Origin of the sequence: Streptomyces sp. NPDC058864 (assembly GCF_042742985.1) — a bacterium.
Lineage (GTDB): Bacteria > Actinomycetota > Actinomycetes > Streptomycetales > Streptomycetaceae > Actinacidiphila.
The window spans coordinates 1-50501 of the sequence record NZ_JBHYMQ010000064.1 but is presented as its reverse complement, the minus strand read 5'-3'; the positions used below and the strand labels follow the sequence as shown (position 1 = coordinate 50501).

At 73.5% G+C, this 50501-nt stretch carries 56 protein-coding genes; 37 read left to right on the top strand and 19 right to left on the bottom strand.

Going from position 1 to position 50501, the window contains the following annotated elements:
• Nucleotides 1-46: 46 nt before the first annotated feature.
• A complete protein-coding gene (locus tag ACFW3D_RS33340) occupies nt 47-3850 on the bottom strand; it encodes a Kelch repeat-containing protein (RefSeq protein ID WP_500510705.1) in 3804 nt (1267 codons plus the stop codon).
• 133 nt (nt 3851-3983) lie between these two features.
• On the bottom strand, nt 3984-4571 hold the full coding sequence (locus tag ACFW3D_RS33335; protein WP_500510703.1) for an RNA polymerase sigma factor: 588 nt from the start codon (nt 4569-4571) through the stop codon (nt 3984-3986).
• Nucleotides 4572-4580: 9 nt separating this feature from the next.
• On the opposite strand from ACFW3D_RS33335, the gene ACFW3D_RS33330 reads away from it, so the two are divergent.
• Together ACFW3D_RS33330 and ACFW3D_RS33325 are read left to right on the top strand one after the other, a co-directional pair.
• Nucleotides 4581-5975 carry a serine/threonine-protein kinase gene (locus ACFW3D_RS33330; protein ID WP_500510701.1) on the top strand — a complete coding sequence of 465 codons (1395 nt, stop codon included), beginning with the start codon at nt 4581-4583 and terminating at the stop codon, nt 5973-5975.
• A gap of 104 nt (nt 5976-6079) precedes the next feature.
• Nucleotides 6080-6871 carry a DUF4232 domain-containing protein gene (locus tag ACFW3D_RS33325; protein ID WP_500510699.1) on the top strand — a complete coding sequence of 264 codons (792 nt, stop codon included), beginning with the start codon at nt 6080-6082 and terminating at the stop codon, nt 6869-6871.
• A 15-nt stretch (nt 6872-6886) separates the two neighbouring features.
• On the opposite strand, the gene ACFW3D_RS33320 is transcribed toward ACFW3D_RS33325, so the two are convergent.
• Nucleotides 6887-7594: a TMEM175 family protein gene (locus tag ACFW3D_RS33320; protein WP_500510697.1), complete on the bottom strand. Its 708-nt coding sequence runs from the start codon at nt 7592-7594 to the stop codon at nt 6887-6889.
• A gap of 153 nt (nt 7595-7747) precedes the next feature.
• Between ACFW3D_RS33320 and ACFW3D_RS33315 the strand changes: the two genes are divergently transcribed.
• The 3 genes from ACFW3D_RS33315 (at nt 7748) to ACFW3D_RS33305 (ending at nt 10098) form a co-directional block, all read left to right on the top strand.
• A complete protein-coding gene (locus ACFW3D_RS33315) occupies nt 7748-8236 on the top strand; it encodes a VOC family protein (RefSeq protein WP_500510695.1) in 489 nt (162 codons plus the stop codon).
• Nucleotides 8237-8245: 9 nt separating this feature from the next.
• Nucleotides 8246-9151 carry a LysR family transcriptional regulator gene (locus ACFW3D_RS33310; RefSeq protein ID WP_500510693.1) on the top strand — a complete coding sequence of 302 codons (906 nt, stop codon included), beginning with the start codon at nt 8246-8248 and terminating at the stop codon, nt 9149-9151.
• Nucleotides 9152-9228: 77 nt separating this feature from the next.
• Complete coding sequence (locus ACFW3D_RS33305; protein WP_500510691.1) at nt 9229-10098, top strand: alpha/beta fold hydrolase; 870 nt, start codon at nt 9229-9231, stop codon at nt 10096-10098.
• A gap of 23 nt (nt 10099-10121) precedes the next feature.
• Here the strand turns inward: ACFW3D_RS33305 and ACFW3D_RS33300 are convergent, their stop codons facing one another.
• A complete protein-coding gene (locus ACFW3D_RS33300; RefSeq protein WP_500510689.1) occupies nt 10122-10730 on the bottom strand; it encodes a CGNR zinc finger domain-containing protein in 609 nt (202 codons plus the stop codon).
• 188 nt (nt 10731-10918) lie between these two features.
• Here ACFW3D_RS33300 and ACFW3D_RS33295 point away from each other — a divergent pair, with 188 nt between their 5' ends.
• The 3 genes from ACFW3D_RS33295 to ACFW3D_RS33285 all read left to right on the top strand — a co-directional run bounded on the left by ACFW3D_RS33295 (nt 10919) and on the right by ACFW3D_RS33285 (nt 14131).
• Nucleotides 10919-11779: a DUF427 domain-containing protein gene (locus ACFW3D_RS33295; protein WP_500510687.1), complete on the top strand. Its 861-nt coding sequence runs from the start codon at nt 10919-10921 to the stop codon at nt 11777-11779.
• Nucleotides 11780-12089: 310 nt separating this feature from the next.
• Nucleotides 12090-12806, top strand: coding sequence for an SDR family oxidoreductase (locus ACFW3D_RS33290; RefSeq protein WP_500510685.1), 717 nt, complete (start codon nt 12090-12092; stop codon nt 12804-12806).
• A 98-nt stretch (nt 12807-12904) separates the two neighbouring features.
• A complete protein-coding gene (locus ACFW3D_RS33285) occupies nt 12905-14131 on the top strand; it encodes a cytochrome P450 family protein (RefSeq protein ID WP_500510683.1) in 1227 nt (408 codons plus the stop codon).
• On the opposite strand, the gene ACFW3D_RS33280 is transcribed toward ACFW3D_RS33285, so the two are convergent.
• Entirely contained in the window at nt 14118-14780 is a 663-nt protein-coding gene (locus ACFW3D_RS33280) for a DUF2238 domain-containing protein (protein ID WP_500510681.1), read from the bottom strand. The genes ACFW3D_RS33285 and ACFW3D_RS33280 overlap by 14 nt on opposite strands.
• 144 nt (nt 14781-14924) lie before the next feature.
• Between ACFW3D_RS33280 and ACFW3D_RS33275 the strand changes: the two genes are divergently transcribed.
• From ACFW3D_RS33275 to ACFW3D_RS33265, 3 genes are all read left to right on the top strand, one after another.
• Entirely contained in the window at nt 14925-15365 is a 441-nt protein-coding gene (locus tag ACFW3D_RS33275) for a VOC family protein (protein ID WP_500510679.1), read from the top strand.
• A gap of 221 nt (nt 15366-15586) precedes the next feature.
• Nucleotides 15587-16060 carry a carboxymuconolactone decarboxylase family protein gene (locus ACFW3D_RS33270; RefSeq protein ID WP_500510677.1) on the top strand — a complete coding sequence of 158 codons (474 nt, stop codon included), beginning with the start codon at nt 15587-15589 and terminating at the stop codon, nt 16058-16060.
• A 26-nt stretch (nt 16061-16086) separates the two neighbouring features.
• Nucleotides 16087-17010, top strand: a complete 924-nt coding sequence (locus ACFW3D_RS33265) for an RNA polymerase sigma-70 factor (protein WP_500510675.1) — start codon at nt 16087-16089, stop codon at nt 17008-17010.
• A gap of 14 nt (nt 17011-17024) precedes the next feature.
• Here the strand turns inward: ACFW3D_RS33265 and ACFW3D_RS33260 are convergent, their stop codons facing one another.
• Nucleotides 17025-17444: a hypothetical protein gene (locus tag ACFW3D_RS33260; RefSeq protein WP_500510673.1), complete on the bottom strand. Its 420-nt coding sequence runs from the start codon at nt 17442-17444 to the stop codon at nt 17025-17027.
• 65 nt (nt 17445-17509) lie between these two features.
• Here ACFW3D_RS33260 and ACFW3D_RS33255 point away from each other — a divergent pair, with 65 nt between their 5' ends.
• Nucleotides 17510-18058, top strand: coding sequence for a GNAT family N-acetyltransferase (locus tag ACFW3D_RS33255; RefSeq protein ID WP_500510671.1), 549 nt, complete (start codon nt 17510-17512; stop codon nt 18056-18058).
• Between the two features lie 53 nt (nt 18059-18111).
• On the top strand, nt 18112-18495 hold the full coding sequence (locus ACFW3D_RS33250; protein WP_500510669.1) for a VOC family protein: 384 nt from the start codon (nt 18112-18114) through the stop codon (nt 18493-18495).
• 3 nt (nt 18496-18498) lie between these two features.
• On the opposite strand, the gene ACFW3D_RS33245 is transcribed toward ACFW3D_RS33250, so the two are convergent.
• A complete protein-coding gene (locus ACFW3D_RS33245; RefSeq protein ID WP_500510666.1) occupies nt 18499-19617 on the bottom strand; it encodes a protein kinase family protein in 1119 nt (372 codons plus the stop codon).
• A gap of 102 nt (nt 19618-19719) precedes the next feature.
• Here ACFW3D_RS33245 and ACFW3D_RS33240 point away from each other — a divergent pair, with 102 nt between their 5' ends.
• The 3 genes from ACFW3D_RS33240 to ACFW3D_RS33230 all read left to right on the top strand — a co-directional run bounded on the left by ACFW3D_RS33240 (nt 19720) and on the right by ACFW3D_RS33230 (nt 21605).
• The gene (locus ACFW3D_RS33240; RefSeq protein WP_500510708.1) at nt 19720-20622 is read left to right on the top strand and encodes an EamA family transporter; all 903 of its coding nucleotides are present in this window, start codon (nt 19720-19722) and stop codon (nt 20620-20622) included.
• A gap of 105 nt (nt 20623-20727) precedes the next feature.
• Nucleotides 20728-21126 (top strand): hypothetical protein, encoded by a 399-nt coding sequence (locus ACFW3D_RS33235; protein ID WP_500510664.1) that lies wholly within the window; start codon nt 20728-20730, stop codon nt 21124-21126.
• 44 nt (nt 21127-21170) lie between these two features.
• Nucleotides 21171-21605, top strand: a complete 435-nt coding sequence (locus tag ACFW3D_RS33230; protein WP_500510661.1) for a hypothetical protein — start codon at nt 21171-21173, stop codon at nt 21603-21605.
• A gap of 34 nt (nt 21606-21639) precedes the next feature.
• Here the strand turns inward: ACFW3D_RS33230 and ACFW3D_RS33225 are convergent, their stop codons facing one another.
• Nucleotides 21640-22134 carry a PaaI family thioesterase gene (locus ACFW3D_RS33225; protein WP_500510659.1) on the bottom strand — a complete coding sequence of 165 codons (495 nt, stop codon included), beginning with the start codon at nt 22132-22134 and terminating at the stop codon, nt 21640-21642.
• Between the two features lie 94 nt (nt 22135-22228).
• Between ACFW3D_RS33225 and ACFW3D_RS33220 the strand changes: the two genes are divergently transcribed.
• Nucleotides 22229-22696: a winged helix-turn-helix transcriptional regulator gene (locus ACFW3D_RS33220; RefSeq protein WP_500510657.1), complete on the top strand. Its 468-nt coding sequence runs from the start codon at nt 22229-22231 to the stop codon at nt 22694-22696.
• Nucleotides 22697-23004: 308 nt separating this feature from the next.
• On the opposite strand, the gene ACFW3D_RS33215 is transcribed toward ACFW3D_RS33220, so the two are convergent.
• Both ACFW3D_RS33215 and ACFW3D_RS33210 read right to left on the bottom strand, forming a co-directional pair.
• Entirely contained in the window at nt 23005-24105 is a 1101-nt protein-coding gene (locus ACFW3D_RS33215) for a PucR family transcriptional regulator (protein WP_500510655.1), read from the bottom strand.
• Nucleotides 24106-24322: 217 nt separating this feature from the next.
• Nucleotides 24323-25306 carry an ArsR/SmtB family transcription factor gene (locus ACFW3D_RS33210; protein WP_500510653.1) on the bottom strand — a complete coding sequence of 328 codons (984 nt, stop codon included), beginning with the start codon at nt 25304-25306 and terminating at the stop codon, nt 24323-24325.
• A 57-nt stretch (nt 25307-25363) separates the two neighbouring features.
• Between ACFW3D_RS33210 and ACFW3D_RS33205 the strand changes: the two genes are divergently transcribed.
• On the top strand, nt 25364-26626 hold the full coding sequence (locus ACFW3D_RS33205) for an MFS transporter (protein ID WP_500510651.1): 1263 nt from the start codon (nt 25364-25366) through the stop codon (nt 26624-26626).
• A gap of 159 nt (nt 26627-26785) precedes the next feature.
• Here ACFW3D_RS33205 and ACFW3D_RS33200 read toward each other — a convergent pair whose 3' ends face one another.
• Nucleotides 26786-28408, bottom strand: a complete 1623-nt coding sequence (locus ACFW3D_RS33200; RefSeq protein ID WP_500510649.1) for an FAD-binding oxidoreductase — start codon at nt 28406-28408, stop codon at nt 26786-26788.
• Between the two features lie 115 nt (nt 28409-28523).
• On the opposite strand from ACFW3D_RS33200, the gene ACFW3D_RS33195 reads away from it, so the two are divergent.
• Together ACFW3D_RS33195 and ACFW3D_RS33190 are read left to right on the top strand one after the other, a co-directional pair.
• Entirely contained in the window at nt 28524-29135 is a 612-nt protein-coding gene (locus ACFW3D_RS33195; RefSeq protein ID WP_500510647.1) for a TetR/AcrR family transcriptional regulator, read from the top strand.
• A 146-nt stretch (nt 29136-29281) separates the two neighbouring features.
• The gene (locus ACFW3D_RS33190; RefSeq protein ID WP_500510645.1) at nt 29282-29728 is read left to right on the top strand and encodes a hypothetical protein; all 447 of its coding nucleotides are present in this window, start codon (nt 29282-29284) and stop codon (nt 29726-29728) included.
• Nucleotides 29729-29765: 37 nt separating this feature from the next.
• Here ACFW3D_RS33190 and ACFW3D_RS33185 read toward each other — a convergent pair whose 3' ends face one another.
• Nucleotides 29766-30506 carry a TSUP family transporter gene (locus tag ACFW3D_RS33185; RefSeq protein WP_500510644.1) on the bottom strand — a complete coding sequence of 247 codons (741 nt, stop codon included), beginning with the start codon at nt 30504-30506 and terminating at the stop codon, nt 29766-29768.
• 255 nt (nt 30507-30761) lie between these two features.
• Here ACFW3D_RS33185 and ACFW3D_RS33180 point away from each other — a divergent pair, with 255 nt between their 5' ends.
• The 6 genes from ACFW3D_RS33180 to ACFW3D_RS33155 all read left to right on the top strand — a co-directional run bounded on the left by ACFW3D_RS33180 (nt 30762) and on the right by ACFW3D_RS33155 (nt 36206).
• Nucleotides 30762-32399, top strand: coding sequence for a phosphodiester glycosidase family protein (locus ACFW3D_RS33180; RefSeq protein WP_500510642.1), 1638 nt, complete (start codon nt 30762-30764; stop codon nt 32397-32399).
• Between the two features lie 132 nt (nt 32400-32531).
• Nucleotides 32532-33647: a PP2C family protein-serine/threonine phosphatase gene (locus tag ACFW3D_RS33175; RefSeq protein WP_500510640.1), complete on the top strand. Its 1116-nt coding sequence runs from the start codon at nt 32532-32534 to the stop codon at nt 33645-33647.
• A 42-nt stretch (nt 33648-33689) separates the two neighbouring features.
• Nucleotides 33690-33911 carry a hypothetical protein gene (locus ACFW3D_RS33170; RefSeq protein ID WP_500510638.1) on the top strand — a complete coding sequence of 74 codons (222 nt, stop codon included), beginning with the start codon at nt 33690-33692 and terminating at the stop codon, nt 33909-33911.
• 81 nt (nt 33912-33992) lie between these two features.
• Nucleotides 33993-34688 carry a TetR/AcrR family transcriptional regulator gene (locus ACFW3D_RS33165; protein ID WP_500510636.1) on the top strand — a complete coding sequence of 232 codons (696 nt, stop codon included), beginning with the start codon at nt 33993-33995 and terminating at the stop codon, nt 34686-34688.
• Between the two features lie 40 nt (nt 34689-34728).
• Nucleotides 34729-35934 carry a cytochrome P450 gene (locus tag ACFW3D_RS33160; RefSeq protein WP_500510634.1) on the top strand — a complete coding sequence of 402 codons (1206 nt, stop codon included), beginning with the start codon at nt 34729-34731 and terminating at the stop codon, nt 35932-35934.
• Between the two features lie 50 nt (nt 35935-35984).
• A complete protein-coding gene (locus tag ACFW3D_RS33155) occupies nt 35985-36206 on the top strand; it encodes a ferredoxin (RefSeq protein ID WP_499606682.1) in 222 nt (73 codons plus the stop codon).
• 36 nt (nt 36207-36242) lie between these two features.
• Here ACFW3D_RS33155 and ACFW3D_RS33150 read toward each other — a convergent pair whose 3' ends face one another.
• Nucleotides 36243-37190 (bottom strand): glycosylasparaginase, encoded by a 948-nt coding sequence (locus ACFW3D_RS33150; protein ID WP_500510631.1) that lies wholly within the window; start codon nt 37188-37190, stop codon nt 36243-36245.
• Between the two features lie 478 nt (nt 37191-37668).
• On the opposite strand from ACFW3D_RS33150, the gene ACFW3D_RS33145 reads away from it, so the two are divergent.
• On the top strand, nt 37669-38535 hold the full coding sequence (locus ACFW3D_RS33145) for a DivIVA domain-containing protein (RefSeq protein ID WP_500510629.1): 867 nt from the start codon (nt 37669-37671) through the stop codon (nt 38533-38535).
• A 9-nt stretch (nt 38536-38544) separates the two neighbouring features.
• Here the strand turns inward: ACFW3D_RS33145 and ACFW3D_RS33140 are convergent, their stop codons facing one another.
• On the bottom strand, nt 38545-39291 hold the full coding sequence (locus ACFW3D_RS33140; RefSeq protein ID WP_500510627.1) for a class I SAM-dependent methyltransferase: 747 nt from the start codon (nt 39289-39291) through the stop codon (nt 38545-38547).
• Nucleotides 39292-39435: 144 nt separating this feature from the next.
• Here ACFW3D_RS33140 and glgA point away from each other — a divergent pair, with 144 nt between their 5' ends.
• The 4 genes from glgA to ACFW3D_RS33120 all read left to right on the top strand — a co-directional run bounded on the left by glgA (nt 39436) and on the right by ACFW3D_RS33120 (nt 43794).
• Complete coding sequence (gene glgA / locus ACFW3D_RS33135) at nt 39436-40620, top strand: glycogen synthase (protein ID WP_500510625.1); 1185 nt, start codon at nt 39436-39438, stop codon at nt 40618-40620.
• 16 nt (nt 40621-40636) lie between these two features.
• Nucleotides 40637-41857 carry a glucose-1-phosphate adenylyltransferase gene (gene glgC, locus ACFW3D_RS33130; RefSeq protein WP_500510622.1) on the top strand — a complete coding sequence of 407 codons (1221 nt, stop codon included), beginning with the start codon at nt 40637-40639 and terminating at the stop codon, nt 41855-41857.
• 156 nt (nt 41858-42013) lie between these two features.
• Nucleotides 42014-43042 (top strand): permease, encoded by a 1029-nt coding sequence (locus ACFW3D_RS33125; protein ID WP_500510619.1) that lies wholly within the window; start codon nt 42014-42016, stop codon nt 43040-43042.
• Nucleotides 43039-43794, top strand: a complete 756-nt coding sequence (locus ACFW3D_RS33120) for a TIGR03943 family putative permease subunit (protein WP_500510618.1) — start codon at nt 43039-43041, stop codon at nt 43792-43794. Before ACFW3D_RS33125 ends, ACFW3D_RS33120 begins: the two co-directional genes overlap by 4 nt.
• 15 nt (nt 43795-43809) lie before the next feature.
• Here ACFW3D_RS33120 and ACFW3D_RS33115 read toward each other — a convergent pair whose 3' ends face one another.
• Nucleotides 43810-44229, bottom strand: a complete 420-nt coding sequence (locus ACFW3D_RS33115; protein ID WP_500510616.1) for a PPOX class F420-dependent oxidoreductase — start codon at nt 44227-44229, stop codon at nt 43810-43812.
• Nucleotides 44230-44551: 322 nt separating this feature from the next.
• Nucleotides 44552-44755, bottom strand: a complete 204-nt coding sequence (locus ACFW3D_RS33110) for a hypothetical protein (protein ID WP_500510614.1) — start codon at nt 44753-44755, stop codon at nt 44552-44554.
• A gap of 155 nt (nt 44756-44910) precedes the next feature.
• On the opposite strand from ACFW3D_RS33110, the gene ACFW3D_RS33105 reads away from it, so the two are divergent.
• Entirely contained in the window at nt 44911-45918 is a 1008-nt protein-coding gene (locus tag ACFW3D_RS33105) for a zinc-binding alcohol dehydrogenase family protein (RefSeq protein ID WP_500510612.1), read from the top strand.
• 382 nt (nt 45919-46300) lie between these two features.
• On the opposite strand, the gene ACFW3D_RS33100 is transcribed toward ACFW3D_RS33105, so the two are convergent.
• Both ACFW3D_RS33100 and ACFW3D_RS33095 read right to left on the bottom strand, forming a co-directional pair.
• A complete protein-coding gene (locus ACFW3D_RS33100) occupies nt 46301-46774 on the bottom strand; it encodes a group III truncated hemoglobin (RefSeq protein ID WP_500510611.1) in 474 nt (157 codons plus the stop codon).
• Entirely contained in the window at nt 46771-47205 is a 435-nt protein-coding gene (locus ACFW3D_RS33095; protein ID WP_500510608.1) for a hypothetical protein, read from the bottom strand. Before ACFW3D_RS33095 ends, ACFW3D_RS33100 begins: the two co-directional genes overlap by 4 nt.
• Before the next feature lie 175 nt (nt 47206-47380).
• Between ACFW3D_RS33095 and ACFW3D_RS33090 the strand changes: the two genes are divergently transcribed.
• From ACFW3D_RS33090 to ACFW3D_RS33070, 5 genes are all read left to right on the top strand, one after another.
• Nucleotides 47381-48055: a class I SAM-dependent methyltransferase gene (locus ACFW3D_RS33090; protein WP_500510606.1), complete on the top strand. Its 675-nt coding sequence runs from the start codon at nt 47381-47383 to the stop codon at nt 48053-48055.
• 101 nt (nt 48056-48156) lie between these two features.
• Nucleotides 48157-48321: a hypothetical protein gene (locus ACFW3D_RS33085; RefSeq protein ID WP_500510603.1), complete on the top strand. Its 165-nt coding sequence runs from the start codon at nt 48157-48159 to the stop codon at nt 48319-48321.
• A 169-nt stretch (nt 48322-48490) separates the two neighbouring features.
• Entirely contained in the window at nt 48491-48916 is a 426-nt protein-coding gene (locus ACFW3D_RS33080; protein ID WP_500510600.1) for a hypothetical protein, read from the top strand.
• Nucleotides 48917-49214: 298 nt separating this feature from the next.
• Nucleotides 49215-49562 (top strand): S26 family signal peptidase, encoded by a 348-nt coding sequence (locus ACFW3D_RS33075; RefSeq protein WP_500510598.1) that lies wholly within the window; start codon nt 49215-49217, stop codon nt 49560-49562.
• A gap of 144 nt (nt 49563-49706) precedes the next feature.
• On the top strand, nt 49707-49970 hold the full coding sequence (locus tag ACFW3D_RS33070) for a response regulator transcription factor (RefSeq protein ID WP_500510595.1): 264 nt from the start codon (nt 49707-49709) through the stop codon (nt 49968-49970).
• A 75-nt stretch (nt 49971-50045) separates the two neighbouring features.
• Here ACFW3D_RS33070 and ACFW3D_RS33065 read toward each other — a convergent pair.
• Nucleotides 50046-50501 (bottom strand): ATP-dependent DNA ligase (locus ACFW3D_RS33065; protein WP_500510593.1); only part of this gene is annotated, 456 nt, incomplete at its 5' end.

Here is a 50501-nt window from a genome sequence, read left to right as displayed (position 1 = left end):
GGCGGACTCCGGTCCGCCCGGGGGCGCGGGCGTGGGGCCGCCGGCGCTACGAGGCGCGTCCCCTCGTGACGTGCAGCGCCACCGGGACCGGCGGCAGCCAGTACGGCGTGTCGCTGCGCATCACCAGGGACGCCGTGCGGTCCTGCGGACCGCGGAAGCCGTGGGCGTCCGCCCGGACGGTGAACGTCGCCCGCTCACCGGGCCGCAGGGTCAGCCGGACCGGGCTCTCCGTGAGCCAGCCCACGTCCGTCTCGGTCCCGTCCCAGCCCGGCAGTTCCTCCACGGTGGCCACCGGCACGGGGAAACGGCTCTGGTCGCTGCCGCCCACCCGGTACATGCCCGGGGCGCCGCCGCCACGGTAGACGGCGGTCGCTGTGCGGGGCAGCGGCGTCCAGGTGTCGCTGCCGGGGTCGTAGGCGTACCCCTCCGGGGTCAGGACCCTGTTGACGCCGACCCTCTTGAATCCGCCGGACACCAGGAGCCGCCCGTTCGCCGAGGTATAGGCGGAGGTCGCCAGGCCCACGGGCATGTCCGCGACGGGCTGCCAGCCGTCGGAGGCCGGGTCGTAGACGTAGGCCGCTGACGTCTCCACGTACTCGTGGGTGCCTCCCGCACAGTAGAGCCTGCCGCTGATGGCGCCGCAGGAGGTCCAGCCGATCGACTGCGGGTAGTCCGCGGCCCTGGTCCACCGGCCGGAGGCCGGGTCGAAGACGTACACGGTGCCCGCGCAGTCGGTGTTGGTGCAGCCGCCGACGACGTACAGCCGCCCGTCGAGGACTGCGCCCGCCGCACCGTAGTGGCCCTCGGGGACGGCCGGGCCCTTCGCCCAGGTGTTCCGCACCGTGTCGTAGACCTGCAGGGTGCTGCTGACCGTCTCCTGCGGGCCCCAGCCGCCGACGGTGTAGAGGCGGCCGCCGATGATCCCGTGGGCGGTGGCCTGCCTGGGCTCGGGCGCCGGGGCGCCGCGGGTCCAGGTGCCCACCGCGGGGTCGTAGACGTACAGGTCCGCGGTGGGGGTGGGGCCGTCGGAGCCGAGCGCGGAGTAGAGCCGGCCGCGATCGGTCTCCACGGCGTTGTCCATCACCGGGACGGGGAGGTCCGGCAGCGTGCGCCAGGCGCCGGCGGGAGGTGCGGAGCCCGGGCCGGTGCCGGTGCGCTCGCCGATGCGGAGCGTGGCGGGAGCGGTGCCGGTGTTGCGGACGGTCACCTTCCGGACGGCCTTGCCGCCGGACGCGGTGGTGACGTCGATCCGGGCGGTGCCGAGCGACAGCCGTCCCGCCGCGAGGGCGAAGGATGCCTTGACGACCCGGTCCGGACGGACGGTCACGGAGCGCGAGGCCGTCCGGTAGGCGGGCTTGGCGGTGGTGACCGCCCGGCTGCCGCCGCCCGGGACGAAGAGGCGGTAGAGGCCGTCCCCGGTGCGCGGGTCGCCGGTGGTGGCGGTGGTCTGCGCCGAGGCGTGGGCGCCGGTGCGCACCACGGCGGCGACCAGTCCCCGTCCGGTGTTGGCGTCGGTGACGGTGCCGGTGACCACTCCCCCGGGGACGGGGGTGAGGATCCGCCGGGTCACCGTCACGTCGTCGACGGCCCACAGCATGCCGGGACCGGTGAAGTGGAAGCGCAGTCGCACGGCCCGCTCGCCGGCGTAGGCGGTCAGCGGGACCTCCACGCGGCCGCTGCTCCACAGCTGGTCCTGGTGCCACACCGTCGTCCAGGTCCTGCCTCCGTCGTCGCTGACGTCGACGTCGCCGCGCTGCTCCGCGGAACCCTCGTAGTCCGTGGCGAAGGCCAGTGCGGGATCGCCCTTGCCGGTGAAGTCGTAGACAGGGCTGATGAGTTGGGTGTCCAGTGCGGTGTCCCAGCCGGCGTGGTCGTTGTCGGCGACCGCGAACGCCCCGGAGCCGCCGGTGGTGTTGCCCCGGGCGCCCGGATCGTCGAACGCCCAGCCGCGGGCGGTGCCGGGGGCGTCGGCGACGCTCCAGCCCTCTGGCGCCCCGGCCGCGGAGTCGAAGGGCTGGGTGTCGACGGTGCGCACCGTCAGGCGGTAGGCGGGGTCGGCGGTCGCCCAGGTGTCCGCGGGCAGCGCCAGCCGCAGCTCCCGGTCGGCGGTGCCCACCGTCACCTGCCGTACCAGGGACCGGTAGTGGGAGTCGTCGCCGACGACACGGAGGGTGTAGGTGTGGTTCTCGGGCAGGTCGAGGCGGTACGCGCCGGTGTAGGCGTCGGACCAGACCGGGGCGCCCGGAACGCCGTCCACGGTGATCTTCGCGTGGAGCGGCCAGCCGTGCCCCGATCCGTCGCTGACGGTGCCCGACACCCGGTGGGTCGCCAGTTTGCGCAGGGTGACGTCCCGGGGGACGGCGGCGCCGTCGGTGACGTCGACGTCCGCGGCCTCGCCGGGCGCGTAGCCGTACGCCTCGACCCGGACGTCGTGCCGGCCGGCGGGCAGCGGCAGTGTGTAGCGGCCGCGGGCGTCGGTGGTGGCGCGGAAGATGCCCGCCGTGACCACGGCCCCGGGCAGGGGCGAGCCGCTGCGCCGGTCGGTGACCGTGCCCGTCACGGTGCCGTGCGGCCCCATGCGGAAGGCACCCGTGCCGTTCGGGGTGCCCAGGCCGGTGGGTCCGTCGTAGCCGGCGCCCGCGGTGCACAGGTACGCCGGGGAGCAGCGGCCGTTGGCGCCCGCGGTGACGTCGTGCAGTCCGGGGCCGCCCTGGGCGTACGGGTAGGTGTTGGGGTACGTTCCGGCGACCGGGGCGTCCGCTGCGGCGTAGACGCCCGCGATGATCGGCGCGGAGGCGCTGGTGCCGCCCGCCACGCCCCAGCCGCCGCCGTTGTAGCCGTCGTAGACGGCGACACCGGTGGCCGGGTCGGCCACGGCGGAGACGTCGGCGACGGTGCGTCCGGGGCAGCCGGTGTCCTCCTGGAACGCGGGCTTGGGCTCGTAGCGGGAGCAACCGGAACCGGTGCCGGCCCCGTCGTGGTCCCACACCGACTCCGACCAGCCCCGGGCGGTACCCGCGTCCCGGGTGAGGGTGGTGCCGCCGACCGCGGTCACGTGCGGGGACGCGGCCGGGTAGGCGACGCCGTAGCGGGAGTCACCGGAGGAGGCGACCACGGCGACGCCGGGGTGGTCGTAGTGGACGTCGGCCGCGGACTCGCCGGGGTCCTCGGGGAGGAACGCGTAGTTGGAGCCGTAGGAGTTGGAGACGTAGCCCGCGCCGAGCGCCACGGCCTGGTCGACGGCGGCGCCCAGGTCGTCGACGCCGGCGGAGTCGGCCTCGACGAGCAGGATCCGGGCGTTCGGGGCGACGGCGGAGACCATGTCCAGGTCGAGGGAGATCTCCCCGGCCCAGCCGGGGTCGGGGTCGGGGTAGTGGGTGCCGCCGCGCTGGTCGGCCTTGGTGAAGCAGCCGTTGGCGGTGGTGCAGGCGGGCAGTCCGTACTGCGCCCGGTAGACGGCGAGGTCGGCTTCGGCGTCCGGGTTGTCGAAGGCGTCGACGACGGCGATGGTCCGGCCCGCCCCGCCGTCGGCGGGCAGGCCGTAGGCGCTGCGCAGGTCGGCGGGGCCGAAGCCCTCCGGGTCCTCCCCGGCCGCCCGCAGGCCCTTGTGCGCGGGGAGGTCGGTGCGCCGCAGGCCGAAGCAGGCGAACTCGTGCGGCTCGGGCGTACCGCAGAGCGGCTCGACGTGACCCGGCGCGGCGGGTGCGGACGCGGGCGCCGTGCTGCGCCCGCCCTCCGCGGCCTGGGCCGGGGCAGGAGCGGCGCCGAACGCGGCCAGGAAGGCGACGCTCAGCAGACCGGCGCCGAGGGACGGCCGTCTGCGCCGGCGGGGCGGACGGCTCGGGAACATGGACAAAACGCAACTCCTGTCGGCATCTTCGGGCGGCGGCACACACCGCCCCCGGATGGGTGAGTCGCGCGAAGTCCGGGACAAGTTCCGCGCACGGCGGGGGAATTTCGCACGCACCGCGGTCCCGTGCCCGTCAGGCCGTGTCCACCAGCCACTGCCGTACCTGCCTGCGCGCCTTGTGCAGGCGCGACTTCACCGTTCCGAGCGGGATGCCGAGGCGCTCCTCGATCTCCCGGTACTCCATCTGGCAGATGTCGCGGTACACCAGCGGGGCGACCAGTTCGGGGCTGACGCCCTCCAGCCGGTCGAGGGCCTCCAGCAGGTCGAGCCGGGTCCCCGCGACCACGCTGGTCCTGCGGGGGTCGGGCGTGTCGGCCTCGGCCGCGGAGAGGGGCCGCTCGGCGTGCCGTCGTTTGAGCTCCCGGTACTTCTGGCGGGCGCAGTTGGCGACGACCGTGTACAGCCAGGTGTGGAAGAGGCTGCGCCCCTCGAAGGTGCGGATGCTGCGGGCGACTTGGAAGAGGACGTCCTGGGCGGCCTCCTCCGCGTCCTCGCGGTGGGGCAGGAAGCGGCCGCAGCGACGCAGGACCTCGGGCCGGATCCGGGCGAGGAGCAGGTCCAGCGCCGCGGCGTCCCCGGCCGCCGCCCGCGCGGCGAACTCCTCCGTCTCCTGGGCGGGCGTCACAGGGGTCCTCCTCGGTCCTTGTCGGGGTCGGTGCATGATAGGCACATGCCCCCACCTCAGCAGATAGGCCGTTACCGGCTGGTGCGACCTGTCGGTTCCGGGGCGTTCGCCATGGTGTGGCTGGCCCATGACGACTCGCTCGACGCGCCGGTCGCCGTCAAGGTGATGGCGGAGAACTGGGCGTACCGCATGGATCTGCGCGAGCGCTTCCTCTCCGAGGCCCGGCTGCTGCGCAAGGCCGCGTCCAGCCGTCTGGTGCAGGTCTTCGACATCGGGGAACTGCCCGACGAGCGGCCCTACTTCGTCATGGAGTACGCCGACGGCGGCACCCTGGGCGACCTCCTCGCCCAGGGACGGCCACCGCTGCCGGAGGCGCTGCGGCTGACGGCGGAGGCCGCCCGCGGTGTCGCGGCGCTGCACGAGGCGGGTGTCGTGCACCGTGACATCAAGCCGTCCAATGTGCTGATCAGCGGGACCGGGGAGGGGCAGGAGCGGGTGCTCGTGGCCGATCTTGGTCTGGCCAAGGCGCTCGCCCAGGCCTCCGGCCTGACGATGGCCGCCGGTTCGGCCGGTTACATGGCGCCCGAACAGGCCCGCCCGGACGGGGGCATCGACGTGCGCGCCGACGTGTACGGACTGGGGGCCCTGCTGTACCACCTGGTCACGGGATCGGTGCCGGGCCCCGCGGGGAAGGTCGTCCGGCCCCGCCGGTTGCGCCCGGACCTCCCTTCTCCCGTGGAGCGGGCGGTGCTGCGCGCCCTGGAGCCGGACCGGCGCAAGCGCTGGCCGAGCGCGTCGCGGTTCGCCGAGGAACTGGACGCGCTGGCCGCCCGGTCGGCCGGCCACGTGGAGAGCCGGCCGCGCCGGCGGCGTGGGCGGACCCTCGTCATCGCCCTGTGCGCCGCGGTGCTCGCGGCCGGCGGCGCCGGTCTTGCCGCCTCACGTTCCGGCGCGCCGCGGACCCCGCCGCCGACGGTGGTGAGCGACGCCACCGACCGGATCCGGGTGCAGGTCCCCGCGGGATGGGGCAGGGAACTCGTCCGCGGCGGCTGGAGCCCCCGGGCGCTGCGGCTTGCCGACGCCCATGAGCCCGCCCTGCTGATCGCCTCGGACGTGGCGAGGTGGCAGGACCTCGGCTCCGGGGTGGACGGCGTGTTCGTCGGACTGAGCGAGCGCGGCGATCTCACCGCCCGGGTGGGTGCGGTCCGGCACGGCGGCTGCCGCTACCGGGGCAGCCGCGGCTACGCGAGCGAAGGGGCGCCGGGCTGGAGCGGCCGGGTCCGTCACTGGACCGGCTGCGGCGCGGCCGGCGGGTCTCTGGACGAGATCAGCCTCACCCGGGCGGGTGCCGCGCAGCCCCAGGTGTACGTGCAGATCCGGCAGGCCGGCGGACCCGACCTGACCGATGATGTCCTCGGCGGTCTGCGGATCACCGGGTGAGACACCGATCGAGGAGAACTTCCGCCGCCCACGGCGCATCTCACCGGGAGTACGGGATGCCGTCCGGCGAGAGGCCCCCGCGGCCTGCCGGGGAGGAGAGAGACATGAACGTGGCCGAGCACGAGGCGATGCCCACCGAACGGTGCGGCGGGTGCGCGCTGCCGAACCGCCGCAGCCGACGCACCACCGGCCGGCTCACCCGCGCGGGCGGGCCGGTGCCGTTGCTCGTGGGCGGGCTCGTCCTGGCGGCGGTGCTCACCGGCTGCGGCGACAGCGGCGGGAAGGAGACCGCGAGCGCCCCGCGGACGCTGCCCGGCTCGGCCGGTCCGGTGAGCGGGGACCTGGCGAGCGGGGACCCGGCGTCCTCCGCCAAGCCTTCCGGGGAGACCCCCGCCTCGGCCCCCGCCGCATCCACGACACCCTCCTCGTCCGGCTCCTCGTCCGGCCACACCGGCGAGCCACCGCAGGCCGGTGGGCGCTGCCACACCTCGGACCTCAGTGCCTCGATCGGCCGCAACGACCCCGGCGCGGGCCAGGAGAACTTCCCGATCGTCCTCACCAACCGTTCCGGTCGCACCTGCACGGTCCGCGGTTTCCCGGGCGTGGCCTTCGTCAACGCCGCCGGCGAGCAGGTGACCGTCGACCCGGAGCGCGCCACGGGGCAGTCACCGCGGCGGGTCTCGCTGGCGCCCGGCGCGAGCGCCTGGTCGGCGATGTCCTTCTCCAACCCGGCCATCACGGGCGTGACCACGGTGACCCCGGCGGCGGTGATGGTCACCCCGCCGGACGAGACCGCGTCCCTGAAGGTGCCGTGGACCGGCGGCGAGGTCTCCAACACCGGCAAGGCGTCCGTGCCCCGCCTCGGCCCGTTCCAGCCGGGCGCCGGACCCGCGTGACGGGGACGGCGCGGCTCATCTCCGTCCGACGGCCCCGAAGAGCCGGCCGAGCGGGCCTTCGTGGAGGCCCTCGCTGGTGAGGGCGTGGTAGAGGATCACCACGGCGATGCACACCAGGCCGACGGCCGGGGCGACGAACCACCCGCCGATGCCGCAGACCACGTACAGGACGAGGCCGGTCAGCGGCCGGATCCTCTGCGACTGGAGGTAGCGGGGCGACACACCGGTTTCCAGCAGTTCCGGATGGTCGCGCAGATAGCTGAACACCCCCCACCACGGAGCCGACATCACGGCCGCCACCAGCGCGTACAGGACGACCGCCACGCGCCGGTCGTGGGGGCTCCCCGCCTCGCCGAACGCGTCCCCGAGCACCGCCGTGGGGAAGGGCACGATGACGGCGCTGAAGAGGATGGCGAGGTTGATCCACAGCAGACCGACGTCCATGTGCCGGATCCGCCGGAACAGCCCGTGGTGGTTGAGCCAGATGACGCCGACGTAGACGAACGAGACGAGGAAGGCCACGTAGGCGGGCCAGTTGCCGAGGAGCCCCGGCACGAGTTCGCCCGACCCGTGGTGCGGATCGTAGAGGTCGAGGACGAGCAGGGTGATCACGATGGCGAAGACGGCGTCGCTGAAGCCCTCGACCCGGCTGGTGTCCGACAGGCGCAGGCCGTCGTCGGTGGCCGGGCTTGACGGAACGTCACGATCCGGTGGGTTTGGCATGGTCTGATCGTATGGGCCGGGGTACGGGGGGTGATCAGAGGTCGCGCAGCATGTCGGTAGCCCGCGTGGGATTCCCTTCTTCTTCGTTGGGCATTCGAGGTGCGCATGCCCCATCGGTGGCGGATTCCGGGGGTGTTGATCAACGATGGAGTGATGGACTACAGCCTTGAGGTCGTCATCGTTCCGGTCGCCGACGTCGACCGGTCCCTGGCGTTCTACACGGAGCGGGCCGGGTTCTCCCTCGACGTGGACTACGCGCCCGCCGGCGATTTCCGCGTCGTGCAGCTGACGCCGCCCGGATCCGCGTGCTCGGTGCAGATCGGCGTCGGGCTCACCGATGCCGTCCCGGGGTCGCTGCGCAACCTCCACCTGGTCGTCGGTGACGTCGAGCGGGCCCGCCGGGAACTGACGGAGCGGGGAGCCGCGGCACAAGTGGCCCGTCGAGGACTGGAAGGGCGGTTTCCGGCCCGGGGTGGACCCCGGGCGCCGCGACTACGCCAGTTTCGTCGACTTCGCCGACCCGGACGGCAACACCTGGATCGTGCAGGAGCGCGGATTCCACAGGGCGGCCTGAACCCCCGAGGCGCGTCACCGCACGCCGGGCCGTTTTCGGATTATGTACGTTTCGCACAGTTCGGATAGATTTTACATATGGCGACACTGCGGGCGCTGGAGTGCCTGGTGGCCTTGGTCGACGAGGGTTCGGTCACGCGGGCCGCGGCCTCCCTGCACATGTCCCAGCCGGCGCTCTCGCACCAGATCGCGGCGCTGGAGCGGGAACTCGGCACCCCCGTCGTCGAGCGGCTGGCCCGCGGGGTACGGGTGACGGCGGCCGGCCGCGCCGCGGCCGAAGAGGCGCGGATCGCCCTGGAGGCCGCGGCCCGGGCCGTCCGGATCGGACGGCAGGTCGGCGCGGGCAGCGGCGGACGGCTGCGGATCGCCTGCGCGGAGACCATGACCGCCTGGCTGCTGGTGCCGGTGCTGCGGCGCTGGCGCGCACGCCGGCCCGGGGTACGACTGGAACTGGCGGAGTTCACCAGTGCCGACCGCATGGTGGAGCACCTGATGAACGGCGCCACCGACCTGGTCGTGGGACCGGAACCCACCGCGACCACGGCCCACACCGAGGTGCTGGGCCGCGAGGAGATGGTGGTCGCCACCTTCCCCACCCATCCGTTCGCCTCGCGGGAATCCGTCACGGTCGGGGAGCTCGCCGGCGAGCCCTTCGTGCACTACGACCCTGGCAACGGGATGGCGGTCTGGGTCGACCGGTTCGCCGCCTCGCACCAGGTCACCCTGAGCCCCGTGCTGCGGACGCACAGCCCCCGCACCGCCGCCCAGCTCGCGGGAGCGGGCATGGGGGTGAGCCTGGTTCCGGTGTCGGCCCTGGCCGGCCGCCCCACGGCGGTCGTCCGGCGGCTGGAGCCCCGTGTGCACCGCGACATCGTGGCGCTCACGCTGACGCCCTCGGACGCCCTGGTCCGGCGGTTCGTCACCGACCTGCGCAGCCGGGGGCTCCCCACCGTGGACACCGCCGCCGCGCTGCCGACCGCGTAGTCCCCCCGGCCCCGCCGTCCGCCGGTTCCCGCCCCGCACACACGAACAACCGATCGCAGCGCCCGAGGAGGTCAGACATGACCGGCACCGTCCACTACCGCACCACCACGGTCAACGGCCTGGACGTCTTCCACCGCGAGGCCGGTGACCCCGCGGCCCCCGCCCTCGTACTGCTCCACGGATTCCCGACGAGCTCGCACATGTTCCGGAACCTGCTCCCCGCCCTCGCCGACCGCTACCGCGTGATCGCCCCCGACCACATAGGCTTCGGCCAGTCGGCCATGCCCGCGGTGACGGACTTCCCGTACACCTTCGACGCCCTCACCGAGGTCACCTCCGGCCTGCTCGAACAGCTCGGCGTGGACCGCTTCGCCATGTACGTGCAGGACTACGGCGCCCCCATCGGATGGCGGCTGGCGCTGGCGGACCCGCGGCGGATCACCGCGATCGTCAGCCAGAGCGGCAACGCGTACACGGAGGGCTTCGCCAGGCCCTTCTGGGACGGGCTGTTCGCCTACGCCAAGGACCCGAACCCCGATACCGAGGCGGCGGTGCGCGGCGCGCTCACCCTGGAGGTCACGCGCTGGCAGTACCTGAACGGGGTGGACGACCCCAGCCTGGTCAGTCCCGACAACTGGGTCCACGACCAGGCGCTCCTGGACCGGCCCGGCAACGACGGGATCCAGCTCAGCCTGTTCCGCGACTACCCGCGCAACGTCGAGGCCTACCCCGCGGTCCACGCGTACTTCAGGGACTCCCGGGTCCCGCTGCTGGCCGTCTGGGGCGAGCGCGACGAGATCTTCGGGCCCGACGGCGCCCGCGCCTTCCTGCGGGACCTGCCCGACGCCGAGGTCCATCTGCTGGAGTCCGGCCACTTCGCGCTGGAGAGCCACCTGGACACCGTCGCGGAGTACATCCGGGGCTTCCTGGGCCGGGTCCTGACCTGAACCGCGGATCGCCGTCCGGCCGCTCAACCGGCCGGGGTACGCCCCGCACGGCTGCGTTCGTAGTGGCGGGCCACCCGGGTCCGGTTGCCGCAGATGTTGCCGGCGCACCATTTGCGGCGCCGGTTCCCGGCCAGGAACAGCATCGAGCACTCCGGGTTGGCGCAGCGCCGCAGCAGCCGCAGCCGGTCGGGGCTGCCCAGCAGCCCGACGGCCTCGGCCGCGATCACGGCGAGGGCGGCGTTCCCCCCGTACTCGGTGTGCCGCCTGGCGGCCTCCCGCAGTCCCTCGCCGGTGACGACGAGCCGGGGGCTGACGGGCGCGGAGGAGGCGGCGGCGTTGATGTCCTCCACCGCGGCGGGGTCCACGGGCCGTCCCTCGAGATGGGAATCGAAGGCCTCCCGGACGGCCGCGCGGAGCCTGCGGGTCGCCACCGGATCGGGAGCCGGTCCCGGCGGCAGCCTCCTCGCCTGGATGGCCCACCAGGCGGCGGCCGCGGCAGGGGGCCCGAGCAGGTCGACGGCCGGCCGGCGGGCGGTCATGACGGTGTCGGCGAGGTCCAGCACGACCAGGGGCTCGCCGCCCATCGGAAAGCCCGCGGCCTGCAGCTCGTCGATTCCCACAGGAACGCTCACGCGTCAAAAATATCCATTAGGGCGCCGCCGATCCAGCCGAACTTCCAGCGGAACTCCAGCGGAATCCCGGACCGTCGATTTACGGGGTGGTCGCATCCAAAAGACGAATCCCCGATCGCTTGTTCCGTACCACTAACGGTCCTAGCGTCGAAGAGAGCATTACAACGGCCCACGAGGAAGGAAGAGCCATGGGACTGTCCTGGCAGCAGGGGCCGCTCTCCACGACCCGGATCGGGCACTTCCTGGTGCCCGGTCCGCTCCCGGAGCGGATGCTCTTCGCCGAGCGCCTGCGACGCCGCATGAGGGTCAGGTTCGCCGGCGAGTGGATCGCCGACAGCGAGGACGTGGTGCTGCTCCACGAGCCGGGCCGCTACCCGGTCGCCTACTTCCCGCACTCCGACGTCCTGCCGGAGGCGCTGGTCGCCGGTGACCACGTCACGCGGCACAAGGACCTCGGCGACACGGCCTGGTTCGCCGTACGGGCGGGCGGCCGGATGACCGAGCGTGCCGCCTGGGAACTCGTCGCGCTCCCGGAGCACGCCGCCGACCTCGAGGGGCGGATCGCCTTCGCCTGGCGGGCGATGGACGCCTTCTACGAGGAGGACGACCGCATCCTCGGACACGCCGCCGACGCCTACCACCGCATCGACATCCGCAACACCTCCCGCACGCTGGAGGTCCGCTCCGAGGGCCGCGTCGTGGCCCGCTGCGAGCACCCCGTGGTGCTGTACGAGTCGGGCTTCGCACCCCGGTGGTACGTGCCGCGCGCGGACGTCGACCAGTCGGCGCTGACCCCTGTCGCGGGCCGCACCTTCTGCCCGTACAAGGGGCTCGCCGACTACTACGACATCGGCGCGGTCCGGAAGGCGGCGTGGTCGTACCGCAACGCCTACCCGGAGGTCCGCCGTGTCGACGACCTGGTGTCCTTCGAGCCGGACAGGGTCGAGGTCACCCTGGACGGCAAGCGGCTGGAACCGGAACCGGGTCAGCAGGTCGTCCCGCACGGCGTGGACCGCGGACTGGACACCGACGAGGTCCGCAGTCGCTAGAGGGCCTGTCGTCAAATCGGCTCCCCCAGCTACCGCTGGGAGGGACCCCCACCGCCCGGAGGGCGGGCCCCGCGGCTCCCCCAGCTTGCGCTGGGAGGTGCCCCCAGTGCGGTGCATCGCAAGGCGGAGAGTCGTCCTCGTAGTGGGCTACTCGGACGATTCGACAACGCAGGAAGGCGCCGTGCCTGGGGGCACCTCCCAGCGGAGCTGGGGGAGCGGCGCGGGGCAGGCGGGAATTTGACGACAGGCCCTCGACCCCGTCCTGGGCCGGAACAAGGTTCCGCACGCGAAAAGACCGAGGGAGAGTCCCATGTCAGCTTCTCTGCAGGACCGGACGGTGCTGGTGGTGGGCCGTGGCAGCGGCATCGCCCGGGCGGTCGCCGGGGCGGCGCGCGCCGAGGGCGCCCGGGTCGTCGCCGCCGGGCGGACGCCGGACGACCTCGAGGACGCCTACAAGGGCACGGACGTGACCGTGCGGCAGGTCGACCTCACCGACGAGGAATCGATCGCGGCGCTCGCCGAGGACCTCGGCAGCGTCGACCACGTGGTCTCCACGGCGTCCGCCCGGGCCCGCGGAAAGCTGTCCGAGCTGACGCCCGAGGCGATCGTCCTGTCCTTCCGCACCAAGGTGGTCGGACCGATCATGCTGGCCAAGCACTTCGCCCCGCGCATGCCCGCGGACGGTTCCTTCGTCCTGTTCTCGGGCGTCGCGGCCCTCGAACCCGACCCGGGCTTCCTCGCCGTCGCCGCGACGAACGGCTCGGTCAACACCGTCACCCGGTCGCTGGCCGTGGAGCTCGCCCCGATCCGCGTCAACGCCGTGTCCCCGGGCACCATCGACACCGGCGCGTGGGACGGGCTGGGCGACACGGGCAAGTCCGAACTCTTCGCCCGCCTTTCCGGAAGCAATCCCGCACGGCGGATCGGCACGCCGCAGGACGTCGCCCAGGCCGTGGTGTTCGCGATGACCAACACGTTCATGACCGGGGTCTGCCTCGCCGTCGACGGCGGCCAGCCCCTGGTGTGAACCGCCCGCCCCCCGCGTCCCGGAACGCACGGGCCCCGACGACCGGACTCTCCCTGGGGACCCACCCCTTCCACCACTTCCACGCGAAAGGCCCGGCGATGACCGACCGGCGGCAGACCCCCTTCGTCCTCGACCCGAGCGGACGGACCCTGCACGGCGAGAGCGCCGTGCTGCGTGCCCGCGGCCCGGTGACGAAGGTGCTGCTGCCGGGCGGCGTGGAGGCATGGTCGGTGAACAGCCAGGAGGCACTGGAGCGCCTGCTCACCGACCCCCGGGTGTCCAAGGACTCCCGCCGGCACTGGCCGCGCTTCGCGTCGGGCGGGATCACCCCGCAGTGGCCGCTGTACGCATGGGTGTCGGTGACCAACATGTTCACCGCCTACGGCGACGACCACAGGCGGCTGCGGCAGTTGGTGGCACCCGCGTTCACCGCGCGCCGCACCGCGGCGCTGCGCCCGCGGATCGAGCGGATCGTCGACACCGTACTGGACGAACTGCCCGCCGCCGCGCGCGACGGGGTCACCGACCTCCGCGCGCACTTCGCGTATCCGGTCCCCGTGCGGGTCGTCACCGAGCTGATGGGCGTGCCCGGGGGTGCGATGGCCACCGGACTCCGGTCGTGCATCGACAACATCTTCAACACCTCTCTCGGCGCCGAGGCGGCCGCGGCGAACCACCGGAACACGTACGCGCTGCTGGACGAACTGGTGGCACTGCGCACCCGGCAGCCCGGCGACGACCTGACCAGCGCCCTGATCGCCACCGAGGAGGACGACGAGCACCTCACCCGTGCCGAGGTCGTCGACACGCTGCTGCTGGTCGTCGCCGCCGGGCACGAGACGACGGTGAACCTCCTCGACAACGCCTGCTTCGCCCTCCTGACCTCCCCGGCACAGCTCGACGCCGTCCGCGCCGGGCGGGCCGGCTGGGACGACGTCATCGAGGAGAGCCTGCGCCTGGACGCGCCCGTCGCGCATCTGCCCCTGCGCTACGCGGTGGAGGACATCCACGTGGCGGGGACGACCATCGCCAAGGGCGACGCGATCCTCGCCTCGTACGCCGCCGCCGGCCGGGACCCCGCCCGGCACGGCCCGACCGCCGACGACTTCGACGTGACCCGCACCGACAAGGGCCACCTCGCCTTCGGCCACGGCGTGCACCACTGCCTCGGCGCCCCGCTGGCCCGGCTGGAGGCCGCCGTCGCCCTTCCGGCGCTCTTCGCCCGCCACCCCGCGATGGCGCTCGCCGCGGAACCCGGCGCGCTGGAGCCGGTGATGTCGTTCATCTCCAACGGGCACACCCGGCTCCCGGTCACCCTCGGCTGAGCCGCGGCCCGGCCCCGCGCGGTGCGAGCACGTCCAGTTGGCGGTCGTGCACCCTGCTGAGCAGCAGCAGCGACAGCACGGCGCCGACCAGGGCACAGAACATGTCCCACTGGGTGTCCCAGACGTCCCCCTGTGTGGCGAGGAACGCGTCCGCGGCGTCCCCGCCGATCAACGCGGCCCACCATTCCAGCAGTTCGAAGAACGCGCTGAACGCCATGCAGGCGCACACGGTCAGCGGCGCGAGCCACCGGCTGCCGCGCAGCGGGGAGGTGCGGACGAGGATCTCGCGGACCAGCACGGCGGGCACGAAGCCCTGCATGAGGTGCCCGATCCGGTCGTACGGGTTGCGCGACAGGTCCAGGGCGTCCCGCAGCCACTCCCCGAACGGAACCTGGGCGTAGGTGTAGTGGCCGCCCACCGACAGGACCAGGGTGTGCAGGGCCAGCAGCAGGCATAGCAGCCCGGTCAGCGGGAACCGGCGGCGCAGGGCCACCGCGAGCGGCAGCCCGATCGTGATCCAGAAGGTCTCCAGCACCCATGTGCCGCGGTCCCGGGGCTGGATCCCGGACACCACCAGGGCGGCGAGCGCGAAGGCGGCGGCGAGCACGGGCAGGCCGACACGCCGGACGGGGACGGTGAGGTCAGTCATGCCCCATAGGGTCGCGGGGCGCGGTACGCGGGCGCATGAGTACGCCTACTCACGCCTTCGTGGGGGCGGGACTCCGCGCACCGGGTGGCCTGCTGCCGCGGCCGACCCCGCGCTGCCGCGTATCGAGTCGTTAGGCTCGGACACATGACTGTTCTGCGGATGGACAACGTCGCCGTCGTCGTCGACGATCTGGACGCGGCCGTCGCCTTCTTCACCGAGCTCGGCATGGAGGTGGAAGGCAGGGCCCGGATCGAAGGCCTCTTCGCGGACCGCACCGTCGGACTCGACGGCGTCCGCAGCGACATCGCGGTGATGCGGACCCCGGACGGCCACAGCAAGCTGGAGCTGACCAAGTACCACGCCCCCGCGCCGGCCGACGCCGAGCCGCGGAACCCCCCGCCGAACACGCTGGGCCTGCATCGCGTCATGTTCGCCGTCGACGACATCGACGACACCATCGCACGCCTGCGCGCCCACGGCGCCGAAATCCTCGGCGAGGTGGCCCGGTACGAGAACATCTTCCGGCTCTGCTACCTGCGCGGCCCCGCGGGCATCATCGTCGCGCTCGCCGAACAGATCGGCTGACGCGGTCCTGCCGCGCGGAGCGTGTCGACGGCCGGCACCGCTTGACGCATGTCGCGCGAGCCCGGGGATTCCGCGGGCGGACGGTGTCGGGCCGGGGGGAAGACCCCGTCGTGAGAGCCGGATCACACCGGGCCGTGTCACTGCGGCCCGGGCTGCCTCGTCCCAAGGGGTGAGCCGTGGACGACCACGGACGAGCACGCGGGACACAGGAGGAGCACATCATGGACGCGCGACTGGACTACTTCGCCGATCCGACCGCGGGCCGGGCCCTCAAGCACTTCATGGCGGTGGGCAAGGCGTTCAAGGAGTCGTCGCTGCCGGCCGCGACGCAGGAACTCGTGGCGCTGCGGGTCAGCCAGATCAACGGCTGCGCCGCCTGCATCGACATGCACACCAAGGAGGCCGCCGCCGCGGGCGAGACCCCGGTGCGCCTGCACCTGGTCGCGGCATGGCGGGAGGCCACGGTCTTCACCGAGGCCGAGCGTGCCGCGCTGGAGCTGGCGGAGGAGGGCACCCGGGTCGCGGACGCCGGCACCGGGGTCGGCGACCCGGTGTGGGAGCGCGCCGCCCGGCACTTCGACCGTGAGCAGCTCACCGCCCTGGTCCTGCTCGTCTCCTTCATGAACGCGGTGAACCGGCTGAACATCATCAGCCGGCAGCCGGCGGGTGACTACGAGCCGGGCCGGTTCCACTGACCGGGACCGGGGGAAGGGGATCGCGCGTGAGCAAGGTGGAGGAATTCCAGGAGCTGCGGCCGCTGCTGTTCTCGATCGCGTACCGGATCCTGGGCAGCGTGGGCGAGGCCGAGGACGCGGTGCAGGAGACGTGGCTGCGCTTCGACGCCTCGTCCACCCGGCCGGTGTCGACGAAGGCGTTCCTGTCGGCGGCGGTGACGCGTGTCTCGATCGACGTGCTGCGCTCCGCGCGGGTGCGGCGGGAGGAGTACGTCGGGCCGTGGTTCCCCGAGCCGCTGCTGAGCGACCCGTACCAGGATCCGGCGCGGTCCGCGGAGCTCGCCGACTCGGTGTCGATGGCCGCGCTCCTGCTGCTGGAGCGGCTCAGCCCGCTCGAACGGTCGGTGTTCGTGCTGCGGGAGGTGTTCGGCTTCGGCTTCGACGAGGTCGCAAGGGCGGTGGGGCGCTCGGAGGCGGCGTGCCGTCAGCTCGCGGTGCGGGCGCGCCGGCACATGGAGGCCGGACGGCCGCGGTTCGAGGCGGACCACGCGGCGCGGCAGGAGCTGGCCCGGCGGTTCTTCGACGCGCTGAGGGACGGCGACGTGGACGCGCTGCGCGAACTGCTCGCCGCCGACGTGCAACTGGTCGGGGACGGCGGCGGCAGGACCCCGCAGCTGGCGCGGGCCGTCGTGGGCGCGGAGAACGTGGCCCGCGTGCTGGGCACGGTCTTCCCCCTGCTGCTCCGGGTGGACGTGACGTTCGAGGCGCACGAGGTCAACGGCGAGCCGGGGGCGATCTTCCGCGACCGGGACGGCAGGGTCCTGCACACTCTCGCCCTCGACGTGCTCGACGGGCGGATCCAGGCCGTCCGCACGGTGCTCAACCCCGACAAGCTCGGCCATCTCGGCCCGGTCGCCGACGCCTGGGCGATCCACCGGGAGGTGCAGCTGGCCCGCCGGCGGGGGACCTGACCCGTGCGGGGGCGTCAGCGCCGGCGCGACGCGGTGAGGGCGGCCACCAGGGTCTCGCCCGTCATCTCGGCGACGACGACGGTGCCGTCCCGCATGTCCGCCGGAAGGTGCGCGTAGTCTTCCGCCCGGCACACGGCACCGCCCGCCGGGTCGAGGAGGACCGCGCCGAGCCGGGAGATCAGTTCCGCGATGATCCCGAACACCTCGCCGGCGTGCGGGCGCGAGACCATGGTGTCGCGCCCGCCTGCGAAGATCTCCGCCTCGCTGCCGTCCGCGGCCCGCACGAAGAACTCCAGCTCGGCGGCCGCCCTCACGATGAGGCGCGGGTCGCCGACGTGGTGCGGTTCCAGGACGGCCCGCACCACCGCCAGGTCGACGGGAACGGGCTCGTCCGCCCCGCCCACGAAGGTGAGGATGAACGGGCTCCACCCCATGACGACCAACCCCTCCCCGCGCAAAACCGTGTGCGCCGGCCGCGACATGAACCTACCCTCCGGCCATGGACCTTCGCGAAGAGCTCCCGGCCGACCACGAGTCCGTGCGCGAGGTCCACCTGCGGGCGTTCGGCGACCACGGCCGCGTCGTGGCCGATCTGGTCGACACCCTGCGCGGGAGCGTCACGCCCGCGGACGGCGTCTCACTCGTCGCCGAACAGGGCGGCCGGGTCGTCGGGCACGTCATGTTCACCCCCGGCCTGCTCGACGCCCCGCGGCGGCTGGTCGAGGTGCAGGTGCTCAGCCCGCTGGCCGTCCTGCCCGGACACCAAGGCGGCGGCGTCGGCACGGCCCTGGTCCGGCACGGCCTGCGCACGCTCGCCGGGCGGGCGGTCCCCGTCGTCTTCGTCGAGGGCGATCCCGCCTACTACTCGCGCCTCGGATTCCTGCCCGGCGGCGACCAGGGCTTCCGAAAGCCGTCCCTGCGCATCCCGGACGCGGCCTTCCAGGCGGTGCCGCTGCCCTCGTACGAGCCGTGGATGACCGGCACCTTCGTCTACGCCGAGCCGTTCTGGCGGCACGACGCGGTCGGCCTCCGCGACCCCCACGCATAGGGATCGGCGCGATTCGGTGGCGCCCGGAGCGCAGGTCGGGAAGGCTCGCGCCCATGGTTTCGGTGGTGCACAACATGGCGATCGACTGTACGGATGCCTACGAGCTGGCCCGGTTCTGGAGCAGGGTCACCGGGCGTCCGCTGCATCCGGAGGACGGACCGGGTGACCGGGAGATCCAGGTGACGCTCGCGGAGGGACCCGCGCTGTACTTCAACCAGGTGCCCGAGCCCAAGACCGTCAAGAACCGGATCCATCTGTGCCTGCGCCCAGAGACCTCGCGCGAGCAGGAGGTGGAACGGCTGCTGGGCCTCGGTGCCACCTTCGTCGCCGATCGCCGGAATCCCGACGGCACCGGCTGGGCGGTCCTGGCCGACCCCGAAGGCAACGAATTCTGCGTCCTCCGCAGCGAGTCCGACCGGGCCGCGACGAACTCCTGAGGCTCAGGCGCCGCTCCGGACGGGACCTTCGCCGGCGAACGGGGAGGGGTACCCCCCGCCGAGCCGGCGGATCTCGTCCAGCGGGTAGGGGGTCCGCCTGCTCCGGCGCTGGAACGAGAGGTTGAACTCGGACATCACCGCGGCGATCGGCGCGTGCCGGGTGATGATCGCCGCGGCCACCTCGGGGATTCCTGTGGGGCGCCTGCCCTCGGCGTAGCCGCGCACCAGCGCACAGCGGACGTCCCGGTCCTCCCTCCGGTATCCGTACAACGCGGTGACCAGCCAGTTCACCAGATAGGTGGCGGTGTAGCAGCGGTCGTAGGTCTGATGCCGGTCGAAGAAGCCGGCCTCGTCCGGCGACAGTTCGAACGCGGACGAGACGGCGAGGCCGAAGTCCGCGAAGTACAGGCGGCGCCCGTCGGTGAGGATGTTCTCGAAGTGCGCGTCGAAGTGGAGGAGCCCGCGGCCGTTCATGAACGAGGTGCCGGCCGCCAGTTCCCTCTCCACCATCTCGCAGGCCCGGTCGGCGGCCTCGCCCCCGGCCCCCACCTGGGTGCCCAGCCACTGGTGCAGGTTCTGCGGGATGTACTCGAGGAACAGCGCGACGCTCGCCGAGGACCGCCGGAGGGCCTCGATCCGGCGGCGCACCTGCGCCGATCCGTCCCAGTAGGCGACGGCCCTGTCCACGTCGGCCAGTTCCTCGGGCAGCGGCATCGAGTCCGGCAGCACGCGCCAGTGGTACATCAGCGGGAAGCCGTCGTGTTCCGCCGTGAGCACCCAGTTCGTCGTCATGGTGTGCGCGGCGAGTTCCCTCCACGCCCCGAAGCCCGGCCCGCCGATGGTGCCGACGCCGTAGTGGCAGAAGTCGGGCAGCTCGAAGGAGTTCGCCGTGGACCGGAGGTTCCCGGGCCGCCGCTCCAGGTCGGTGAGGGGCACCCGCTTGACGAAGACCGGGGTTCCGGCGACCTCCAGCAGGGCCGACGTCCCTCCGATGCCGGATCCCACCGGCACGGCCGTGTCCATGAGCTCCCGCAACTCGCGATCACTGCGCGATGCCAGGGATGCGGAGACGGCGCCATGGGCGGTCAGCCGCGCGCCGCGCGAGATGTCAGGGCACTTCACATCGGCCTCCACCTGGCTCGCTACCTCGATTCCGCAATGGCCGCGGCCGGAAAAACACATGACGCGCGGCGGGCAGTCGTCGACAATCCTCGCGTGGCCACCATGAACGTCGACAGGACCGTACACGGCCCGTCCCTCCGTACCTCCCTGACCGCGCGGGCGGGACGAGCCTACGGCGCGATCCCGCCCACGGCACTGGTGCTGCTCGGCATCGTCAGCGTCCAGGTGGGATCGGCCCTGGCCAAGCACCTGTTCAGCGAGGTCGGCAGCTTCGGGACGGTCGCGTTGCGGCTCTTCTTCGCGGCGGCGGTGCTGACGCTGTTCTGGCGGCCGTCCCTGCGCATGGACCGTCGCACGTGGACGGTGGTGCTCGGCTACGGCCTGACGCTCGGCCTGATGAACCTGTGCTTCTACCTGTCGCTGGCCCGGATCCCGCTGGGGATCGCGGTGACCGTCGAGTTCCTCGGGCCGCTGACGGTGGCGCTGGCCGGGTCGAGGCGCTGGCTGGACGCCTTCTGGGCCCTGCTCGCGGCGGGCGGGGTGGTCCTGCTGATGGAGGGACACGGCGAACTCGAGCTCGCCGGGCTGCTGTTCGCCCTCGCGGCGGGAACGTGCTGGGGCCTGTACATCCTGGTCGGTGCGGCGCTGGGCCGCCGCACCGCGGAAGGCAACGGCCTGGCCCTGGGCATGGCCGTCGCGGCCCTGGTGACCGTGCCGTTCGGCGTGGCCGACAGCGGAACGGCACTGGTCCAGCCGTGGGTCCTGCTCGCGGGGCTCGGCGTGGCGCTGTTGTCCTCGGTGATCCCGTACTCACTGGACCTGGAGGCGCTGCGCAGGATGCCCCCGCGCGTGTTCGGCATCCTGATGAGCCTCGAACCGGCGATGGCGGCCGTGATCGGCCTCGTCGTGCTCCACGAGTCGCTGCACTGGTCCCAGTGGATCGCGGTGCTGTGCGTGGTGGCCGCGTCGGCGGGTGCCGCACGCGGGACCCGTCCGGACGCCTGACCCCCGGCGACGCGCTCCGACGCGGTGCAGGCAAGGCGTCGCGGCTGTGTCGGACCGCCTTCGTAGGATCACGTGCGAGGACTCGGGCCACGGAGGGACACGACGATGGACAGACCGCGGATACGCCTCGGCAGCGACACCTCCTGGCTGGAACTCGTCCACACCGGCGGGGAGGACTGGCGGGTCACAGCGGACTGGTGCTCGTCGCTGACGGCCGATTTCGAGGCCTGTCTCACCTTCGGGGAAGTCGCGGACTTCGCCGCGCGTGTGCTCTCCCGGCTGTCCGCCCCCGACGGCCACGCCTTCTCCGAGGACGTGACTCCCGGGCGCAACAACCCGCTGAGGCTGACGGGCGATCCCTCCGGGGACGGCTACGCCTTCTACGCGACCCTGACACCCAACGGGGACGACAGCGTGTGCCTGCTGCGGATGGAGATGGATCCGGTCGACGCCGGCGAGCTTCGCGACCTGTTCGGCTCGTTGCTGGCGTCGTTGGCGCGCTGACCGAAGAGGTCGCGCCAGCCGCTCCGGTCGGGCATCATCCCCCGGTGGGCATCGTGGTGGACTTCTTCGTGGCGCCGGACGACACCGCGGCGGCCTCGGTCCTGCGGGCCGGGACGGCGCGCGGGTTCGCCTCGCTCACCCTCGGGAACTTCGACCCCGAAGAGGCCCTGGTCGCATGGGAATGCCTGCTCACCGGCCGCGGCTTCGACGAACTCGCGGACGCGGGTGAGCCCCGTGTCGTCGCCGAAGCGGATCACGGCGAGCACGTCGTGCGCGCCCTCTCGCCGCGGCTGTCGGCGGCGCTCGCCGGGGCCGAGCCGTCGCGGCTGCGCCAGGTCGCCGTGGCATGGGCGGCTCGGCGCGCGGCGGAGGGCGATGCCATCGACCCGGACGTCGCCCGGAGGATCGTGGGTGATCCGGCCGTCCTCGTCGGCGACGCGGAACGCCGTGACGAGGGCGTCCACTGCCGGGTCGGGTGAGGGGACACCCGGCGCCTCCCGGGCGCCGTAGCGGTCAGCGCGCGGGGACGGGGAAGAGCATGCAGCTGCTGGTGGCGTGCGCCAGCAGGCGGTCCGTCGCGTCGAACAGCTCTGCCTGGGCGAGGGCGGTACGACGGCCCTGGTTGAGGACGGTGCCGACCGCACGGACCTTGCCGGTGTCGACGGTGATCGGGCGCAGGAACTTCAGGTTCAGGTCGAGCGAGGTGTAGCCCATGCCCTCCGGGAGGACGGACTGCACGGCGCAGCCGGCGGCCGAGTCGAGGAGGGTGGCGTAGACGCCGCCGTGGACGCTGCCGATGGGGTTGTAGTGCTCCTCCCCCGGTTCCATGGCGAAGACCGCGCGGCCCGCCTCGACCTCCTCCAGGGTGAATCCGAGGGTCGAGGCGATGGGCGGGGCGGGAAGGCGCCCGGCCAGCACGTCGCGCAGGAACTCCAGACCGCTGGCGCGGCCGACCGCGGCCGCGGAGACCTTGGGGTCGCCCCACTCGAACGTGCGTGACCTCGCCATGGGGTGTTCCCTCCCTGACCGACTGACTTCGGCATCCGAAGTTAGCCAGTCGCACATCTGGATGTCAATGCCGAAGCCAGCCTACGATGACCGCATGACCTGGCTGGACACCAGTACCGAGAACTGCACGGTGCAGCGCACCCTCGACCTCGTCGGCGAGAAGTGGTCGCTGCTGGTGCTGCGCGACGCCATGAACGGCGTGCGCCGCTTCGACGACTTCCGCCGCCACATGGGGCTGTCCGAGGCGGTGCTGGCGGACCGGCTGCGCAAGCTGGTCGCCGCGGGGATCCTGGACACCGTCCCGTACCGCGAGCCGGGCAGCCGTACCCGCAGCGAGTACCGGCTCACGCCGAAGGGCTGGGACCTGTGGCCCGCGATGATCGCCCTCAAGCAGTGGGGCGACCGGTACACCGCCGACCCGGAGGGCCCGCCCCTGGAGGTCCGCCACCGCGACTGCGACGAGCCCGTCGAGGCGGTCGTCGTCTGCAACGGCGGCCATGACGCGCTCACCCCCCGGGGGGCCTACACCCGGCCCGGCGCCTCCGCCCGCACCGCCGGCTGAGCCGCACCGCGGGCCCGGGCCCGGCGGAACGCGCCCTCGCCCTCGTCCTCGTGGTCTCCGTGGTGAACGTCGACACCCTCTCCCCCGTGTCCCCCGTGTCCCCCGCCGAGGGCGTCGACGTCGAAGCCACCGAGCAGGACACTCCCCCGGGTGCCCGATGACCACCACGAGCGCGAAGCCGGCTCCGCGCATCGGCTCCGTTGTCGGTGCCATGACGATGGTGGCAGGGCTGGCTCCCGGTGCGCATTGCCGGTTCCCGGCAATATTGACGCCTTGTTGACGACCTGTTGACGGCGCGACGTCCCCGGTCAGAGGAGCTGGTCGGGCCAGCCGAGCAGACGGGCACCCATCGCCGCCGTCTCCAGGGTGTAGCGGTGCAGCGGGTCGCCGGGGTCGTAGCCGGTCAGCACCTTGATCCGCTCCAGGCGGTAGGTGAACGTCCGGACCCCGAGGCCGAGCCGGCGCGCGGCCTCCGCGTTGACGTGCCCGGCCTCGGCGTGCGCGCTGATCGTCTCCAGCAGGGGTCCGGCCCCGCCCCGCGCCTGCTCCAGCGGCCCCAGCACGGTGCGGACGAGATCGGCCATGGCGGCCCGGTCCCGCATCAGCACGGGGAATACCAGCAGTTCCTCGGCGCGCAGCACGGGGGGATGCAGGCGCAGCCGGTCGGCGACGTCCAGTGCCCCGAGGGCCTCCTCGTAACTGCGCACGATGCCGCTGGTGCCGGAGTGGGTACGGCCGACCGCCACCCGCCGGGCGGCACCGTAACCAGGGCCGGGGCGGAGCGCCGTGTCGGCGAACGTCTCGAAGACGGAGCGTGCGCCGCCGGGCGCGATGCACACCAGCCGGCCGTCCTTGCCGACCACCAGGACGTCACGGTGGCCGAAGCGGCCCACCAGTTCCCGCTCGACGCGCCGCACCACGGGCTGGCTCTCCTCGTACGCGTCCACGCCGCGAGCCACCGCCACCGCGTGCCCGCGGCCCAGCCGCAGCCCGAAGCGCTCGGCGCGCTCGGCGAGCCGTCCCGGGTCGCTGCGTCCGTGCAGCAGGTCGTCGACGAACTCCGCGCGGGCCGCCTCCTCATGGCGCACCAGGAGCCGCCGGGCGCGTTCGTGACCCTCGCCGAGCGCGACCACCGCTGCGTCGAGGGCGGTCAGCACCGCCTCTCCTGCCCGCTGCATCTCCCTGACGGTGTCGGCGGCCGCGACGCCCCGGAGCGTGCCCCACGCGTCGCGGGTCGCCGTCAGGTAGGCGCCGACGAGGTCGCGCAGCCCGTATCCCCCGCCGCCGGCGCGCTCACCGGACCCGCGGAGCGCGTCCAGCTCGTCGCGTCGCAGTCGCCGGCCCGTCCCCGAGACCTCCCCGAGCATGCGCGTGTACGCCTCGAGCTCCTCCTCCGGTACGCCCCCCATGGCCCCGTCTCCCCTCGGACACACCTCGTTGCCGCCCTCCGGCAATCCGGACCGTATCAACCCTGCCCGGTTCGGTGATCACCGCCCCTTGGCGGACGAGGTATCGATCCGGCCTCAACACCCTTTCCATACAGCCGACTTGACGTACTGCCGTTCGAGGGACGATGATCTCCGCACACTCCCCAGGTCTCCCCCCGTGGCCTGGGGAGTGCTGCGTTCAGCCGCCCGCACCCGCGGCGAGGAGGTCGCCGGAGGCGGTGCGCCGGTAGACCACGCGCCGGTCGACGCGGGTGCCGGTGACCAGTCCGGCGTCGCGCAGCACCGCCAGGTGACCGCCGACGGTGCCGAGGGACAGGCCCAGGTGGGCGGCGAGTTCGCTGGTGGTGGCCGGGCGCCCCAGTTCGTGGAGGATCGCCGCGCGCCCGGTCCCGATCAACCGCCCCAGGGCACGACCGGGTTCGGGGCGCTGCTCGGTCCCGGCGGTCCCACGGGCCGGGTAGACCAGTGCGAACGACGCCGGTGGCGCCTCGCACAGCCAGGTGCCCCTGGAGATGGCGGCGACCGGGACGAACAGCATCCCCTCGTCCCCGACCACCCGGTCCGGGGAACCCCGGTGGCTGAAGCGGATGGCGTCCGCGCCGACCCAGGCGCTGTGCCGGCTCATGTCCTCCAGCGCGCGGGGCCAGCCGTAGGCGGCGAGCAGCCCCGCCCGGTGGGTGACGTCCCGCTCCAGCAGGGCCCGGCGGCGCGGCCAGTCGGGCGCGACGTGCGCGGTCCATGTGTGCCGGAAGACCTCGGCGGTCCTGGCCGCCCAGTCACGTCCGGTCAGCCAGCCGAGGTCGTGCTCCTTCCAGCTGTGCGCCACCGACTTCTCCAGCTCGGCGCGCACCTCCGCGTCGGGCACCCGGGCCACCGCCACGAGTTCGCCGTCGATCGCCGTCCGCATGCCGCCGGTCGGGGGCAGGACGATGTGCGCCGGCATCCACTTCGTGGAGGTCAGCAGCCGTACCAGGCCCTTGGCGAAGGGGTCCGCGTCGAGCGCGGCACGGAATGCGGCGCGGTGGCGCTCGTACCAGGGAGCCAGCCACGGGTCGCAGTACTCCGCACCCAGTACGTGCAGCGACGCGAGGGTCTCGGCCAGCGGCGACAGTGCGAACCGGGACCGCGACAGGGCCAGCGGACTCAGCCGCAGCAGGGTCATCTTTCGCCTCCCGCCGAAACGATAGTGCCCTGCCCGGGCCTCCAGCAGACTCCGGCCGTGCTCCCACCACTTCCGCCGCAGCGGGACTTCCGCTGGTTCCTCACCGCCCAGACCGTGTCCCTGCTCGGCAGCGCGATGGCCCCGGTCGCGCTGGCGTTCGCGGTCCTCGACGCCTCGGCCGGCCTCGGTGACCTCGGTGTCGTCCTCACCGCGTACATGGTGCCGCTGCTGCTGTTCCTGCTCGTCGGGGGCGCCACGGCCGACCGTCTGCCGCGCCGTGCGGTGCTGGTGACGGCGAACCTCGGTTCGGCCGTCACCCAGGGAGCGGTCGCCGCACTGTTGCTGACCGGGCGGTACGCCCTGTGGCCGGTGGCCGCGCTCGGGTTCCTCAACGGTGTGCTGGCCGCGTTCACCACGCCGGCACTGCGCGGCATCGTTCCGGAACTCGTCGCCCGGGACCGGATCCGGCAGGCGAACGCGCTGCTGGGTTCGGTGCGCAACGCCACGAAGATCCTCGGGCCGAGCCTGTCCGGCGTCCTGGCGGCGGCCGTCGGGGGCGGACCGGCCATCGCCTTCGACGCGTTGACCTACCTCATCGCCGCCGGGTGCCTCACCCGCCTGTCGTCGCTCGCCGCCCCCGCCGCGGCACGTCGCCGCCGGGGGCTGCTCGCCGACATCCGCGAGGGCTGGGCCGCGTACCGCCGGATCCGCTGGGTGTGGACGGTGTCGCTGTGCTTCTGCGTGGTCAACCTGGTGCAGGTCGGCACCTGGCAGATCCTCGGCCCGGTGCTGACCCGGCAGATCTCCGGAGAGGCCGCGTGGGGCTTGGTGCTCAGCGCGCGCGGCGCCGGACTGCTGGTGACGAGCGCGCTGATGTACCGGCTGGCGGTCCGTCACCTGCTGCGGCTGAGCGTGCTGGCGGGCGTCCTCGGCGCGCTGCCCCTGCTCGTGCTCGGCGCGCACCTTGACGCCCCGTGGCTCGTCGCCGCCGCCTTCACCGCCGGTCTGGGTTCGTCGGTCGTGGGCATCGGCTGGGACACCTCCCTCCAGGAACACGTGGCACCCGACGCGCTGTCGCGTGTCTCGTCCTTCGACGACCTGCTGTCCTACGTCGCCATTCCCCTCGGCCAGCTCAGCGTGGGGCCGCTCGCCGACCACGTCGGGGGGTACCGGGTGGCGGCGGCCGCCGGAGTCGTCCACGCCGCCGCGGCCCTGGCCCCGATGGCGTCCGCGGCCGTGCGCCGCCTGCCGCACGGCCGTCCCGCCGCCGCGCGCGCCGAAGGGACCCCGGCTGCCGCGTCCGGGCCGACCGGCGGTTGAGCACGGCGGGGGCGACCGTCCCCCTCGCGAGCGGCGTCGCGACGTCCGGCGGGCCGGCGACCGCGGTGCCCGTGGTGTCCGTGGTGTCCGCGCCTCCGGCGGCCCCCCGATTCGGCGGCGCCGGCCGCCCGTTGCCCGGCCACGGGCAGCCCCCCGCCCTCATCCCACGGGCAGCAGGACGCCCGGGTTGAGGATGCCCGCGGGGTCGAGGGCGGACTTGGCGGCGGTGAGGGCGGCCGCGAAGGGGTCCGGGCGCTGGGTGTCGTACCAGGGGCGGTGGTCGCGGCCGACCGCGTGGTGGTGGGTGATCGTGCCGCCGTGGTCGGCGACGGCCTGGGAGACGGCCGCCTTGACGTCGTCCCACTGGGCCACCGTGCTGCCCCAGCGTCCCGCGGCGTAGATCCCGAAGTAGGGGGCGGGCCCGTCGGGGTGGACGTGGCTGAACCGGCAGGTGACGACTCCCGTGCCGCAGACGGTGCGGATCGCCTCGTTCGCGGCGTGGGTGACCGCCGCGTGGAGCTCCTCGAAGCGGTCCCAGGTGCAGGCGGTCTCGAAGGTCTCCACGATCAGGGACTGCTGGGCCAGGGCGTCGCGCTGGTAGGGCATGCGGAGGAAGGACGAGCGCCAGGAGCGGTCCGCTCCGGCTCCCCTGTCCGCGGCCGCGCCGTCCGCACCCGCGTCGGTGTGACGGGCCGGCTCGGGGACGTGGCCGCCGTGGTCGCGGCACAGCTCCAGCGCCCGGTCTATCCAGGGGCCCAACGGGTGGTCGGCGGACTCGAAGGCCAGGATCAGGACGCTGGCGCCGGTGGTGACGCCCGCGTTGACGAGCGCCTCGGAGGGGTCCAGCAGACGGCAGTTCGACGGATGGAGCCCGGACTGGGCCAGGGCACGGGTGGCGGCGACCGCGGCCGGGAACCCGGCGAAGTGGACGGAGGCGTTCGCCCGCCACCGGGGACGTCGCTGCAGGCGCATCCAGGCCTCGGTGATGACCCCGAGGGTGCCCTCGGAGCCGAGGAACATCCGGTCGGGCGACGGCCCCGCGCCCGAGGCGGGCAGTCGCCGTGACTCGCCGGTGCCCGACGGCGTCACGACGCGCAGCGCCTGCGTCAGGTCGTCGATGTGGGTGTAGAGGGTGGCGTAGTGTCCGCCCGCCCGGGTGGCCAGCCAGCCGCCGAGGGTGGAGTACTCGAACGACTGCGGGAAGTGGCGCAGCGTCAGCCCGGAGGGCCGCAGTTGCTCCTCCAGGTGCGGGCCGAGCACGCCGGCCTGGATGCGGGCGGACCGGCTCACCGGATCGACCTCCAGCACGCGGTCCAGGTGCCCCGTGTCGAGCGTCACCGCCGGGCGGCCGTCGGCGAGGCGGGGTTCGACGCCGCCGACGACGGAGCTGCCGCCGCCGAAGGGGATGACGGCGATCCCCGCACGGGTGCACCAGTCCAGGAGGTCGACGACGTCCTGCTCGGTGCGGGGGCGGGCGACGAGGTCGGGGGCGTGGCGCAGGTCGCCGTGGAGGTTGCGGACGACGTCCCGGAAGGCCTTGCCGTGGGTGTGCGCGGCGCGGTCGTGCGGGGTGGCGGAGCACAGGTGGGCCAGGGACGGCGGCGCCGTGACCCGTACGGGCGGCAGGGCGAGGGAGCCGACCTCCGGGGGGAGGTGGACGGTGAGGTCGGCGTCCGGGAGCAGTCCGGCCACCCGGTCGGTCAGCGCGGCGCGTTCGGCGCCCCGCACCGCGTGCTCGACGGTGCCCCATCCCCACCACGACCGTGTGCCCGCGCTCGTCATGCGTGTCCCGCCCTTCACCTCACCCGGATATGACCACGGGGTAACTTACCATTGGGTCATATCCTTGGGGAGGGGAACTGACCCCGAGGTCAATTCCTTGCCTACAATCACGGACGTGGCGAGCGCGAGAACCCGTACGACCGGGACCAAGGGCGTTCCCCGCGCGGAGCGCGAGGAGCAGCTGCTCACCGCGGCCGTCGAGGAGTTCGGCCGCCGCGGTTACGGCGGTGCGTCGATGGCGGCGATCGCCGAGCGGGTCGGGGTCACCAAGCCGCTGCTCTACCAGTACTTCGGGTCCAAGGACGCGCTGTACGCCGCGGCCCTGGAGCGGGTCGCCGGCTCGCTGACGCGCGCGCTCACCGACGCGCTGGTCCCGGGAGTCACCTCGCTGGGGACGCCGTTGTCCGTGCTGCGCGCGATCTTCACCACGCTGGAGGGGCAGCGCCACGCCTGGTTCGTGCTGTACGACCGGACGCTGCCCGCCGCGGGTCCGCTGCGCGACGCGGCCGAGCGCCACCGCGCCGCCATCGACGGGCTGGCGGCCGCGGGCAGCGCGGACTTCCTGGCCGCCCGGGGGATCGGCGACCCGCTGGACTCCGACGCGCTCAAGCACCTGTGGACCGGCACCGTCAGCACCCTGGTCACCTGGTGGATCCACCATCCCGGCGAGTCGGCGCAGGAGATGGCGGAGCGCTGCCGGCGGCTGATCACCGCGATCGTCGCCTAGCCCCGTGACCGCGCAGGTTCGCCGCGCCTACGGCCGGGAGGCGGGTGCGCCCGGGCCTGTCGCACGAGCGAGAACCGCACGGCGGGTTTCCGCGTCGCTCCTTGCGGCGTCACGGCCTGTGGGCGCGAAGGACAGCAAAGGTGATCATGAGACAGAAGTGGGTGCTCATCGCCGTTCTGGCGTTTCCGGTGGCTTTCCTGGGTTGGGTCGCCTGGACGTTCATCGCGTCGCCCTTCTTCGGCGACCCGATGTCCCAGCGGGAAACCGTCCCGTGCGAGGAGGCCATGCGCTATGCGGACCAGGACGGACTGCCCAAGGGGGCTCACGACGCGAAGTGCACCGCCCTGAGTTGGCTGGACACGACCTATACGGCCCACTTCACGATCACGCGAGCGGATCTGGACGCATGGCTGAAGGAGGCCTATCCCGGCACCCGTCTCACGGTGGAGGACTGTCTGGGCGCACCGGCGGACGCCTGTGCCCACATCGACCTGAACCCTCCCGCCGACGGCGGGGCGATGGCGGTGGACATCAGTGTGCGGTACGGCCAGCACTCGACGGCGGTCGTCGATTTCGAGCCGTTCGACGTGTGACCCGGCCGGCGGCCGCTCCGGCCCGCCCCCTGCGCGGTCAGAGGGTGACGAGCCGTATCGCCGCGAGGAGGGTCAGGGCGACCGTGACGCGCTCGAAGACCTTCGGGCTGATGCGGCTGATGGTCGCGCGTCCGGCGGCGGCCCCCGCGAGCACCGCCGGGGCGGCCATCGCGCCGAAGGCCAGGGTGCCGGGCGTGATCAGTCCCAGGGCGACGCTGAAGGGCACCTTGAAGGCGTTGAGCAGTAGGAAGAACCAGGCGCTGGTGCCGAGGAACCCCAGCATGGGCAGCCCCACGGCCAGGAAGTACAGCGACATGATCGGCCCCGCCGCGTTGGCCGTCATCGTGGCGAAGCCCGCCAGGATCCCGGCACCCGCCGCGACGGCCCGGTGCTGGGCGACCGGGTCGTCCGGACCCCGGCGCCGGCTCCACCGGTGGACGGCGAGCATCGACAGCAGCAGCGCGCCGATGAGTTCGCGCATGCGCGTGTCGTCGATCCGGTCGACGACCACCGCGCCCAGCAGCACCCCGACCACGACCCAGGGGAAGAGCCGCAGCAGCCGGCCCCAGTCGGCGTGCCGGCGGTAGGCGGCCACCGCGACCGCGTCGCCGACGAGGAGCAGGGGCAGCAGCACACCGGTGGACAGCTTGGCCGGCAGCACCAGCGCGAACAGCGCCACCCCCACCGTCCCGGCCCCGGACACCCCGGTCTTGGAGTAGCCGACGAGGAAGAGGGCGAGCAGCGCCACGGCCCACTGCGCGAGGTCGAGCGAGGGCATCAGGGCCGCCGGAGGGCGGAGAGTGCGAAGGTCACGGCACGTTCTTACCCGGCCCCCGCCGTGCCGCCGCGACCGGGGTGGGCCCGGCGGCGCGGCCGGGGACAACTGCGCCACGATCGCGTCCGGTTGTCATCCAGGATTCCCCGGGGGTCCGTCGTCGCGTGGGCCGGCCGTCCCCGTGCGGGTCTGGGATGGCGGATCAAGGACCGGGCGGGGCGACGTACCGCCCGGTGGAACCGAACGTCAGGAGACCGCATGTCCGTCACAGCCGCCGAACCGCGCGACAGGGCGCGCCGGGTGGGACAGGCCGCGCGCAGGGGGGCGGTGTTCGCCGCCGCCCTGGCGCTGGTCGCCGTCGTGCCGCCGGCCGTCGCGGGGGCGCAGTCGCCCGCCGCCTCCGGCACGCAGGGGATCGCGTGGACGACGCAGCAGGTGGCGCCCGGCCTGGAGGTCCGCAGCGGTGTGCTGCGGGACCCGTCGGCCGCCGGGGTGTGGACGGTGACCGTGCAGGCCCCCGCCGTCAACCGGCTGACGGGCGCGGCCACGTGGGCCCCGCTCGGTGACCGCGCCTGGGCCGACGCCACCGCCGGGCGGCTGCGGGAGGCCGGGTTCGAGCCGCGGCTCGAGGCGGTGGAGTGGGACACCTACGCCGACACCCCGCGCGGCGTGATGGGCTGGCAGGTCCGGGTCGGCCGGTACGCCACGCAGGCCGAGGCCGGCCCGGCGAACGCGGCGGTCGTGGCCGCCGGTTTCCGTACGTCGACGGAGTGGACCGGCTACGACGGACGGCAGTCCGCCGACGGCGAGCGCATCCACGTGGCCGTGGTGGACCCGGAGCGGCTGCGCGGGTCGGTCGCGGTCAGCGACGGCGGCAACGTCGCCGACCGGGAGAAGACCTCGGCGGTCGCCGGCCGGCTGGGGTCGCTGCTCGGCGTGAACGGCGGCTTCTTCATCACCTCGGACGCCGACGGCATCCAGGGCACCGTCGCGGGTCTGTCCGCGGTGGACGGCAAGCTGGAGTCGATGGCCGTCGGTTCGCGTGCGGCGCTGGTCCTCGGCGACGGCGGGCGGCGGCCGCGGATCGCGGACCTGTCCACCTCGGTCACCGTGCGGGCCGGCTCGGCCCGGTACGCGGTGCAGGGCATCAACCGCCTGCCGGGCAAGGTCCGCAACTGCGGCCGTCCCGGCGGCGTCCCGACCGAGCAGCCCCGCCATGACACGACCTGCACCCTGGCGGACGACCTGGTGGAGTTCACGCCGGCGTTCCGCGCGGCGCTGCCCACCGGCGCGGGCGTGCAGGTGGCGCTCGACGCACACGGCAAGGTGCTCTCGGCCGGCGCCCGCGGCGGTTCCGTCCCCGAGGGCGGCACGGTGCTGCAGGGCACGGGCGCGGCGGCGACGTGGCTGACCGAGCACGCCCGGACCGGGAAGCGGCTGACCCTGAGCGAGGTCGTCCGGGACGCGGAGGGGCGTCAGGTCCGGCTCGGCCACGGCGACAGCATCGTGAGCGCGGCGCCCACCCTGGTGGAGGACGGCCGTGTCCACATCGACGCCGCCGGCGAGGGCACCCTGGACCCGCTGGACCTGTCGTTCGGTTTCGCCTGGTCCAACGTGCGCCAGCCGCGGACGATGGCCGGCATCGACCGGCGGGGCCGGCTGCTGCTGGTGACGGTGGACGGTCGGCAGCCCGGGGTGAGCGAGGGCTTCACCCTCGGCGAGGCGGCCCGGTTCATGCGGTCGCTGGGTGCCGTGCAGGCCCTCAACCTCGACGGTGGCGGCTCGTCGGCGATGGTCGTGGACGGCGTCCTGGCCAACGTCCCCTCGGACGCGACCGGTGAGCGTGCCGTCGGCGACACGATCCAGGTCCTGCCGGGGCGCCGCGGCGGGCGCTGACGCCGGGCCGGCACCGGCCGGCCGCTCCTGACGACCTCCGGCCGCCCCGGGTCCGGCCCCGTGGGCGGCCGGCTGGTCCGTCCGGCCGGACAGGCGGCCTTCTTTCGCTTTTGCCCCGGTATGATGCGCTTCGTGATCATGTCCGGATGGCTGCGGCGACGACGTGCCCGCCCCGACGGCCGCTGGGGGGTCGGCCGGCCGGCCCCGGTGATCCTGACCGTGCTCATCGCCGCCCTGGCCTTCTCGACCCCCCGCGAGATCGCGATCAGCCGTCTGCTGCCCGTGGCACCCGCCCTGGCCGCCGCGATGTGGCCGGTACTGGCGACCGTGCTGCTGGGCGCGTTCTGCCTGCTGGTCATGGTGGGGCTGAGCTTCGTCTACACCGACCTGGGCACCCCGTACACCGGGGCCGCCATCGTCGCCGTCACCCTGGCGGCGGCGTACGCCAGTCACGTACGGATCCAGCGCGAGGAGGCGCTCTTCCACGCCCGGACGGTCGCCGACGCGGCGCAGACGGTGCTGCTGCGGCCGCTGCCGCGGCACATCCAGGGCATGGAGATCGAGTCGCTGTACCTGGCGGCACAGGAGCAGGCACGCATCGGCGGCGACTTCTACGAGGTGGCCGACACGTCCTACGGGGTGCGGCTGCTCATCGGCGACGTGCGCGGCAAGGGGCTGTCCGCCGTGGGGGCGGCCTCCGCGCTGATCAGCTGCTTCCGGGAGGCGGCGCACGACGAGCCGGACCTGGGGGGCATCATCCGCCGCCTGGAGACCAGCATCGGGCGCCACAGCTCCGGCTATCCGGGCCAGGACCTGCCGGAGCGCTTCGCCACCGCCGTGATCGCCGAGATCCCGCACGCCGGCGGCCGCCTGCGGCTGCTCAACTGCGGGCATCCCCCGCCGATCCTGGTGCACGCCGGCCGCGTCCAGGTCCTGGAGCCGAGCGCCGCCTCCCCGCCGCTGAACCTCGCCGACCTCATCGGGGACGCCTACGTCGTGGACACCCACACCTTCTCCGTCGGCGACCAGTTGCTGCTCTACACCGACGGCGTCACCGAGACCCGCGACCGCGCCGGCGCGTTCTTCCCGCTGCCGGACTGGCTGCGGCGCCAGGGCCCGGCGGCGCCCCGCGAACTGCTGGACCGGCTGCACCGGGAGCTGGTGCACTACAGCGGCGGACGGCTGGAGGACGACATCGCCGCCCTGGCCGTGCGCTCGCCGCACGTCGTGACCCGCGACACCGCGTAAATCGCTGTCGCGCGGCCCCGGTCCGGTCCTACGCTCGCCGCCATGCCCCGACCTCACGGATTCTCCTACCGCCGGCGCGGCGACGGCACCGTGGTCGTCACCCACGGCGGGCACACCGCCGCCGTGCTGCGCGGTGAGCGCGCGGAGCGGTTCCTGGACGAGGTGGAGCGCGGCGACGCCCAGCTGGTCATGGCCCGCTGGACCGGCAACTACAGGCACGGCAATGAACGCACCGCCCGCGCCCACCCCCGCAACCAGGGCTGACCGGCCGCCCCGGCTCCCTCCCTCCCCCTCCACTGCCGTACACAAAATGTACAGACTCGGTCCGTTTTGTAGGCTTTCCTTATGGAACGTCGTCGGCCGGCCGGTTCCGGTTCCACGACCGCGGTGGGCGCACCGCGGGTGAGCCTGCGCACCCAGCAGCGGGACCTCACCCGCAACCGGGTCCTGGACGGGGCGGTCGAGGTCTTCGCCGCCAAGTCGTTCGTCGCCGCCACCATGGAGGACATCGCCCGCGCGGCCGGCGTCACCCGGGCCACCGTGTACGCGCACTTCCGCGGCAAGGCGGAGGTCATCGCCGCCCTGACCGACCGGGTGTACGAGGTCACCGACGCCCTGTACGCCGAGCTGGCCTCCGTCCCCGAGTGGACCCGGGCCGCCGTCCGCGTCTGGCTGGAGCACGCCGCGGCGAACTGGCGGGACCTCGCGCCGACCATCCGCGTATTGCTGGCCGCCACCCCGTCGGCGGCCGGTGACGACGGCAGTGCCCGCGACCGCTACCTGGCGGCGCACGAACGCTACGTCGCCCTGCTCACCGCCGGGCCCCGGCGCTGGCGGGGCGTGACCCCCGCGCAGGCCCGGCAGCGGGCCCTGATGGCGGTGCTCCAGACCGGCTCGTTCCTCACCGCCTGGATCGCCGGCGGCCTGCCCGTCGACACCGACGACCCGCTGGAACTCCTCGCCGACGACCTGTGCCACCTGCTGCGCCCCGCCCTCGCCGGCCGGCCCGCCGCACCACGCCGTCCCCGCGGGCCGTCGTGAGGACCGCACCCGACCCCCGAGTCCACTGGAGGCACGCGCCATGGCCGCTACCGAGCCCCGGAACTACCCCTTCACCGAAGCCGACCGGCTGACCGTCGACCCGGCCTTCGCCGGACTGCGCAAGGACGAACCGCTGTGCCGGGTCCGATTCCCCTACGGGGAGGCCGCCTGGCTGGTCACCCGGTACGAGGACGTCAGGACCGTCCTGGGCGACCCCCGGTTCAGCCGGGCCGAGGCCGTCCACCGCGACGAACCGCGCCTGCGGCCGCACCGGGGCCTGGAGGGCAGCATCCTGGACCTCGACCCACCGGACCACACCCGGCTGCGGCGGATCGTGGCCAAGGCATTCACCGCCCGGCACATCGAGCGCCTGCGGCCCCGCACCGAGCAGATCGCCGCCGGACTGGCCGACGGCATGGCCGCCCGCGGCGCGCCCGCCGACCTCGTGGCGGACTTCGCCCTGCCACTGCCCGTCACCGTCATCTGCGAACTGCTCGGCGTCCCCATGGCCGACCGTGCCGACTTCCGCACCTGGTCCGACGCGCTGCTGTCGACCACCAAGTACACCCCGCGGGAGATCCAGGACTGCACGGACGCCCTGATGGCCTACATGGCCGGGCTGATCGCCGAACGCCGCGCCGCGCCGCACGAGGACCTCCTCGGCGCGCTGGTCGACGCCCGGGACAACGGCGAGCGGCTGTCGGAACGGGAACTGCAGGTCCTGGCGGTCTCACTGCTCGTCGCCGGCCACGAGACCACCGCCTCGCAGATCCCCAACTTCGTCTACACGCTGCTCACCCACCCCGAGCAGCTCGCGGCGCTGCGCGCCGACCCGGCCCTCGTCCCCGGCGCCGTCGAGGAGCTGATGCGCTACGTCCCCCTGGGCAACGGCGCGGGCATGCCCCGCTACGCGCTGGACGACGTCGAACTCAGCGGCGGCACCGTACGCGCCGGGGACGCGGTGGTGGTCTGCCCGGTGTCGGCCAACCGCGACGAGGCGGTCTACACCGACCCCGACCGGCTCGACCTGCTGCGCCAGGAGGCCTCCCACGTCGGGTTCGGACACGGACCGCACCACTGCCTGGGCGCCCAACTGGCCCGCATGGAACTGCAGGTGGCCCTGCGCACCCTGCTCGACCGGCTGCCCGGACTGCGCCTCGCGGGCGCCGAGGAGAGCGTCGTGTGGAAGTCCGGCGTCGCCCTGCGCGGACCCGAACGGATGCCGGTCACCTGGGACCGGACCTGAGGCACCCGGCAAGACCCTACGAGACCTGACGACCCCGAAGGACGTGCACCATGACCTGGCAGATCGAGGTGGACCGGAACACCTGCATCGGCACCGGCTCCTGCGCCGGCATCGCCCCCGAGCACTTCGAGCTCCGCGACCGCAAGTCCTGCCCCAGGCACCCGACAGCCGAACCGGACGAGCTCCTGGTCGACGCCGCCGAGTCCTGCCCGGTGGAGGCCATCACCCTCCGGGACGCGACCAGCGGGGAGCTGATCGCGCCCCAGCCGTAGGCCCGGGCGGCCCTCAGCCGTAGGCCCGGGCGGCCCTCAGACCAGCGTGCGGGGGCGGAGCTCCGGCTCGGTGGAGGCGTCGGTCATCACGGCGTAGACGCTGCCCTCCTGCCCGGCGGCGCCGCCGTGCCGGCCGTCCGGGGTCAGCGCCAGCGCCCGCAGCTCGGACCGGAACTCGTCGGGCAGGTCCGCGGCCTCCTCCAAGGCGATCCGGCACGCGTCGGCGGGCTCCTTGCCCAGCGCCAGCAGGTCGACCACCGTACGCGCCGTCCCGCCGCGCAGACTCAGCTCGCCGCGACCGGTGCAGGCCGCCCCGCCACCGCGCAGATCGCACCAGTTGCCCGCCCCCGGGACGGCGGAGTCCCCCACCCGTCCCGGGTACTTGAAGGGGTAGCCGGAGGTGGAGACGCCCACGCACATCTCGCCGTGCGCGTCCAGCGCGACGATGTTGATCGTCCCCCACGGCCCCTCGTGCGGCGCCATCCGCCGCACCAGCTCCAGTGCCGCCTGCCGGTAGCGGTGGTCACCGTCCACGGCCGGGGTGTTCTCCCCCTCGACCGCCTCTGCGGCGGTCAGCAACTGCTCGCGCCACATCGCCCGGGACTCGTCGGTCAGCAGTTCGGCGCTCTCGAAGCCGTTCTCCCGCGCGAACAACGCGGCGCCCTCCCCCACCAGCAGGCAGTGCTGCGGCAGCCGCTCCATCACCGCGCGCGCGACCGAGATCGGGTTCGGGAACCCGCGCAGCGCGCCGACCGCGCCGAACCTGCGATCCGAACCCGTCATCACCGAGGCGTCCAGCTCGACGACGCCCTGTGCGTTGGGCAGCCCGCCGGTGCCGACGTAGTGGTCGGTGAGGTTGTCCTCGCAGCGGCGCATCGCCGCCTCCACGGCGTCCAGCGCGGTCCCGCCCCGCCGCAGGACGTCCATCCCGGCGGGCAGACCGACCTCACTGCGCTCGCTTCCTATGATGACGGGCTGCGTCATGGCGTTCCCTTCGCTCACGGGTCGGGCCGCGACGACCTGGTCCGACGTCGCGGCGAGCCTAGCGCGGGGCTCCCGGCGGCCGATCACCGCCCGGGCCCGGATCCGCGCGGACCGCGCACACCTTGCGGTCCGTCCCGAAGGGAGCAATCGCACCCCTCCGTCCCCGCCCGGCACTCCACGGGCCGTCCGTACCAAGGCATCGGGGGCACGTATTCACCCGTCCGGCCCTTTCGCGGAGCGCGGGGGGAAATCCACGCTGTCTGCGGGCGCCGTGACAACACGGATGATCACAGTTGGCACTGCGCCGCCCGTAGTTGCGCCCTCCACGCCGCTCGCCCGGGTCCCACGATCGGCGCTGGTGACACCGCCCGCACCGCGCCCGCGCGGTGTTCCCGGGCTGCCCCGGCCCGGCCCGCCGCCCAAGCTGGAGTTGACGGATGCGGTCAGGACTTGTCGACGAACACCTCGAGGTGAGCAGATGGCACAGACGCCGATTACCCCCGAGAACGTGCGCAGGATGCAGTTCACCACCGTCCGCCTCCGCGAGGCCTACGACGAGCGCGAGGTCGACGACTTCCTGGACGAGGTGCAGGCCGAGCTGACCCGGCTGCTGAGGATCAACCAGGACCTGCGCGCCGAGCTCTCCGCCGCCGAGGCCGCAGCCGCCCGGCAGCACGTGGAGCCCGAACTCGAGGTGGCGTCCGCGCCGGAACCCGAGCCCGAGCCCGAGCCCGAGCCGGAACCGGAAGCGGTGCCCGAGCCGGAGCCCGCCCCCGTCGTCGCCCAAGCCGAGGCCGAAGCCGCCGAGCCCGCGGAGGCCGAGGAGCCCGCTGAGAAGCAGCCCGGGTTCGCCGTCGACAGCTCGGCCCGTCTGCTCGCCCTGGCCGAACGCACCGCCGAGCAGGCCGTCTCCGAGGCCCGCGCCGAGGCGCACAAGATCGTCGGCGAGGCCCTCGGCCAGGCCGAGAACCTGCGCCGCGACGCACGCGACCGCTCCCAGGCGCTCGAGCACGAGGCCCGCGAGAAGCACCGCCAGGCGATGATCTCCCTCACCTCCGCCCGCACCGCGCTCCAGCGCAAGGTCGACGACCTCCGCACCTTCGAGAACGCCTACCGCAGCCGTCTGACCGCCCACATGCAGTCCCAGCTCCGCCGCCTCGACCGCGACCTCGCCCGCTCCCTTGCCCCGCCCTCCGCACCCCCGACGGTCTCCCTCACCCGCGCCACCGCCAAGCGCGTCGCACAGGCCCAGCCCGTCCCCGCCGTCCCCACCCCGGACACCGTCCCCGCCCCGGAGACCGCCACGCTCACCGCCGCCGGCACCCTCAGCGGGGAGGAGGACTAGAGCCGCCGGTCACCGCTCGACGGTGGGGAGCCGGTAGACGGAGACATGGGAACGGGATTCGGCGGTGAACTCCGCGCCGTGCCAGTCGGCGTGGCGGGACTCCAGGTCGAATCCGGCGAGCCGGGCCATGAGGTCGAGCTCGGCGGGCCAGATGTAGCGGTGCGGGGTGCGGAACAGCCGTGCCCGCTCGCCGTCGGCGAAGCGGAAGTGGTGCGAGACGACCTGCTGCCGCAGGACGTCGTAGGTGTCCACGCCCATGGAGCCGGATTCGGAGTGCCAGACCACGGCCTGCTGGCCGGGCGGCAGTTTGCGCAGCTCGGGGACCCACAGTTCGATCACGAAGCGCCCGCCCGGTGCGAGATGGCGGGCGGCGTTGTGGAAGCAGGCGACCTGTTCGGCCTGGGTGAGCAGATTGGCGATGGTGTTGTAGACGAGGTAGACCAGCCGGAAGGTGCCCGGGGCCCGGGTGGTGGCCATGTCGCCGGTGACGACCGGGATCGTCGCGCCGTCCGCCTTGGTGCGCAGGCGGCCGATCATCGGCTCTGACAGCTCGATACCGCTGACCGGCACGCCTCGCGCCGCGAGCGGCACGGCGACGCGGCCGGTACCGATGGCGAATTCGAGCGCCCGTCCGCCGTCGGCGAGTTCGGCGAGGCGGTCCACGGCCGGTCCGAGTACCTCCGGGGCGAACATGCCCGTGCCGGGGGTGTCGTAGCTCCGGGCGGTCTCCGCGCCCCAGATGTCGTCCTGTCGCATGCGCCCGACCATTCACGAAGCGGGCGGAGAAGTCGAAGGAATTCCGCGCGGGGCATCCCCGGCGAAAGGCGGGGAAGACGGATCGAACACCGTTCTGCGGGGCATGGATGTCCCAACACGGCGACGGGACCCCGGGAGGCGCCCGTGAAGGTGGCACTGCTCACGCGGGAGTACCCGCCGTACGTCTACGGCGGGGCGGGCGTGCACGTGGAGTTCCTGGCCCGTGAGCTACGGACGCTGACGGACCTTCAGGTCCACTGCTGGGCCGAGGCGGACGGAACGGCCGGCGCCGACCCCGGCGTCACCCGCCATGCCGCCGCCGCGGAACTGGGCCACGCCAACGAGGCGTTGCGCAGCCTGTCGGTCGACCTGTCGATGGCCGCCGCGCTCGCCGGGCGGGACCTGGTGCACTCGCACACCTGGTACGCCAACCTCGCCGGCCACCTGGCCAAGCTGCTGTACGGCGTGCCGCACGTGATGACCGCCCACTCCCTCGAACCCCTGCGTCCCTGGAAGGCCGAGCAGCTCGGCGGCGGGTACGCGCTCTCGAGCTGGGCGGAGCGGACGGCGGTCGAGGCCGCGGACGGCGTCATCGCCGTCTCGCACGGGATGCGCGCGGACATCCTGCGCAGCTACCCCGCGCTCGACCCGGCGCGTGTGCACGTCGTCCACAACGGCATCGACACCCGCCTCTACCGGCCCGACGCGTCCACCGCCGCGCTCACCGCGCACGGCGTCGACCCGGGCCGCCCGTACGCGCTGTTCGTCGGGCGGATCACGCGGCAGAAGGGCGTCCCGCACCTGCTGCGGGCCGCCCGGCGGATCGATCCGGGCCTGCAGATCGTGCTGTGCGCCGGGGCGCCGGACACCCCGGCGATCGACCGGGAGTTCCGCGAGCTGGTGGACGAACTGCGGGCGGTGCGCGGCGGGGTGGTCTGGATCCCGCAGATGCTGCCCCGGCCGGAGGTGGTGCAACTGCTCACGCACGCGGCGGTGTTCGTGTGTCCGTCGGTGTACGAGCCGCTGGGCATCGTGAACCTGGAGGCGATGGCGTGCGGCACCCCGGTGGTCGCCTCCGCGGTGGGCGGGATCCCGGAGGTGGTGGAGGACGGGGTCACCGGGCTCCTGGTGCCGTACGAGGAGAAGGACCCGGAGGCGTTCGAAGCGGGGCTCGCCGCGGCGGTCGGCGCGCTGGCCGGCGACCCCGCGGCGGCGGCGCGGATGGGGGCTGCGGGGCGCGAGCGGGCGGTGGCGGAGTTCGGCTGGGACGCGGTGGCCCGCCGCACCATGGGCGTGTACGAGGAGATCTGCAAGTCGCAGGGGCGGTAGCGGCAAAGGGGGCACAGTGATGCGCGGCGGACCTTCGGTGCTGGGAATCGTGCTAGCGGGCGGGGAGGGCAAGCGGCTGATGCCGCTGACCGCCGACCGCGCCAAACCGGCGGTGCCGTTCGGCGGCGCCTACCGGCTGGTGGACTTCGTCCTGTCCAACCTCGTCAACGGGGACATCATGCGCATCTGCGTGCTGACGCAGTACAAGTCGCACTCCCTGGACCGGCACATCACCACGACCTGGCGGATGTCGAACCTGCTGGGCAACTACGTCACGCCCGTCCCGGCGCAGCAGCGGCTGGGCCCGCGATGGTTCCTCGGCAGCGCGGACGCCATCTACCAGTCCCTGAACCTGGTGTACGACGAACAGCCCGACTACATCGTCGTGTTCGGCGCCGACCACGTGTACCGCATGGACCCCCGGCAGATGCTGCGCCAGCACATCGAGGCCGGCGCGGGCGCCACGGTGGCGGGCATCCGCGTCCCGCGCGACCAGGCCTCCTCGTTCGGGATCATCACCCCGGGACCGGGCGGGGTGCGGGTGGAGCGGTTCCTGGAGAAGCCCGCCGATCCGCCGGGCCTGCCCGGCGACCCCGACCGGGTGTACGCCTCGATGGGCAACTACGTGTTCACCACAAAGGTGCTGCTGGACGCGCTGGCCCAGGACGCCGAGGACGACTCCTCGGTGCACGACATGGGCGGCAGCATCATCCCGCTGCTGACCGCCAAGGGGCAGGTGCAGGTCTACGACTTCGACGACAACCACGTCCCCGGCGAGACCTCCCGCGACCACGGCTACTGGCGGGACGTCGGCACCCTGGACGCGTACTACGACTCCCACCAGGACCTGATCTCGGTCCACCCGGTCTTCAACCTCTACAACGACCAATGGCCGCTGTACACGCACTCGCTGCGGCTGCCCCCGGCGAAGTTCGTGGCCGGCGGGATCGCGAGCGAGTCGATGGTCAGCCCGGGCTGCATCATCTCCGGGCAGGTCACCCAGTCGGTGCTGTCGCCGGGGGTGGTGGTGGAGGAGGGCGCGGTGGTGCAGGGCTCGGTGCTGCACGACAACGTCCGCATCGGGCGGGGCGCGGTCGTGCGCCGCGCGATCCTCGACAAGAACGTCGTCGTGCCCGCGGGCGCCACCGTCGGGGTCAACCCGGAGCGCGACCGCGAGCTCTACCACGCCTCCGCGAACGGGATCATCGCGCTCGGCAAGGGCCAGCACGTGCTCTGACCGGGCCCCGCTCCGCTGCTTCGCCGCCATCGTAGGACCGCTCGCACCAAGGCTGCGCAAAGTCCTGGCGGGGCATGAGACGGCGTGCCGGGCCACGGCGTATGGAGGGTGCAGTCCCTTCTTCACGTCCCCCGTCCCGCCGGAGGTAGTCCGCCCGTGACCGTCACCAAACAGGCCCCGACGCCGGCCGGGAACGCGCGGCAGGATGCCGGGCGGCCGGATCCGGAGGAGGGGTGGCGGGTCAGTTCGCCGCTGGTGCTGACGCTGCTGCTGCTCGTCGCCCTGATGCTGCAGGGGCCGGTGCGGGGGGCGTTGTCCGCGCCGGTGATGCAGAGCTGGATGACCGTGTTCGTCGCGGTGGTGGTGCAGGCGTTGCCGTTCCTGGTGCTGGGCGTCGTGCTCTCGGCGGTGCTCGCGGTGTGCGTGCCGCCGTCGTTCTTCGCGCGGGCGCTGCCGCGCCGGACCGCGGTGGCGGTGCCGGTGGCGGGCGTGGCCGGGGCGGTCCTGCCGGGTTGCGAGTGCGCGTCGGTGCCCGTCGCGGGGGCGATGGTGCGACGGGGGGTCGCTCCGGCGGCGGCGCTGACGTTCCTGCTGTCCGCGCCGGCGATCAACCCGGTGGTGCTGACCGCCACGGCCGTCGCCTTCCCGAACGAGCCCCGCATGGTGGTCGCCCGCTTCGTCGCCGGCCTGCTGGTCGCCTGTGCCATGGGCTGGCTGTGGCAGCGCCTGGGGCGCCCCGACCTGCTGCGGCCGACGGCCCACCACCCCTCGGCGGAGGGGCAGGGCAAGGGCGCGGCCTTCTGGGGTTCGGTGCGGCACGACGTCATGCACGCCGGCGGGTTCCTGGTCGTCGGTGCGATGGCGGCGGCGACGCTCAAGTCCTTCGTGCCCGAGGACGTCCTGCGGCTCGCGTCGGGGAACCCGGTGGTGTCCGTGCTCGCGCTGGCGGTGCTCGCGGTGGTGCTGTCGATCTGTTCGGAGGCGGACGCGTTCGTCGCGGCGTCCCTGTCGCAGTTCTCCCTCACCGCCCGGCTGGTGTTCCTCGTCGTGGGGCCGATGATCGACCTGAAGCTCTTCGCGCTGCAGGCGGGCGCCTTCGGGCGCGCATTCGCGATGCGGTTCGCGCCCGCCACCTTCGCCGTGGCCGTCGTCCTGGGCTCCGTGACCGGGGCGGTGCTCCTTTGAACCGCGAGGCACAGGCCGCCGTGCTGCTCCTGACCGGGGTGGCGCTGCTGCACGCCGGACTCAGCGACCTCTATCTGCGCTATGTGAAGGCCGGGTTGCAGCCGCTGCTGCTGGCGGCGGGCGCCGTGCTGGTCGTCGCCGCCCTGGCGACGGTCCGGTACGAACTGCGTCGGCCCCGAGGCTCCGAGGAGGACCGGGACGACGGGCGGCGGGACGCGCACGACGCGGGGCATACGCATCCGCATTCGCAGGCGCACCGGGAGCCCAAGGTCGCATGGCTGCTGGTGCTGCCGCTGGTCGCGCTGGTCCTGGTCGCCCCGCCCGCCCTGGGGTCCTACTCCGCCAACCGGAGCGGCACCTCGGTCCCCCGTCCCTTCGGATTCCCCACCCTGCCCGCCGGGGACCCGCTGCGGATGGAGAGCGGCGACTACGCGGGCCGCGCGGTGTACGACCACGGACGTTCCCTGAGCGGCCGTCGGTTCGTCCTCACCGGGTTCGTCAGCATCGGCCGCGACGGCACTCCGTACCTGACCCGCATGGTGCTGAACTGCTGCGCCGCCGACGCCCGCCCGGTCAAGATCGGCCTGACCGGGCAGGTGCCGCCCGTCCTGCGGCCGGACGCCTGGCTGGAGGTCACCGGGACCTACACCCCGCGCCGGGCCGAGGACCCGGTCAACAACGGACCCGTCCCGTTCCTGGACGTGACCCGCGCCCGGCCGGTGCGGGAGCCGGCGGAGCCGTACGAGGGCTGACGCCGCCGTGCCGGGTCAGCCCGGCTGGCTGCTGTCCTTGAGCGAGCCCCAGCCGTGCCACCGCTCGATCTCGATCAGGCCGCTGAAGCGTTCGCGGTCCCGCTGCGGGTAGGCACGGCCCAGGTACTGCTGCGCCAGCCGGTCGATGTCGGCGAGACCGGAGTCCTCGCGCAGTTCCGCGACGCGCCCGATCAGGGTGACGTGGGTGTACCAGTTCCCCTCGTCCAGCACGGTGAGGGTGACCCGGGGGTCGTCGCGCATGTGGTCCAGGCGCTTGCGGCCGCCGTCCATGTTGACCAGCACCCGGCCGTCGTCCCACAGGTACCAGGTGGCCGTGGACACGGGCTGGCCGTCGGCCCGCAGCGTGGTGATCACGGCAGGGTTGGGCTTCTTCAGCATCTCGATCGCGGCCGGGGGGAGCGGGGGCTTGGACACGGGGACTCCTTCGCGGTGATCTTCGGCACTGCGCCTCACCGTGCCACATCCGCCCGGCCGGACGGCGGCCCGGACCCGGCGCGCCCCGCGGTGTCCGTCGAAGGGGCGCGCCGCGGGCCCGTGCGGGTTCGCGCCCCGCTCGCTCCCGACGGTGGAGGTCCCACCCCTGTGGGGGGGTGCCCATCCAGGCGCCGAGCGGGGCGGTACGGGCGGACGGGCCCTGGACTGGCCGCTCTCATGGGGGAGTTCGGTCTGGTGCTCGTCGACCGGTGCGCGGCGCGGTAGAAGGAACCGGCGTGGCCGGTCACCTCTCGCACGGGCGTCACGTCCACACGCCGGGGCCGGCCCCGCGCCATTCGACGAGGTCCGGGTCGGCCAGGTCGACGGCGTCGGGATCGAGGCCGGCGCGCCGCAGGAACTCCTGGAAATCGCGGAGGTGGTACGCGATGCCCAGGATCTCGCCGTCCACACGGACGCGCCGGCCGCCGCTCATCGATGGCGGCATCACGATGACGCGACGCTGCATGCCGCCAGGATGTCCCGTACGGCGCCGCCCCGCATCCCGGCCGCCGGACGGCGGCCCGGCGCCCGGCACCCGGATGGCCCGGCGGTCGCTGCCGGGGACGACCGGGCGTGCCAGGCTGGGCGGGACCCGTCAGCGCAGCGAGGGAGCGTCCGGCCATGACCGAACGGACCATGCGGGCCGTCGCCTCCTACCGGGGTCTGCCGGCGGAGGACCCCGGGAGCCTCGTCGACGTCGAGGTGCCGGTGCCGGATCCCGGGCCGCGTGACGTGCTGGTGCGGGTGCGGGCGGTGTCGGTCAATCCCGTGGACGTCAAGGTCCGCGCCGGGCTGGAAGCCTCCGACGGGCCCCGCATCCTGGGCTTCGACGCCGCGGGCGTCGTGGAGGCGGCGGGCGGCGAGGTGACCACCCTTCAGGTGGGCGACGAGGTCTGGTACGCCGGGGACCTGACCCGCGCGGGCAGCAACGCCGAGTTCCAGGTCGTCGACGAGCGCCTCGTGGCCCGCAAGCCGCGCGGCCTCGGCTTCGCGGAGGCCGCTGCCCTGCCGCTGACCGGCATCACCGCGTGGGAGACCCTGTTCGACCGGTTCGCCCTCGACGCCAGGTCGACCGGCACCCTGCTGGCACTGGGCGGCGCCGGAGGCGTTGGCTCGATCCTCATCCAGTTGGCGAAGCAGCTGACCGGCCTGCGGGTGCTGGCCTCGGCCGGCCGCCCCGAGACGGCCCAGTGGGTCACGGGGCTCGGCGCCGACGCGGTGGTCGACCACCACGACCTCGCCGCGACCGCCACCGCGGCCGCCCCCGAGGGCGTCGACTACCTGCTCTCACCGCACTCGGCCGGCAACGTCGACACGTACGCCCGGATCATGCGTCCTGGCGGTCACATCACTGCGATCGACGAGCCCGAGGGGCTCGACCTGCTGCCGCTCAAGGCCAAGAGCATCGCGTGGCACTGGGAGTTCATGTTCACCCGGCCGATGTTCCGGACGTCCGACATGATCGAGCACAAGAACCTGCTGCAGAAGATCGCGGCACTGGTGGACGACGGCCGCATCCGCAGCACCGTCACCACCACGATCGAGGACTTCTCCGCCGCGGGGCTGCGCCGCGCGCACCAGATGGTGGAGTCCGGCCGGAGCATCGGCAAGGTCGTCGTCGCGCGTTGATCCCCGCAAGGTGCCGGCTGCCGCGCTGCGGCGGGGCCGTCCGGAGTGGTCACCGATGCCCATGCCCGGGCGGTGTCGCGGATCCTGCTCTCGTCCGGCTCGGGGCGGGGCAACTCCTCGGTGTGCCCGTCGGATGCCCAGTGGGGGATTCCCGCGATGACGGCACGCGGCCACGCGCGCGCATCGTCCGGCCACAGTGGTTCCACGTCCAGCCGCCGGCGAACTCCCCTCCGACCAGCCGCCGCAGGGCGTCCCGCGCCCCCGGGTCGAACACCGGCACCAGGAAGCCCTCGACCCGTCCTCGGCGGCGCATGCTCCCGCCGGACTGCCGCCGGTAGAGGACGCCTGCCCAGTCCTCGACGGAACGTCCGCGGCCGCAGGATCAGCCCGCCGCTTCCCCGCCCTCGTGGCGGCGGATCGTGACGTACTCGCTCGCGTCGCGGCCCGCGAGGCGGCGCTGGAGGGATCCGCCGATGCGCCCGGCCTGCAGCTTGGCGAGTTCCGCCTTCTCGCCGTGGAAGAGCTCGTCGACCGTCAGGGTCCACAGCCCCAGCCAGCGGCCGAAGTGCTCGGGTCCCAGCGGCGCCATGCGGTGCAGGGCCAGATGCGGGGCGAGCGCGTTGCGCCGGTACCGGCCGGCGGCGAACAGTACCGATTCCCAGAAGTCGCACATGATCGGCATGTGCGCGTCGAGATCCATCCGGGCCACGTCGGTGAAGATCGGTCCGATCAGGGGGTCGGCGAAGGCGCGGAGGTAGAAGGCGGTCACCAGCCGTTCGACGTCCGTTCGGTCCGCGAGGTCACGACCCGTGCCGCCCTGCGCGGCCTGCGCGGCGACGGGCCCGGGCGCGCTCACAGCCGCTCCAGGACGAGCGCGGCGCCGCATCCGGCCAGACACAGCGCCTTGACCGCCTCGAGCGCGACGTACCGCAGATGGGCTCGGCTGCGCGGGCCGGTCTCCCCTGCGAGGACGGCGGCGGTACGGCGGTTCAACGAGGGACGCACCACGAGCAGTTGCACCAGGAGCAGGGCGATGGCACCCGCGCCCAGACCCAGCGGGACGGGCCCCGGCACCTCCCACGCCACCGCCACCGCGGCGATCGCCGCGAGTACGGCCTCGACGCGGTTCAGCGCGCGGAAGACGATCCGCCCGATGCCCAGGCCCAGGGGCACGGTGATCCCCTCGGCGCGGAACTTGAGGGGGGCCTCGAGGAACGAGATCCCGAGCACCATCCCCAGCCACACGAAGACCGCGGCCACCTGCGCCAGCACGGCGCCGGCGTTCACCGGGCCCTCCGCTCGGGGCGGCGCCGGGCGGTGCGCACGGGATGACGTCTGATGCGGTGAAGGTCCATGCCTCCACCCTAACCTAAATTTGCATCTCAGATGCACATTAGAGTCGGCCGTCACAATCCGCCCAACGGGCTTGGGGGGCACGGGCGTCGGCACCGAGAATGACCGGATGACCTCGCCCGATCTGCTGCCCGACCACCGGCTCGAGCTCACCGCCGTCGTTGCCAACAACACCATGAACCGCGAGCGGGGCCTGACGGGCGCCAACAGCTACGCCCGCGAGCTCGGCTTCGACCCGGTCGGCCATCTGCTGCCCCGGGCCCCCGAACCCCGCTGGCTCGACCTGTGCAGCGGGGAGGGGCTGGCCCTGCGGGAGGCCGCGGGCCGTCTGCCGGAGACCGCGCGACTCACGGGGGTCGACCTGGTGGGGCCCCTGACGGCGGCGCCCCTGCCGCCCGCGGTGGAACTGGTCACCGCCTCGGTGACGGCCTGGGAGCCGGCCGCGCCGTACGACCTGATCACGTGTGTCCACGGCCTCCACTACGTCGGGGACCGGCTCGGGCTGCTCGCCCGAGCCGCCGGCTGGCTCCGGCCCGGCGGCCTGCTCGTCGCCCAGCTCGATCCCGCCGCGATCCGATGGGCGGACGGCGGACCCGCGGGGCGCTTCGCCCTGGCCGCCCTGCGGGCGGAGGGGTTCGCCTACAGCGCGCGCCACCACCGCCTCACACTCACCGGCCCGCGCACCGTACGGCTTCCCCTGCGCTTCGTCGGCGCCGATCCGGACGCGGGACCGAACTACACCGGACAGCCCGGCGTCGCCGCCCACTACCGGCGGACCGGCTGAGCCGCCTGTCAAGTCCCGACATCAAGCGACGTGACGCGCGGGCGGCCGCACGGCCTACTGGAGACATCGCCAAGCTCTCCGGCCCACGAAAGAGAACTCCCATGGAGCCCGCTCCCCGCACCCGCCGCCTTGTCACGCTCAGGGGCCGGGAGCACGACAAGGGTCCCGGGGGCAGCGGCAACGGCGGCGTCGTGATCCACGTCGGTGACGACAACGCCACCACCATCAACGACGGGAACGTCGACAGCGGCGTCATTGCCGACTGACGGCCCCGGCGGCCCGGTCACCGCACGTTCCCGGCCGGGCCTGCCGGAGGCGCGGGCCGCCACGGCCCGCCGCGGACGGGGGCGGGGGGCCTCACGCCCTCCTCGGCCCTCCGCCCTTCCACGCCCGCCCCGCACCCCCACCCCCACCTCCCAGAACGGAGCACCTGCCATGCCCAGGCACGCCCTGCAGCGTCCCGTCGCCTTGGTGATGGCCGCCCTGGCGGTCGCCGCCGGCACCGCGGGCGCCGCGCACCTGACCCAGACCTCCGCCGACCGCCCCGCCCCGTGCTCACGGGACGCCGGCCGCGCCGGCGACGACGGCGAATCGTCCCGGCACGCCCTGCCCGGACTGCCCACCGCGGCCGCCGCGGCCGGGTGCGCCCCGCCGGGCGCGCTGCCGGACAAGCCGGCGAAGCGGCTCTCCGTCGTCGACAAGGCCCGGATCGTGATGCTCGTGGCGTCCGGCGAGGCCCGCGGTTCCGAGGTGGCGGCGCAGTACCGGGTCTCCGGGGACCAGGCCGCCGTCTGGAAGCGGCAACTGCTGGTCGGCGACTGGCCTGGACTCATGCGCACCGCTGACGGCACCGCACCCTGACGCTCTCCCGCAGCCCGGCCGCCCCCGGCGGGCCCCGTGAGGACCCTGGTGCCTGGCCCGGCGGGTGTGAGCAGGCAGTGGGACCGCCGCGAGGTACCGGCCCTGATGGCCGGCACCGTCGTCGGCGCGTGCACGCCCCACGGACCTGCCGCCACACCCGACCCCACACCGAGCGCGGGAACGCGCACCGCGAACGAACTGCCCGGCCGCTCCGGCCGGGCCGGCCGCCGACGGGGCGTCAGGGACGGCGCGGCGATAAGCGGTTGGCCGTACGGGCTGAATGCGTCACGATCGCACCATGGGAGCACTGGACGCGGTGGCGGGCAGGGTGGCCGGCGGGGCGAGCGTGGAGTTCCGGCCCAGCGGATCCTCGATGGTCCCCCTGGTACGCAGCCGCCGGCAGGTGACGGTCGTCCCGGTCGATCCGTCGAAGCTCGAGGTCGGCGACATCGTGCTGGCCCGTGTTGCGGGCACGGTGTACCTGCACCTGGTGTCCGCGGTGGACCCGGCGAGGAAGCGCGTACAGATCAGCAACAACCGGGGCCACGTCAACGGCTGGACCGGACACGGCCGGGTCTACGGCATCTGCACGGCGGTCGACGGCGTCCCCCGTCCTCGGACGTCCGGCAAGGCCCTCGCCTCGTGACACGCCTGTGACGTTCGGCGGACAGCGTCATGACGTCGGGGGGCGAAGGTGGTGATTAGAGGGCAAAACGCCCTAATCGGACATCCACCTCCTGCTTCCGAGGGCGTGAGCAGGGACGACCGCCGACCCGCCGAAGGACACCCCATGAGCGCCGAACCCACCACGCCCCAGGCCGACACCGCCACCAATGCGACCGGAAGCGAGAGCGGAGCCGGGCTTCCCGAACTCGCCCCCCGCGAGCGGGAGACCCTGCGCCACATCGCCGCGGGCCGCACCTACCTGCAGACCGCCCGCCACATGGGGCTCTCCAAGCACACCGTCGATGCCTACCTGCGCCGCATCCGCGCGAAGCTCGGCATCTACAGCACCGCCGAACTCACCCGCACCGCCATCGCACTCGGGCTGTGAATCCCCGCGCACGCACGGTGACCACGACCTGCCGTCGACCGCCGCGCCGAGCGGGCAGCACGGGATCCGCCGCGGTCAGGAGCCGTCGGCGTGCAGGTTCTTGACCTTGATCCAGTCACGGCTGCGGCGACCGGGCAGATACGTACTGGTCAACCGCTTCGCCACCACCCCGTCGTACCCCTCCTGCCGGATGTAGTGCAACGCCTCACTCGCCATCGCCGGCCAGTACGGCGGCACCACCACATGCGGCCCCGACACCCCCAGATCATCCAGCAACGCCCGCCGCGCCGTGTACGGCGAATGCAACACCGGCTCCCCCAGATGCAAGATGTCGTACACCACCAACTGCACCGGCATCGCCTCCGCGGCCTCCGCCACCGCCGCCGGATGCCGCAGACTCATCCGCCGCTGCAACCGCTCCACCGACACCCCACCGTGCTTCCCCAACGCCACCACCTCCCCGTCCAGCACCCCCACCAGACCCGGCGGCAACACCCCCGCCAACCCCCGCAACTCCGGATACCCCGCCGT

What these genes read in the sequence shown, in the direction of transcription:
- ACFW3D_RS33260 (WP_500510673.1), bottom strand. Translation starts at nt 17,444, where the DNA reads ATGGGGTGGAGCCCGTTCATCCTCACCTTCGTGGGCGGGGCGGACGAG.
- ACFW3D_RS33185 (WP_500510644.1), bottom strand. Translation starts at nt 30,506, where the DNA reads ATGCCCTCGCTCGACCTCGCGCAGTGGGCCGTGGCGCTGCTCGCCCTC.
- ACFW3D_RS33090 (WP_500510606.1), top strand. Translation starts at nt 47,381, where the DNA reads ATGACCTCGCCCGATCTGCTGCCCGACCACCGGCTCGAGCTCACCGCC.
- ACFW3D_RS33170 (WP_500510638.1), top strand. Translation starts at nt 33,690, where the DNA reads ATGCCCCGACCTCACGGATTCTCCTACCGCCGGCGCGGCGACGGCACC.
- ACFW3D_RS33075 (WP_500510598.1), top strand. Translation starts at nt 49,215, where the DNA reads ATGGGAGCACTGGACGCGGTGGCGGGCAGGGTGGCCGGCGGGGCGAGC.
- ACFW3D_RS33330 (WP_500510701.1), top strand. Translation starts at nt 4,581, where the DNA reads ATGCCCCCACCTCAGCAGATAGGCCGTTACCGGCTGGTGCGACCTGTC.
- ACFW3D_RS33335 (WP_500510703.1), bottom strand. Translation starts at nt 4,571, where the DNA reads ATGCACCGACCCCGACAAGGACCGAGGAGGACCCCTGTGACGCCCGCC.
- ACFW3D_RS33270 (WP_500510677.1), top strand. Translation starts at nt 15,587, where the DNA reads ATGGACGCGCGACTGGACTACTTCGCCGATCCGACCGCGGGCCGGGCC.
- ACFW3D_RS33305 (WP_500510691.1), top strand. Translation starts at nt 9,229, where the DNA reads ATGACCGGCACCGTCCACTACCGCACCACCACGGTCAACGGCCTGGAC.
- ACFW3D_RS33255 (WP_500510671.1), top strand. Translation starts at nt 17,510, where the DNA reads ATGGACCTTCGCGAAGAGCTCCCGGCCGACCACGAGTCCGTGCGCGAG.
- ACFW3D_RS33165 (WP_500510636.1), top strand. Translation starts at nt 33,993, where the DNA reads ATGGAACGTCGTCGGCCGGCCGGTTCCGGTTCCACGACCGCGGTGGGC.
- ACFW3D_RS33190 (WP_500510645.1), top strand. Translation starts at nt 29,282, where the DNA reads ATGAGACAGAAGTGGGTGCTCATCGCCGTTCTGGCGTTTCCGGTGGCT.
- ACFW3D_RS33315 (WP_500510695.1), top strand. Translation starts at nt 7,748, where the DNA reads ATGGACTACAGCCTTGAGGTCGTCATCGTTCCGGTCGCCGACGTCGAC.
- ACFW3D_RS33105 (WP_500510612.1), top strand. Translation starts at nt 44,911, where the DNA reads ATGACCGAACGGACCATGCGGGCCGTCGCCTCCTACCGGGGTCTGCCG.
- ACFW3D_RS33240 (WP_500510708.1), top strand. Translation starts at nt 19,720, where the DNA reads ATGAACGTCGACAGGACCGTACACGGCCCGTCCCTCCGTACCTCCCTG.
- ACFW3D_RS33320 (WP_500510697.1), bottom strand. Translation starts at nt 7,594, where the DNA reads ATGCCAAACCCACCGGATCGTGACGTTCCGTCAAGCCCGGCCACCGAC.
- ACFW3D_RS33285 (WP_500510683.1), top strand. Translation starts at nt 12,905, where the DNA reads ATGACCGACCGGCGGCAGACCCCCTTCGTCCTCGACCCGAGCGGACGG.
- ACFW3D_RS33150 (WP_500510631.1), bottom strand. Translation starts at nt 37,190, where the DNA reads ATGACGCAGCCCGTCATCATAGGAAGCGAGCGCAGTGAGGTCGGTCTG.
- ACFW3D_RS33155 (WP_499606682.1), top strand. Translation starts at nt 35,985, where the DNA reads ATGACCTGGCAGATCGAGGTGGACCGGAACACCTGCATCGGCACCGGC.
- ACFW3D_RS33200 (WP_500510649.1), bottom strand. Translation starts at nt 28,408, where the DNA reads ATGACGAGCGCGGGCACACGGTCGTGGTGGGGATGGGGCACCGTCGAG.
- ACFW3D_RS33145 (WP_500510629.1), top strand. Translation starts at nt 37,669, where the DNA reads ATGGCACAGACGCCGATTACCCCCGAGAACGTGCGCAGGATGCAGTTC.
- ACFW3D_RS33310 (WP_500510693.1), top strand. Translation starts at nt 8,246, where the DNA reads ATGGCGACACTGCGGGCGCTGGAGTGCCTGGTGGCCTTGGTCGACGAG.
- ACFW3D_RS33110 (WP_500510614.1), bottom strand. Translation starts at nt 44,755, where the DNA reads ATGCAGCGTCGCGTCATCGTGATGCCGCCATCGATGAGCGGCGGCCGG.
- ACFW3D_RS33215 (WP_500510655.1), bottom strand. Translation starts at nt 24,105, where the DNA reads ATGGGGGGCGTACCGGAGGAGGAGCTCGAGGCGTACACGCGCATGCTC.
- ACFW3D_RS33295 (WP_500510687.1), top strand. Translation starts at nt 10,919, where the DNA reads ATGGGACTGTCCTGGCAGCAGGGGCCGCTCTCCACGACCCGGATCGGG.
- ACFW3D_RS33085 (WP_500510603.1), top strand. Translation starts at nt 48,157, where the DNA reads ATGGAGCCCGCTCCCCGCACCCGCCGCCTTGTCACGCTCAGGGGCCGG.
- ACFW3D_RS33280 (WP_500510681.1), bottom strand. Translation starts at nt 14,780, where the DNA reads ATGACTGACCTCACCGTCCCCGTCCGGCGTGTCGGCCTGCCCGTGCTC.
- ACFW3D_RS33225 (WP_500510659.1), bottom strand. Translation starts at nt 22,134, where the DNA reads ATGGCGAGGTCACGCACGTTCGAGTGGGGCGACCCCAAGGTCTCCGCG.
- ACFW3D_RS33140 (WP_500510627.1), bottom strand. Translation starts at nt 39,291, where the DNA reads ATGCGACAGGACGACATCTGGGGCGCGGAGACCGCCCGGAGCTACGAC.
- ACFW3D_RS33160 (WP_500510634.1), top strand. Translation starts at nt 34,729, where the DNA reads ATGGCCGCTACCGAGCCCCGGAACTACCCCTTCACCGAAGCCGACCGG.
- ACFW3D_RS33340 (WP_500510705.1), bottom strand. Translation starts at nt 3,850, where the DNA reads ATGTTCCCGAGCCGTCCGCCCCGCCGGCGCAGACGGCCGTCCCTCGGC.
- ACFW3D_RS33325 (WP_500510699.1), top strand. Translation starts at nt 6,080, where the DNA reads ATGAACGTGGCCGAGCACGAGGCGATGCCCACCGAACGGTGCGGCGGG.
- ACFW3D_RS33250 (WP_500510669.1), top strand. Translation starts at nt 18,112, where the DNA reads ATGGTTTCGGTGGTGCACAACATGGCGATCGACTGTACGGATGCCTAC.
- ACFW3D_RS33080 (WP_500510600.1), top strand. Translation starts at nt 48,491, where the DNA reads ATGCCCAGGCACGCCCTGCAGCGTCCCGTCGCCTTGGTGATGGCCGCC.
- ACFW3D_RS33210 (WP_500510653.1), bottom strand. Translation starts at nt 25,306, where the DNA reads ATGACCCTGCTGCGGCTGAGTCCGCTGGCCCTGTCGCGGTCCCGGTTC.
- ACFW3D_RS33275 (WP_500510679.1), top strand. Translation starts at nt 14,925, where the DNA reads ATGACTGTTCTGCGGATGGACAACGTCGCCGTCGTCGTCGACGATCTG.
- ACFW3D_RS33235 (WP_500510664.1), top strand. Translation starts at nt 20,728, where the DNA reads ATGGACAGACCGCGGATACGCCTCGGCAGCGACACCTCCTGGCTGGAA.
- ACFW3D_RS33220 (WP_500510657.1), top strand. Translation starts at nt 22,229, where the DNA reads ATGACCTGGCTGGACACCAGTACCGAGAACTGCACGGTGCAGCGCACC.
- ACFW3D_RS33070 (WP_500510595.1), top strand. Translation starts at nt 49,707, where the DNA reads ATGAGCGCCGAACCCACCACGCCCCAGGCCGACACCGCCACCAATGCG.
- ACFW3D_RS33290 (WP_500510685.1), top strand. Translation starts at nt 12,090, where the DNA reads ATGTCAGCTTCTCTGCAGGACCGGACGGTGCTGGTGGTGGGCCGTGGC.
- ACFW3D_RS33180 (WP_500510642.1), top strand. Translation starts at nt 30,762, where the DNA reads ATGTCCGTCACAGCCGCCGAACCGCGCGACAGGGCGCGCCGGGTGGGA.